Source organism: Brevibacillus sedimenti (genome assembly GCF_020923495.1).
GTDB lineage: Bacteria > Bacillota > Bacilli > Brevibacillales > Brevibacillaceae > Brevibacillus > Brevibacillus aydinogluensis.
In genome coordinates this window covers 2,605,001-2,662,671 of record NZ_CP064048.1, presented here as the reverse complement: position 1 = coordinate 2,662,671, position 57,671 = coordinate 2,605,001, and the positions used below count along the sequence as shown (strand labels likewise).

Sequence of the window (57,671 nt, the reverse complement as noted above, 5' to 3'; positions counted from 1 at the left end):
ATCAGAAACGTGCCGCGCACGTTGACGGCCATCACGCGGTCCCACACCTCGACGGGCGTATCCAGGACGGAGTGATCCTCCGCAGGCATGATCCCCGCATTGTTGTACAGAACGTCAATCCTGCCATACCGCTCCAGGGTGGCGTTTACAGCCGCCTTGACACTCTCCTCGTCAGCCACATCGCAGACGAACAGCGACGCGTCGCCGCCCGCCGCCTGTACCCGTTCCACCGTCGTTCTGCCAGCCGATTCGCTGATTTCAAAGACGGCCACCTTGGCTCCTTCAGCCGCAAACATGGCTGCTGCCGTTTGTCCCATGCCGCTGCCTGCTCCGGTGATGACGCACACTTTGTCCTGCAAACGCATATTTGCCTCCTCCTCATCCCTGTTCGAAATAACGGGCCCGCTCCCACGCCGTCACCACGGTGTTGAACGCCTGCTGTTCCACCCGGGCCATGTTGTAGTAGTGCTCGGCAACCGTTTCGCCAAATACGCGGCGAACCGCTTCGCTCTCCCGCCACAAATTCATCGCCTCGTAAAGCGAGTACGGCACCCGCGGAACGCCCTCGGCCAAGTAGGCGTTGCCCCGCCACTCCCCTGGCAGCGGCAGCCTTTCCTCCACGCCGAGCAGACCTGATCCGATCATCGCTGCGTACGCCAGATACGGGTTGATGTCCGCGCCCGGAATCCGCGACTCGATCCGCAGGCTGCTGCCCTCACCCACGATGCGGAAACCGGCGGTACGGTTGTCGCGGCTCCACACTGCGTGCACTGGTGCCCAGCTATCCGGGGCATAACGCTTGTATGCGTTGACTGTCGACGCATAGAAAAGCGAAAACTCCCGTACGTGGGCCATCACTCCGGCGAGGAAATGCTGCATCAGCGCCGACATGCCGTACGGCTGGCTCTGGTCATCAAAAAACAGATTGGACCTGCCGTCTGCATCCCACAAGCTGAGGTGCAGGTGGCCGCTGGAGCCGGTCCACTGGTGGTGGGGTTTGGCCATAAACGTAACGGCGCAGTCTTCCAGGATGCAGATTTCCTTTGCCCCGTGCTTGAACAGCACGTGCCAGTCGGCCGACTGCAGCGCATCCGCATAGTGGATGTTAATCTCGTGCTGGCCGACATACGCTTCTCCCTTGGACGATTCGACGGGAATGCCCGCTGCCAGCATCAGATTCCGAATTTTCCGTAAAATGTGTTCATTTCTCGTTCCCTGCAGCAGATTGTAGTCCTCGTTGTAATGGCCGGCCGGCTGCAGCTCCTCGTACCCGCCGCGATGAATCTCTTCGTACGTCTGCCGGAACAGGTAAAACTCCAGTTCGCTCGCCATGAACGGCCTGAATCCCAGCTTTGCCGCTTTTTCCAGCTGCTGTTTCAGCACACTGCGCGGCGCGATGGGAATCAACTGGCCGGTCTGTTCGTCCACTGCGTCGGCCAGGACGAGTGCCGTCTTCTCCTGCCAGGGCACGATTCTAAGCGTGCTCCAGTCAGGCATCGCCAGCCAATCGCCATACCCGCTCTCCCAGTTCATCAGCGCGTAGCCGGGCGGCGTATTCATCTCCATATCGGTCCCCAACAGGTAGGTGCAAAAGTGCGTCCCTTTGCGCAGACCGCTGCGCAGGCAGTAATCGGCCGTCAACCGCTTTCCCATCAGACGTCCCTGCATGTCGACGATGGCGATCATCAAATTGTCAATCTCGCCTCTGCGCATGGCGTGCTCCAATTCTTCCACGCTCAGCAGTCCTCTTGCTGATTCCGTCATCGATACCCACTCCTCTCTATGGCATCGTCAGGTTGACCTTCCCCTCTCAATCAGGCAGTGTCAAAGCAACGTATTTGACGTCCATGAATTCGGCCAAGCCGTGATGCCCGCCTTCGCGCCCAACGCCGCTTTCCTTGATCCCGCCGAACGGCGCCTGCGGAACGCTGAGCGACGTGCCATTTACCGCCACCATGCCAAACTCCAGCGCTTCACTCATCCGCCAGGAGCGGCCCAAATCGCGCGTGAAGACGTACGCTGCCAACCCGTACGGGGTCTCGTTGGCCCAGCGGAGCACCTCTTCCTCTGATGCAAAACGGACAATGGGGGCAATCGGGCCGAAAATTTCCTCGCGGGTGACGGCCATGGCACGGGTGACGCCGTCCAGCACGGTGGGTGCAAAGAAATGGCCGCGAGCATACGCCCCCGCCGTCAGCCGGTAACCGCCCGTCAGGACGCGCGCGCCTTTTTCACGGGCGTCCGCCACCAACTGCTCTGCCCGGTGAACAGCGTTCTCGTCGATCAGCGGCCCCACCTGCACGCACGGTTCCGTCCCCGCCCCCACCCGCAAATGGCGCACCCGGGCGACGATCCGCTCGGTCAGCGCGTCTGCGATCTCCTGGTGGGCGTAAATGACGTTGATCCCGTTGCACATCTGTCCGGCATTTTCAAACTTGTTGGCGACGATGGCTTCGGCTGCCCGCTCCAGATCGGCATCGGGAAAGACGATCACCGGGGCGTTTCCGCCCAGTTCCAGCGAAAGCCGCTTGACCTGGTCGGCCGCCCTGCGCATCAACTGCTTGCCCACTTCCGTAGAGCCGGTAAACGAAATTTTGCGTACACGGGAGTCAGACAGCCACGTGCCGCCAATCGCATCGGCCGCGCCCGTCACCAGGTTGGCCGCTCCGGCGGGCAGCCCCGTCTCCATCAGACGATCGAACAGCGCTACGGCAATCAACGGCGTCTGCCGTGCCGGCTTCAGCACTGCGGTGCATCCCGCCGCGAGCGCCGGAGCCATTTTGCGCGCCACCATCGCGGCCGGGTAGTTCCACGGCGTGATCAGCGCGGCTACACCTACGGGCTGGCGCAGCACCATGATGCGCTGCTGGTGTCTGGAGGCGGGAATCACCTCACCGTATGCGCGTTTTCCCTCTTCGGCGTACCAGCGGATAAACGCAGCGGCACCTTCGAGCTCGTCACGCGCTTCATCCAGCGGCTTGCCCTGTTCCGCTGTCAACAGTTCCGCCAGCACGTCCCGGTCCCGGACGATCCGCTCGGCCCACTCCATGAGGTAACCGGCGCGCGTTTGGGCTGGAAGCTGAGCCCATTGCGGAAAGGCCTGTGCCGCCGCATCGACGGCCAGCCGCGCTTCTCGTTCGCCTCCCAGCGGCACCCTGCCGACCATCTCTCCCGTCGCGGGATTCGTCACGTCCAGCGCAGTCGGCAGGCAGTGTTTCTCCCCGTTGATCCAGCAGTGATTCCACTGATCCTGCAATCCGTTCGTCACTGCCATTCCTCCTCTCGGCACGACATTTCTACAGCTTGTGCAGCGATTAGTACATTGTACGTGCCATTTGACCGGCTATACCTGAGAAGTGAGCCAAGCAGACAATCCCATATTTTTACATAAAAGCAGAGCAGCCCCTGTCGGGCTGCTCCGCACAAACTGAAGACAACGTGCTTTTTTATCGTGGAGGTTGCATGGAGGTTGGCAAGGCCTGCACACCGATCAACCGAAGGTGGAGAAAAAGGACATGGCATGGAGTGATGGACCAAGCGAGCTCCTTTGACGACCTGCCCAGCGGAAAAACGAAAGACGCGGGGAAGACAGGGGGTACAGGTCTCACTTCCTCGAAATACCCAGATGTTTGCCCCCTGCCCGCGTCGCGTTTTGAAGCGGACGCTATCTACTTTCTTTGCTGGTCGTCAAGAGAGCGAGCGGTCCCGATCACCCATGCGCCACGTACTTTGTCTACACGCTGAGCTTTTTTTCTTCCATGACCTCATGGATCAATATGACGCCGTGCGACAGCGTCGTCCCCCCACCGAACGCCCCTGCCACTGCCACAGTCTCGGTAATTTCTCGTTCGCTCGCGCCTTCCGACAGCGCCGCTTCCAGGTGATAGACAATGCAGTGCTCATTTCCGGCGAACAGCGAGATGCCGAGTGCCATCAGGTGCTTCTCCTTTGACGACAGCTCGCCAGGGGAAAAACACTCGCTGGTAAACCGGTTATAAGCGTTCAGCGCTTCGGGCATCATTCGTCCAAACGCCTGCAATCCTTCCCGATACTGCTCTGACAAGTAGTGCTCCATTTCCAGTCTCCTTTGATGATTCGTTGATTCGTTTGGCAGATAGGTTTCCCCAAACGAACCGCTTCATGCAGGAGCGCGTCACGCAAAAACGCCGCTCACTGGGAACGGCGTCGCTGCGTATTATTTGTTTAGGAGCGGCACCGGCCACCGCAGCCGCAGCCGCAACTGGAACTGGAGCGGTAGGACGACGAGTCGCATCCGCACGAACTGCAACCCGTGCTCTCATACATGCAGCGTTCGTAGTAGTGGCGCATTCTCCGTTTGTGGTGCGAGTACAGTTCGTAGTACTTGCCGTATTTTCGGCGATGATGACGGTACTGCTCGCATCTTTGCTTGTAGTGATGCATCCGCTCCTGGTGGTAATAGTATTTTTCCCAATCGCGGTCGCTGCCCCTCCTTCTGTCATGCCTGCGCCATTCGGAACTGGGCGGGTGCGGCATATTGGGGCTGACGTTCGGCGGCCTGAAGGGCAAGTTGGGCCGAACACACGGTGGTCTCCTCGGTATGTTGGGCGATGGCATATTGGGTGACGGCATGTTCGGCGACGGCATATTTGGCGACGGCATGTTCGGCGACGGCATATTTGGCGACGGCATGTTCGGTGACGGCATGTTCGGCGACGGCATATTTGGCGACGGCATGTTCGGCGACGGCATATTTGGCGACGGCATGTTCGGTGACGGCATGTTCGGCGACGGCATGTTCGGTGACGGCATGTTCGGTGACGGCATGTTTGGCGACGGCATGTTCGGCGACGGCATGTTCGGCGACGGCATGTTCGGTGACGGCATATGTGGCAGCGGCTTTTCCTTCGGCTTCCGTTTGGGCATTGGCATCGCCGGAGGCATCGGCGGAATCTTGCGTCGTTTCTCCACAGTCACACATCCTTTCTGGTAAAATCGCACAGTACATGGTATGACATTCACCCTCTCCGAGAAACGACACCTGCCTACTTATGCCGATATAGCTGAGCCCGTTTTTTGCCTTTGCCGAGCAAACGCCGTGACGGGATTCCCCCTTGACTGCTTGTCTCGATCAGGTAGAATTAAAAAAGATGAAATCATCTAAATATTCGAGAGGACAGAAAGTAGGGAAACGCATGCCAGGCGGGCGTCTCGCACGTTTTGCCAACTGCATAGATACCCTGAAAGAGGGGATAGGATCAAACATCCTATCCCCTCTTCCTTTTTGTTCTCTGCTTTGCTAACGCAGAAAAAACCATGTGCATGACACACTAATTGGTAAAAGGAGGACAAACATGAGCAATCAACAAACCGTCATTTTTCTGGATGGCAATCATTTGTCGATTGATCAGGTGACAGCCATTGCCCGCTGCGGGGCAAAAATCCAACTCACCCCGAAGCGGCAGAACAGGTCCGCCGCTCCCGCTCCCTGGTGGACCGCATGGTGCGGGAACGTCGCGTGGTGTACGGCATTACCACCGGTTTTGGCAAATTTTCCGACGTCGTCATTCCCGACGCGGACATTCACCAACTGCAGGAAAACCTGATTGTCAGCCACGCCTGCGCCATGGGGGAGCCCTATCCGGCAGAGGTGGTCCGGGCGATCATGGCCCTGCGCATCAACGCGCTGGCCAAAGGGTATTCCGGCATAAGAGAAGAAACGCTGCAATTGTTGGTCGAGATGTGCAATCGTGGCGTCCACCCCATCATCCCCCAACAGGGATCACTCGGCGCCAGCGGTGACCTCGCCCCGCTCGCCCACATGGTTCTGGTGATGTTGGGCAAGGGAGAAGCGGAATATCAGGGCAAGCGCCTGTCCGGCGCTGAGGCACTGCAAGCCGCCGGCCTGGAGCCGATCCGCCTGGAGGCCAAGGAAGGATTGGCACTGATCAACGGCACGCAGGCGATGACAGCCTTGCTCGCCATCGCCCTGCATGACGCCCGCATCCTGATGGAGAGCGCCGAGGTGATCGCCGCGATGACCGTGGAGGCGCTGCGCGGCATCCCGAAAGCGTTTGATCCGCAGCTCCATCTCACCCGCCCGCATCCGGGGCAGCAGGAGTCAGCGCGCCGGCTGCTGGCTCACCTGCACGGCAGCGAACGAACAACCGCTCCGGGCGAACTGCGCGTCCAGGACGCGTACAGCCTTCGCTGCATTCCCCAGGTCCACGGAGCGACGCGCGACGCACTGGAATACGTCTGGACGGCCGTCACACGGGAATGCAACAGCGTTACCGACAATCCCATCCTCTTCTCCGACACCGGAGAGGTGATCTCGGGCGGCAACTTCCACGGTCAGCCCATGGCGCTGGCAGCCGATTTTCTCGCCATTGCGATCGCCGAGTTGGCCAACATTTCCGAACGGCGAACAGAACGGCTGGTCAATCCGCAGCTCAGCGGCCTGCCCGGTTTTTTGACGGAACACGGCGGACTGCACTCCGGGTTCATGATCACCCAATACGCTGCGGCGTCGATCGTCTCGGAGAACAAGGTCTTGTGCCATCCCGCTTCAGTCGACTCGATCCCCTCCTCAGCCAACCAGGAGGATCACGTCAGCATGGGCACGACAGCTGCGCGCAAACTGCGCACCGTTGTCGCCAATACGGCCAAGGTGCTGGCGATCGAATACCTGGCGGCTGCCCAGGCAATCGAGTTTGGCAGCGGCCGATTGGGAGAGGGCACACAGCGGGCCTATGAGCTCATCCGTCGCGAAATTCCGCGCCTGACGGAAGACCGGGAGATGCACGTCGACATGGCCAAAGCAGAAGAGCTGATCCGAAGCGGTGTGCTGGTCTGGTAAGGTTTTATGAAACCGCCTCCATCGTTTCCAGACAATGGAGAAGCAGCCGCAGATCTGGTATGCTGAAAGGGGGAGGAAACTGCGGCGGCTCGCAACCAGATGATGCCGTCTGCGGTTGGCCTGACATGTTCATGCCCCCTCCTCTTTCGCACCGATTTTACGTGACAGGAGGCGCTTACGATGAACAAGCCGCCCCGCTCGGAAGTCATCCTGCTGTTTGACGGCGTCTGCAACCTCTGCCACGGCGCTGTCCGGTTTATCATCCCGCGCGATCCAGCCGGACAGATCCGCTTTGCTTCGCTTCAGTCGGAGACAGCCCGCCATCTGCTCGCCGGACACAGCTTTCTCGCAGACGAGCTGCGCACCGTCGTGCTGATCGAAGGAGACCGGCTGTACACCCGCTCTGACGCAATCCTTCGCGTCGGCCGCAAGCTGAACGGGTGGTGGCCTCTGCTCTCCTCGCTGGGACTAATGATTCCCCGTCCTGTACGGGACTGTGTGTACAACTGGGTTGCCCGCAACCGCTATCGCTGGTTTGGACGACAGGAACAATGCCTGCTGCCCACACCGGAGATCCGAAAGCGTTTTGTGGAGTGAGGAGGTCATGAGACAGGCGAGGTCTTTCCCCGCCCCTCCGACGCGATCCTGTTGACACAAATGAGAACAGCATCCACAGATGACACAACAAAACCCCGCCGGATGTGATGAACATCCGCGGGGTTTTTTCTGCTGTGACAATGCGGGTCAAATGTTTTTCTTGATGTTTAACTGGCCGACGAACGCTTCCGTGCTGCGCTTTCGTTCCTTGCGCATCTGCTTCCGCTCTTCGGCGGTCTCAAACAGGTACTTTTCCTCTTCTGTTTCCGGAATGACCGGCGGAACCGGTGTCGGCTTGCCGTCTTCGTCGAGAGCGACGAAGGTCAGGAACGAGGTAGCAGTCAGGGCACGCTCCCCGGTCATCAAGTTCTCGGATATGATTTTCACAAACACTTCCATCGACGTCGTACCCGTCGAGGAGACGATCGCCTCCAGGCAGATGGATTGGCCCATCTTGACAGGGGTCAAAAAGTCGATGGAGTCGATGGATGCGGTGACGACCGGCCGACGGCAGTGGCGCATGGCGGCAATGGCTGCCACTTCGTCGATATAGGACATCATTTTCCCGCCAAACATCGTATTGTGATAGTTGGTATCGGACGGCAGTACCAGAGAAGCCTGGATGGTTCGGGACTCTTTTGTCGTCTTAGCTTTCATCGCTGTTGCTCCTTTGCCAATCAACTCTAGTTGACGTTCTCATCATACCACAATGCACACAGGTTTCAAGCGCGTGACCATCGTGATCATCCGCCATTTCCTGCCTCCTGTCGCATGCAGCCAAACTGGCCGTTTATTGCAAGTGTACAGAACAGCCGGTTTCTTATCGTTTCAGGACGATCTCAGCTTCCGTGCCGAAAATGGAAAGACGCCCGTCGACAAAAGCGGCCAAATCCTCTTCATCTGCTGGAATCTCCATGAGGATGTCCACGACCTGGTCGCCGTCAATCGCAAACGACATCTGCAAATCCTTTTCCCCAAACTCGTTGTCCGACAGCCGCACGTCACTCAACTCACCGCGAAACTGCGTCACTTCCTCGTCTTCGCCGTCACTGTCCCACTGGGTAAACTGAATCTCGGCCGCCTGCCCGCGAAAGTCCTTTTCCAGAACCGCAATCAACTGAGCGTGCTGGTGAATATCCATGTGACTCCCTCCGTTTCATTATGTGCACAACCCCATTTTACCAGACCCAGCCGCCAAACAAAAATGCCGCCCGGATGAACAGGGCGGCGCAACTGCCGTTCTAGCTAACCTTGCTGATCGTCTGGGCGAGGGCAAAATCCTTACCCGTCAGTCCTTTCGCGTCCCGGGTCGTCAGCGTAAACGTGACCGCCCCGCCGGAGATGAGGATTTCCACATGCTGGCTGTCGTGTTCCAACTGCTCCGCCACGCGGTTGACAAAGCTGACGGCGGAAGCAAAATCGGCACAGTGGTACGTGCGGGCCAACGCCATCCGGTCTTCCACCAGCCTCCAGCCGGGCACTTTGTTCATGTACACTTTCACCTGTTCCAGTGTCAGTCTGGTCATCAGCACGCCCCCTTCGTTCAGTGAACGGAATTATCACCATCTTATTCACTGACACGTCCGGTTAGTCACGCTGATCAGCTCGTCGCCTGACACTTATGGGCGTAGAAAATCATGCGCGGTGACGTTTCCGCTGCGTACGGCCGGAATTCGTAATCGCCGTAAATTTCGATCCGTTCAAAACCGGCCCGGCGCAGCATGGCCGTCATCTCTTCCACGGAGAACAGGCGCACCTGCTCCAGATAGATGCGGGGCTCGGACTGCTCCGCATCGTTGACGACGATCCGCTTTTTGACAAACCCGTCTTCGATCCAGCGCTCTTCCTCAATGAACAAACCGGTGACCTCTTTCGTCGAGCGCGGCACGAGATGAGCCTTGACGTAGGCTGGATTGAGGTAATCAATGACGACTTCACCGCCCGGTTTCAATGCGGCGGCCATGTTGTGGACCACCTGTTCGTTTTCCGCGTCGGAGGTAAAGTAACCGAAGCTGGTAAACAGGTTGACGACGATGTCAAACTCTTCCCGAAACGGGATGTGGCGCATGTCGTAGCGGTAAAAACGCAGGTTGGGAAATGAGTTCTGCTCCTCTGCCAACTGCAGCAGGACAGACGACAAATCCACCCCGACCACGTCGTATCCCCGGCGGGCCAACGCTCGCGAGTGACGTCCGCTCCCGCAGCAGAGGTCCAGCACCCTGCCCGTGCGCTTGATCGGCAGCCGCTCCAGCAGATTGGCGATCTCCTCGTCTGCCGAAGCATCGTCGCGGTGTTGATACACCAGCACGTAATCTTCACGAAAGCTGCGTTCAAACCAATCTTCTGCCATTTCTGAGCTCCTTTGATTTCCAAGATGCCACTATTATACCACAGCCGGATTGGTCCAAAGCCAATTCGCTCACCTCGAAGTGCAGCGCAATGCGGAGAACCTCGCCCTTCGCGACAGGACAGGTCCTACGGACTGACAATCGCGCCGATCCGCTGTAAAAAAATCCCCCTGGATGCGGCATGACACACGCCGTCAGGGGGATCACTTCGCGGCCTAGCGGCGGAAAGACCGGCCCAGGCGGATTTTTTCCGCCACCCGGGACAGGACCACTTCCACCGAGGACTGGTCGGCCACCACGTCGTACTCGTTGATGTTGATCCTCAGGACAGGACAGGCGGAAAACGAGCAAATCCAGGCTTCGTACCGTTCGTACAAATCCCGCCAGTACTCGATCGGGGTGCGCTGTTCCATCGGCCGCCCCCGCTCCTTTACCCGGCTGAGAATCTCCTCAAAACTGCCCTCCAGATAAATCAACAGGTCGGGATGAGGAAAGTACGGGGTCATCACCATCGCTTCAAAAAGCTGGGAGTAGGTCTGGTAATCTTCCTCGGTCATGTGCCCCTGTTCGTACAGCATGCGGGCAAAGATGCCCGTGTCCTCGTAAATCGAACGGTCCTGAACGAACCCCCCGCCGTATTCAAACATGCGCTTCTGTTCCTTGAAGCGCTCCGCCAGAAAGAAAATCTGGAGGTGAAAGCCCCAGCGCGAGAGGTCCTCGTAAAAGCGGCCCAGATATGGATTGTTGTCCACCTTTTCCACGGAGACGCGGAAGCCCAACAGCTCCGCCAGCGCGCGCGTAAACGTGGACTTGCCCACCCCGACCGTTCCGCCAATGGTAATCACCGCGTTACTCGGTATGCCGTATTTTTCGCGAAGATGGCTGTTCCTGAATCCTGACATGACGTAACTCCTTCTCCTGTAGTTGCGGTTGGTCTGCGGAATCGCTCACGATTCCTGCAGCGCCCTGATCTGCGGCCCGATCTGACCGAGCACGTAGGCAAGATCCTCCGGCCTGTGCACAAAATCCAGATCGTCGCAGTGAAACTTGATCACCGGCGTATCGGGATGACGCTGTTCAAACGCTTTCATAAATTCGTCGTAATCGGCGATCAGGTTTTTCATGTACCCCACATCCATGTTGCGCTCCACGTCCCGGTCGCGCATCTTGATCCGCTTCATGACGGTGTCGATCGAAGCGGTCAGGTAGACGACCAGGTTGGCTTGCGGCAGGCCTTCGGTGAGAATGTCGTAAATCTTTAAATACTTTGGCAAATTTTCGCCGTCAAGGGTCCTATTGGCAAAGATCGTGTTCTTGAAAATGTTGTAATCGGACACGACGGACACGCCCTGCTGCAGGTACTGGGAGCGGATGTCCTGCAGCTGCTTGTAGCGGTTGCAAAGAAAAAACATCTCCAATTGGAAACTCCACTCCGCGATGTTTTCGTAAAATTTCCCCAGAAACGGATTCTCGTAGACGATCTCTTCCAACAGCTGCAACCCGAAAGCCTTGCTGATTTCCCGGGACAGCGATGTTTTGCCGATACCGATCGGCCCCTCGACGGTAAGCAAAATGGGTTTCATGACTATGTACAAATCCTTTCCCACGATATGAGAGCACTCCATATTGTAGCATGGACGGTCATGGTTTGTCGAAAAGATTCGATTCACTTGGGAAACATGGGCAGCATACTGCCTGAAGGCCGGCCGGGCGTGCTCCCAGGCCGGCCGTGCATGCTCGATCGATCTTCGGCGGCGTCAGGTAAAGTACTCGATTTTGGCCTGCGGAAACAGCCGGGCAATTTCCTGCTCCAGGTGGGTTTGCAGTTCCTTGGCCTGTTCGTCCGGATAGACGTATTTGCCTCTGCCGTACTTCCCCCACTTGTATTTGCGATCGGCTTCATTCATCTCCAGGCGGGTTTTGGGATATCGCTGCAAGATGAGCTTCTTGGCCACGGTGGTAAAGCGGTGCTGGATCAGCTCAAACGTCAGGTCCTCCAATGCCTCCGGTGCCAACTGCTGCCGCAGCCTCTCCAGCAGATCGGTGTAGCCCGCTTCCCATCCGTCAAAGCGGTACAGCGGCGCCAGAATGAAGCCGAGGGGGTAGCCGGCCCGGGCCACTTTTCCGGCCGCTTCCAGTCGCTGTTCAAAACTGGACGTGCCGGGTTCAAAGTTCTTGATCACGTAGTCCGCATTCATGCTGAAGCGAAAGCGGGTATGCTTGTTGTGTCGGGCGTCGAGCAGGGAGTCTACATGATGAAACTTGGTGACGAACCGCAGCCTCCCCAGCGGCTGATTGCCGAAAAACTCGATGGCCCGCTTCAGACTGCCGGTAATGTGCTCGATACCGACCGGATCTGACGTACAAGCGGCCTCAAACCGGGTAATCTGCGGAGCTCGCTCGCGGATGTACCGCTCGGCCTGGGCAAAGATTTCGTCCGTGTTGACGTAGACGCGGATGTACGGCTTGGTGCCGATGTTGGTGTTCAGGTAGCAGTAATGGCAGTGGCCAGCACAGCCGGTGGCAAGCGGCAGGGCGTACTCGGCAGACGGCTTGGACTGCTCGAACTTCAGTGTCCTCCGCACGCCCACCACCAAGGTCCGCTTGGCATTGCGGTACTGTTGCACCTCTGTCTCTCCCGGAATGCCGCGCACCTGATTGTGACTGGTCGTCATCCGGATAGGCAGGCCTTGTTGTTGATACCGCCGGTACAGTTCCCGGCCCAGCGGATAGTCCAGCGCGGCCGGTTCAAAGAAGACGAAATCGGGCTCAAACAGGTTGGCATCGCTGCCGGCCGTTGCTTTCGCCTTGTCCAACGTCATCGTTTCCATGGCTGGTTCCCTCCTCATGCTAGTATCTCCTGCCCGCCAACATCTCCACCGCGGAGAAACCTGGCTGGCACTTACTGCACGTTTGTGTGAAGCGGCGCAGCCACTGCTCGGCCTTTTCCCGCCCCTCCGCAACGGTTCAATCTGGACAGCGGATCAACCACGCGCAGGCAAAACCGTTTGCCGCTCCCGGGCGTCTAATAAGACGGGAGGGGTTGACGTGAACCTGGAACAGCTTGTCGCGGCCGCGCAGCGCGGAGACGACGACGCGTTTTACCAATTGATTCGCGCACACAAGGAAAAACTGTACAGGGTGGCTTACGCCTTTTTCCGCAACGAGACGGACGCCCTGGAAGCGCTGCAGGAAGTGACCTGTCGAGCCTACCTGAAGCTCTCCAAACTGAAAACTCCCGCCTACGTCTCCACCTGGCTGACACGGATCATGATTCACACCTGCATTGACGAGCAAAAGCGAAAGCGGCGCTGGCAGTTGGAGCCGACCGAGCGGGAGGCCGCCCATGTGGAGGACACCGACAGCCGGCTGCAGATCGACGAGGCTCTGTCCCGCCTGGCTCCGGTCCAGCGCCAGGTGATCATATTGAAGTACTTTGAAGATTTGACCATCCGGGAAATTGCCTCCCTGCTCGGTCACCCGGAAGGCACAATCAAGACGTGGCTGCACAAAGCGCTCGGCGCCCTGCGCGAAGATCTGGGAAAAGGATGGTGATCACGGTGCGTGACTGGGAGCAAACGGAACAGCAGCTGTCCGAGATCAGGGAGCGGTACCAGCATGTGGCGGTCCCGGAACAGGCAGATCGTTACATCCTGGCCGGCATGGCAGAAGCCCGGCGGCGGCAGATGCGCACGCAGCGGCTGCACCGGATTGGCTGGTCTGCGCTGACCGCCTGCGTGCTGATGCTGGGGCTGGTCTTCTCCATCCGCCTCTCCCCAGCCGTCGCCGCCTACGTCAGCCGCGTTCCCGGCTTGAAGCCGCTGGTGGAGCTGATCCAGTACGACAAGGGACTGCAGATGGCGGCCCAGCACGGTTTGACGCAGCAGGTTGGCCGGTCGGCCGTCCGCGGCAAGGTGAGCTTTACGGTGGATCAGGTGTTGATGGACCAAAAACGGATGCTGATTGTGTACACGATCAAGAATGCGGAGCCGGGACATGTGACGAAGCTGGAAAAATTGGAACTGTACGATCCGGAGGGAAACCAGTTGAAGGCAGGCTTTTCCTGGTCACACAAGCCTGCTGACAAGGAGGCGGTCGTGAGCCAAAACAAACTGGATGTCTACTGGCAAGATGACGTCCCGATCCCGGACCGCATCACCGCCAAGGTCACCCTGTCCGTAGACAATCAGGTATGGGAACCCTTGTCCGTGGACATCCCGATCGACAAGTCCACATATGCCGACCTGACAGAAAAAGTATATCCCGTCAACAAAACCGTGATCGTGGACGGTCAGGCCATCACGGTGGAGCGCGTCACCGTCTATCCGACGCAGACGGAGGTGGCCATCCGCTTCGACCCGAAAAACAGCAAGCGCATCTTCGGCTTTGACAACCTTCGTCTGGTCAATGAAAAAGGGGAGTCATTCGCCTTCTGGGGAAACGGCGTATCCAGCCATTCGGTCGATGAGGACAGCGTGGTCTACTACCTGGAGAGCAGCTACTTTACCCCGCCGGAAAAGCTGTATGTCACAGCCGACGGCATCCGGGCCCTGGACAAGGAGAACTTGCACGTGGTCATCGACGCGAAAACCGGCCGGCTGCTGCAGGCGCCGGACGACAGACTGCGGGTGGAAGCCCTGCGGCAGAACGAAGACGTGGTGGGGCTGGACCTCGCGCTGAGGGTGGAGGAGGGCGATCTTCACCAGCTTCACCCGTTAGTCCGGGATTTGTATGACGACCGGGGCAACGAGTACGAGCATGTTCAGGGGACTTCCTACGCGTACGGCGGCGTCCAGTATTTTGGCGAACTGTTCAAGCGGAAAACAGAAAAGGGTGTTCCATCAACGTATCGATTTACCCTGTCCGATTATCCCGCGAAACTGAATGGGGACTTTACCGTTGGCATCAAATGATCGGCTGCGGCCGGTGGAACGCACTACGGACTTTAAAAATGATTTTCAGGCCGAAAGGCCTGCCCATTCATCAACCGAAGCGGAAGACAATGGGCATCGCATGGCGGGATGGGCCAAGCGAGCTCCTTTGACGACCGACTCAGCGGAAAAACGAAGACGCGGGAATCAACAGGGGACACAAGTCTCACTTCCTCGAAATACCCAGATGTTTGTCCCCTGCCCGCGTCTCGTTTTGAAGCGGACATCATTCGCTTCTTTGCTGGGCGTCAAGCGAGCGAGCGGGCCCGCTCTCCCATACGCCGCGGACTTTGTCTGCAAACTGAGAGCTCGAGGAGACCTCGAGCTCTTGCCGTAGTTTTATTCAATGGCTGCCCAGTGATTGGTCGGGCCGTGCCCGCCGCCGATTTGCGGTGCGGTGGCGATCGCCTGGACGATGAACCGGTTGGCCCGCTCCACCGCTTCCACCAACGGTCTTCCCTTGGCCAGTTCCGCCGTCAGGGCGGCGGAAAAGGTGCAGCCGGTCCCATGGGTGTGACGGGTTTGAATGCGGCTGTGGGCCATTTCGTAAAACGCTTGTCCGTCGTACAGCATGTCGACGATCTCATCGCCGTCCAGGTGTCCGCCTTTCATCAGGACATGGCGTGCGCCCAAGGCGTGAATCGCCTTTGCCCCCTCCCGCATGTCGGCTGGTGTGCGGATCGTCATGCCGGTCAGGCACTCTGCTTCCGGCAGGTTGGGCGTCACCACTTCGGCCAGCGGGAGCAGGTGTGTTTTCAGCGCCTCAATCGCTTCGTCCAAAAGCAGCTTGGCGCCGCCCTTGGCGACCATCACCGGATCGACCACCAGCTTTTCCAGGCGAAACGCGCGCACTTCCTCCGCCACCGCCCGGATGATCGCGGCGTCAAACAGCATGCCCGTCTTGGCCGCGTCCGCGCCGATGTCACGCAGGACTTCGCGGATCTGCTGCGTCACCGCTTCAGTCGGCAGCGGGTAGACCCCTGCCACTCCCAGCGTATTTTGCGCTGTCACCGCCGTAATGGCGCTGGTGCCGTAGACGCCGAGCTGATGAAACGTCTTCAGGTCCGCCTGGATGCCGGCGCCGCCTCCGCTGTCCGAACCCGCGATGGTCATCGCTTTTGCCACCGTGCTCATGTCTTCTCCTCCTGTCAGTCTGTCACTCTTACCCGAGTATACCATCCGCCCGGTTCCTTCGGTATACTAGATTACGAGATCTCAAGGATCAGGCAATTGGAAGGGAGAGGTGGCATGACGTACCGCAGCCTTTACTGGCTGACCGTTCTCTTGCCGCCATTCATCATCGGCGGCTTTGAATTTGTCCGGCACGATTTTCTGCTCGATTACCTCTCGATGGAAGCGGGCAATGTCTATATCACGATCCTGACCCTGTTGCTGTCGTTTTTGTTTGCCACCTGGATGTTCCGCAAGATTGAGCGGATGAATGCCAAACTGGTGGAAGAACAGGCGCGCCGCGCTGTGTACGAGGAGCGGGAACGGCTGGCGCGGGAACTGCACGACGGCATCGCCCAGTCACTCTTTTTCCTCAACGTCAAACTGAAACAGGGACAGCTCGAGGATGCGCGCGTCGCTGTTTCGGCCATTGACAATCACGTACGGCAGGCGATTTTCAACCTGCGCTCCCTGCCGGAAGAAGGCAGCAGCCTCACGCAACGTGTGGAAAAGTGGCTCTCCCAGTGGAGCGCGCTGTCGGGAGTGGATGTGACGCAGGAGGTGCAGCTTGTGGATGGCATTTTTTCACCAGCCGAAGAAGTACAGTTGTTCGGCGTCATCCAGGAGGCGTTTGCCAATATCCGCAAACACGCCAATGCCCGCCACACGTGGCTGAAGCTGGTCGGCACCGAACCTGGAAACTGGCAGCTTGTGATCGAGGATGACGGCATCGGAATCCCGTCGGTTGACGGCGAAGCGAAAAAATACGGCTTGGCGATGATGGCCGAGCGAGCCAGGCAGTTGGGCGCTGCCATCGTCATCCGCCAGCGCGCGGAAGGCGGCACGCACATACAGCTGACGGCCGGAAACGGAGGAATCGGGAGATGAGCGCATACCGCGTGTTGATAGCCGACGACCACCCCATGGCGCGGATGGCCATTCGCAGCCTGTTGGAACAAGATCCGTCCTTTGAGGTGGTTGGCGAGGCGACCAACGGAGAGGAAGCATACACCCTCTGCGGACAACTACAGCCCGATCTGGTGCTGATGGACATCAACATGCCCGGGTGGAGCGGCCTCGAAGCCACGCGAGTGGTGAAAAAAGCCTACCCGCACATCAAGGTGGTGATCCTCAGCGTATCCGACGATGTCGGCGACCTGATCACCGCCATCCAGTTCGGTGCCCAAGGGTACCTTTTGAAAAACCTGGAGCCGGACGACTGGATCACCTATCTGCATGCCCTCCTGGGCGAAGACAGCGACGTCTCCCGCGAAATGGCAACGCGGCTGTTTCACCACTTCCGCCAGGAGCAACGACTGGACGAACCGACGCCGGACGTGCTCACCCCGCGCGAACGGGAGATTGTCAAGTACGTCGGTGCAGGCAAAACCAACCGGGAGATCAGCGACGCACTGGTGATCGCGGAAAACACGGTGAAAAATCACATCAAAAACATCTTGGAAAAACTGCAGTTGGCCAATCGGGTACAGCTGGCCGCCTATGCAGTCCGCCATCATCTGCTGAAACAATGACGGGGACAGGCAGCACAATCGCCTGTCCCCAGCGCTTTTCTAAGGGACAGCCCTATTAGACTCCTCATCACACACGGAAATTGGCGGAATTTTACAGCAACACTTTTTTTTCCAACCATTCCGTTTTATAATAGCTGCAAGAGGTGATCGCGTGAGCACCAGGGAATGGCTCAAGTCATCTACGCTCGTCGCATGCGGGATAAGGATAGCCGCCGGATAGTGGGGGCCCCGCGTGCAGCTGACGAATGACGCGGACGTCATCACATGATTTGGCGCTCGGTGGCGATCGCGTGCGACACCTCATTTTCTCAGGCGTGGAGCGCCGCCCGCAAAGTTGCTCCTGTTCGCTGCAGCCATTCCGGCATGATTCCCGAGCCAGCTCGTTTCTCCTCCGCTGCCCGGCTCCGGAATCGCTTCCTCTCCCTATCGCTGCATCCTATCCATCACTCATCCTCACCGAACCGTTTCGCCCACACCTGAATAGGAGGTGATCTCCCCGTTCTCGGTCCGTTTTCACATCGGTTGACGTTGCCGCTTGTCCGGAGAAAATCTCTTGATGATGGGAGGCGCTACGGATGAAACAACCTGATTTTTCCAACCTGCAGGCGTGTATTGAAGAGGCAAAAACGGCCGCATTGGATACAAACCCGGGACCGGCCGACCCGACGGATTACCGGCAACTGTTGATTCGCCTGGAGGCCGCACGGGACAAACTGCCGCCGCTCTATCGGGAGAAAGTGTTTCAGCCAATCGCGCGCACACTGGACGAGCTCTCCGAGTCCGGATTTGCCGAGCTGCTCAAACGTGACCCAAACCGGGAACGGGAAGCCGGTCTGCTCATGGACATCGTCCAGGCAATCCTGCAAAACGGGGAAGGATACGAACAAACCGCAACAGATGCCTTCCAGGAAGTGGTCAGCGACTTGTACGACGGTTTTCTCAGTGCGGGTGACCGGGCCGGAATCAAACCGCCGGACCGCAGCGTAATCGCTCCGCTGGTCAAATGGGGACGGCCCCAATACGGACCGTACACGTGGCCAATTGACGCCGCAGCCCATTTTGGACTGGAGACAGGCATTGTAAACCTTCCCCCTTCCCATGCCAAGCAGGGACTGCTCGCCTGGTCCGCGCTCGCCCACGAAACGGCCGGACACGACATACTGCACGCCGATACGGGGTTGCTGCAGGAGCTGTCACAGGTTGTCCGCCAGGAGCTGATCGGGCAAAAGTTCAGCCGCAGCTTGGCCGAGTACTGGGCGCTCCGCATCGATGAAACCGCCTCCGACGTGTTGGGCGTGCTCAACATGGGGCCAGCCGCGGGCATTGGCTTGATCGGTTACTTCCGCGCCTTGAACGGCGCTTGGGGAGGCACACCGAAGCTGCGCAATACGGGTCCCGACTACGATCCTCACCCCGCCGACATCCTGCGCGGATACTTGGCCGCCGAGACGGTCCGGCTGCTCCGTTTTGACGGTGCGTCGATCTGGGCAGATGCCCTCATGGCGGAAACGGACAAAGATCTCGGCACGATCGTATTGGGCCGTACAACCATCGACGCTGATACGGCAAAGCGTTCCGCCGCCGCAGTAGCTTCCGTCATCGCGGAGTCGCCGTTGAAGAGCCTGGAGGACCACGCACTTGCCCAGATCCAGAACTGGCACGACCGAGACGAGCAGATTGCTGCCAGCATTCGCTCCCATCTCACCTCCTCCGGCGATCTGAACGAATGCTACATGTCGGGATTGTACGCCGCCCACGTGGTGGCAGCTGCTGTCACCGGTGCTTTGGAACAGGGCGCCAATATCCAGGAGATTTTCCAACGCATGATCACCGTGCTGAAAGGCATGCACGATGCCAATCCAGCATGGGGACCGCTGTATGTCAGACATCCGGGCGATCTCCAGCCCCATCGGGTCTACACCAGGCCTGCCGCCCAATCGGTTGCCGCCGGCTGATCTGAGATACAAGTCGGCTGATCCGAGATACAACAGGACGTCTAGGAGACATTTTGTTCTGACTATTTAGAATTAACAACCTCTTTCGAGAAGCATGGCTCCGCCGAAACGCGGAAACATGCTTCTTTGCTTGCCGATGTTGCGGCATGGCTCTGTGTGCAGCCGCCCGGAAGTGGCAGAAGATGCAGTCAAATTACATAAATATATGATTGAATGTTCATATGTTAATGTGTTATCATTTTCTTGCCATCACTTGTGGAAAAGGGGAAACATTGCATGAACGCGTATGATGTGCTGGTAATTGGTGCCGGTCAAGCGGGGTTGGCCATGGGCTACTACCTGCGGCAAGCGCGGCTCCGTTTCCTGATCGTCGACCAGTGCGAGCGGGTGGGCGATCGCTGGAGGCAGCGGTACGACACGCTGGTGCTGTTCACCCCGCGCTCTTTAAGCGACCTGCCCGGCCTGCCCTTCCCCGGCGATCGTGACGGACTGCCTGGGAAAAACGACGTGGCCGACTATCTGGAACGGTATGCCGCCCACTTCTCCCTGCCAATCCGGACAAAAACGCCCGTCTCGTCGGTTGAGAAGTACGGCGATGGATTTCTCGTCACCAGCGGACAGGAGCAGTGGTTCGCCCGGCAGGTCGTGATCGCTACGGGACCGTTTCAGTCGCCGTGGATCCCTGAGATCCATCGCGATGCTGCCCCTGATGTCGTCCAATTACATACGGATGCGTACAAAAACGAACACCAGCTCCGCCCCGGCCCAGTCCTGGTGGTCGGAGACGGCAATTCAGGGGTCCAGATCGCCGTGGAACTTGCCGCTTCCAGACCGGTTGTTCTCTCCATCGGGCGACAGCGTTCGTTTCTTCCCCAGCGCCTTTTGGGAAAACCTATCTTTTGGTACTTCAAGCTGTCCGGACTACTCTCCATTCCCGTCACCACCCTGCCGGGCCAATGGCTGAGCAGGCAGCCCGATCCGATCATTGGCTGCAAGCGCCAGTTTCAATATCTAAAGCAGCAGGGACGGCTGCGCGTAACGGGGCGGACCATCCGCCTGTCAGGCAATACCGCAACCTTTTCAGACGGCAGTCAGGCGGAAGCTGTTAATATCATTTGGGCAACCGGGTTTCGCTGCACGTATGACTGGCTTCATGTCCCGGGCGTATTGGACGCAAACGGCCGTCCGATTCACCGGCGAGGCGTCACGCCAACCGCCGGCCTCTACTTTCTCGGCCTGCCATGGCAATATCGCCGTTCTTCCGCTCTCTTGGGCGGGGTTGGCGAGGATGCGCGTTACCTGCTCAGGCACATCCTGCACACATCGGGCCGACATCCTGTGACGTAAGGGGGAATCCGCATGGGTCTGCATCACCATCACGGCCATGCCCACGACCACGGACACGGTCATCATCACCATCACGGCAAAGGGGCCAGCAAGCGCGCCCTGCTGATCGCGTTTTTGATTATCACCGCCTTTCTCGTCGTGGAAATCGTCGGCGGCATCCTGACCAACAGTCTAGCACTCTTGTCTGATGCCGGCCACATGGTCAGCGACGCCTCTGCCCTGCTCTTGAGTCTGATCGCGCTGCATGTGGCGGCCCGTCCTCCTTCCACCCAGAAAACGTTTGGGCTGCGCCGCCTGGAAATTCTGGCTGCCTTGACTAACGGTGTCACACTGGCCGTGATCTCGCTGGCAATCCTCTGGGAGGCGTACGAGCGGCTGCGTACCCCTCCCGAAGTGGCGAGCAGCACCATGATCCTGATCGCCTCGCTGGGGCTTGTCGCCAATATCGCTGCCGCGTACGTGCTGATGCGCGGCGACTATCGGGAAAACGTAAACGTGCGCAGTGCCTTACTGCACGTGCTGGGCGACCTGCTAGGCTCCGTCGGGGCCATCATCGGCGGTCTCCTGATGCTCTGGTTCGGCTGGTACATCGCCGACCCGCTGATCAGCATCGTCGTCGCCATCCTGATCCTGTTCAGTTCGTGGCGCGTGACCAAGGAATCGGTCAACATCCTGATGGAAGGATCGCCGGCCCACATTGACGTGACCCGCGTCAGCGAACGCCTGCTGCAGCTCGACGGGGTAAAGGGTGTGCACGACCTGCACGTCTGGACCGTCACGTCAGGATTTGATTCGCTCACCTGCCATCTCACCGTGGAGGATGACCGGCCCAGTTATCCGATCCTAAACGAAGCGATCCGGTTGTTGCACGATGAGTTTGGCATCTCCCATGTGACCATTCAGATTGAAGACGATACAGTGCGGCATGCCGAACTGGCCTGCGAACACAGGGAACCGGCGAAGTGCAGCCATGAGCACGACCGTCCCCATTCGTAAAACAAAAATCTCCTGCGCTTTCTGCACAGGAGATTTTAGACTGAAGACAAACCGATTTACGAAGGAGAAGAACGTTTCCAGGCAGAGCGACTTGTGAGCCCTACCGAGCGGAGCAGCGATTTGCGGGAAAAAGGAGCGCCATCTCTGAATAGGCTGTGTAGCCATGCAGCTTTGGCGATCCCCCGCAAATCGATGAGGAGCGTGCAGTTCGTGCTTCCCTGCTGGGCGAGCACGGGCCCCGCCGAACGCGAGCGTTAGCTTGTGTTCGGTGGGTAAAGCACGGAGCGGATGACGGAAACGTGTTCTCCTCACAGCGACCACTTTGTCTACAAGCCTGAAATCTCCTGCGCTTTTTAACGCAGGAGATTTTTTGCCAGGATCAGTCTTCCATCGTGGACAGGTCGCCGGTCGGCAGGCCCAGTTCCCACGCTTTGAGCACGCGGCGCATGATCTTGCCGGAACGCGTCTTCGGCAGCTTGTCGCGGAATTCGATTTCGCGCGGCGCGGCATGGGCGGCGAAGCCTTCCTTGACGAATTTGCGGATGTCTTCCATCAACTCTTCGCTTGGTTCGTAGCCCGCACGCAGGGAGATAAACGCCTTGATGATTTCCCCGCGCACCGGATCCGGTTTTCCGATGACGCCCGCTTCTGCCACTGCCGGATGTTCCATCAGCTTGCTTTCCACTTCAAACGGACCGACGCGCTCGCCGGAGGTGTTGATCACGTCGTCAATGCGGCCCTGGAACCAGAAGTAGCCGTCTTCGTCCTTGTAGGCCGAATCGCCGGACACGTACCAGCCCGGGAAGCGGAAGTACTCCTCGTACTTCGCCGGATTTCGCCAGATTTTGCGCATCATTGACGGCCAGCCGGTACGAATCGCCAGATTGCCCATCCGGTTGGGCGGCAGTTCATTTCCCTGATCGTCCAGGATGGCTGCGTAGATGCCGGGGAACGGTTTGCCCATCGAGCCGGGCTTGATCGCCATGCACTTGTAGTTGCAGATGAGCTGTCCCCCTGTCTCCGTCATCCACCAGGTATCGTGAATGCGCTGGTTGAAGGCCCGCATGCCCCAATAAACCACTTCCGGGTTGAGCGGTTCACCGACGCTGAGGACGTGGCGCAGTGACGACAGGTCGTAGCGCTTCACGATTTCGTCGCCGGCCCCCATCAGCATGCGGAAAGAAGTCGGGGCACTGTACCAAACAGTCACCTTGTACTTTTGAATCGTGTCGTACCACTCCTCCGGCTTAAACCGTCCGCCGCGCACCACGTTGGTGGCGCCGTTCAGCCAGGGGGCAAAAATCCCGTAGGACGTACCGGTTACCCAGCCCGGGTCAGCGGTGCACCAGTAGATGTCGTCCTCCTGGAGATCGAGGACCCATTTGCCGGTCTGGTAGTGCTGAATCATCGCGTTGTGTACGTGCAGCACCCCTTTCGGCTTGCCGGTGGAGCCGGAGGTGTAGTGCAGGAGCATGCCGTCTTCGCGATCCACCCATTCGATCTCCAGTTCGGAGGATGCGGATGCCATCGCTTCTTCATAGCTGATTTGACCTTTCTGCAATTCGTTTGTAGCCCCGACCAGGATGATGTGCTTCAGCGCAGGCAGATCCTTAACCGGAATGCGCGGCAGCAGCGCAGGCGTGGTGACAATGGCCACCGCTTCGCTGTCCTCCAGCCGGTCGCGGACAGCGGCTTCCATGAACGCCTCAAACAGCGGTCCCACGATCGCTCCGATTTTCAATGCCCCTAAAACGCTTACATACAGCTCCGGCGAACGAGGCATGAACACGAAAACGCGATCTCCTTTGACGATGCCCAGGCTGCGCAGCACATTGCCGAACTTGTTGGATAATTCGCTCAACTGTGCAAACGTGTAGCGCTCATCCCTGGTCGCGTCGCTGTACAGCAGGGCGATCTTGTCTCTTCGTTCCGTCTGCAGGTGGCGGTCAATCGCCTCATACGCGATGTTGACTTTTCCTGTTTCATACCAGGAAAACTGCTTTTCCACGTCGGCCCAGTTAAAATTGGCGTAAGCCTCGTCGTAGTTCTTCAGGTTGTACTGTCCTTCCGCGGGCGGAATCAGGTCGACTTTCATACTCTCTCACTCTCCTTGTGTGACTGAAGGATCACTGCTTCATTCAGCTTTTTCATAATATTTCTGCACTTCTTGACAAATTCCTCCTCCCAGAAACCTACTTATCAGAAAACGCCAGAAATCTTGTATAATGATCAGGTAGTTTGCTAGAAAGCGGAGGTGACAGCAGATGTTTTGGTTATTGATTGTGTCGCTTTTTGCCGTTTTACTTGCGCGCGCCTACCGCAATACGTTTGATCTGAACATCCGCCGCGTCAACGTGGCCGTCCAGCCGTCGGAGTGCCGCGGCGAGTCCGGCAGCTTTAAGCCGCTCACCGTGCTGCATCTGTCCGACCTTCATATGGAGAATTTTTCCATCCCCGCAGAGCGGATCGTCCGGGACTTTTCCGGACAGCACATTGATTTGATTGCGATTACCGGCGACCTGTTGGACCGCCATAAAAATATTCCCAAAGCTGTAGCCTACGTGGAAACCGTGATGAAATTGAACCCGCGTCTTGGCACCTTTGTCGTCTTCGGCAATCACGACTATGTGCTGGCGCCCCCGAAGCTTGGGCAGCTGAAAGCAGAGCTGGAGCGGATCGGCTGTCGGGTGCTGGTGAACCAGCACGTGACACTCATCCACGACGGAATGCCACTGCACGTGATCGGCGTGGACAACTACTCCACCGGCCACAGTGATCTGGCTGCATCATTTCGGCATGTGCCGACAGATGGCGTGCGCCTCGTACTGACGCACGATCCCAACCTCGTCCTGGAGATGCGGGACTATTCGTATGATTATCTGCTGTCCGGCCACTTTCACGGCGGACAGATCCACTGGCCAAAGCCGTTTCACCTCGTCACGATGGGCCAACTGCCCAAGCTGAACATGGTAAAAGGACTGCATCACTACGACGGACGCCCCTTTTACATCAGCGAGGGATTGGGGCAGACGGGGCTGAACATTCGCCTCCGCTCCCGTCCGGAGATCACGCTGCACACGCTGGTTCCTGCCGGCGCGCCGTCTGCTCTTCCGACTGCGGAGACGGCTGCTGCCGCTCAAATGAAAGGCTCCGCTGCAAAACCACACGCCGCAACCAATCCGGGCAAGGTTGCGACTGAAGCCGGCCGCACACTGGCCCTGGAGTAATGTATAATGATGGCATCTCGCAGTGAAACGGGGTGCCGAAGATGGACGCATGGAAACGGGATGTGGAACGAATTCGGCAGGCGACAGGCCTGCCGATCGCGTATCTGAACGTGGCACAGGAAGAGATCGAGGCCGTCCGTGCCGCACAGGAGCAGTCCGGCTGGGAAATCGTCCAAAGCGGGTCTTTCGCCGGCCGGGCGTTGATGGTAGCCATACGGCCGGCACAGTGGCCCGATGCCGCACGTTCGCTGCTGATGCTGCTGTTGACCAAGCCGGAACAGGCCGGCCCCGCCCAGGAACAGGTCACCGCCTGGTTGACGGAAGTGGCGGCGGGCCTTCCCGCTTCTCCGCCCGACGGACTGGAACAGCACTGGGCGTGGCGGGAGAAGCGGGTCTGCTTCCTGTTGGAATCCACCCGAAGCGAGGGACTGTTTGAACTGGCCATACTGCAGCCGCTCCTGCACGATTTTTTCAAAGGGGCCCTCGTCTCGCTGTTTCCGCTGCCTCCTTCACACCTGCTCCTGGCCGTTCCCGTCTCCGCCCTGGATGGCGGCGATGCGGAAAACTGGCTGGAGTGGGCCTATGGCCTGCACGACCTCATCTCCACCGAGTTGATGGAAAACGTGCGCGTCATTCTCGGACCGGCCGTGGAGACACCTGTCCTCCTGGACCAGGCGCTGACCGACTGCCTCCGCCTCTCCCGCGCCCTGCAAAAATACCGGCCGAAAGTCATGGTAGCGGACAGACGGCAGTACCCGCTGGAACAGTGGGCCGCTTCCCTGCCTTCCGACATCGCCTCTCTGCTGGGCGATACACTCTTGCATATAATGCCGGCACCGAAGCTGAGCCACGAACAGATCCAGACCCTGGAGACCTTGTTTGCCCGGCAGCTGAATGTGAGCGAAGCCGCCCGGCAGTTGTATCTGCACCGCAATACCCTGATCTACCGGCTGGACAAGCTGACGGAAGAGACCGGTCTGGACCCCCGGCAGTTTCCCGATGCCGTGCTTCTGCAGTTGTTTCTCCTGTTTCGGCAAAATTGACCAAACAATTCGTACAATTTGACCGTAGCGCTGCCCATCCCCTGCTGGTAACATATGGGCTACAGCGAAGAGGAACGACAGCATTGCAACTTTCGGGAAGACGGAGGTGCCGGAGTTGGCAAAAGTGACGCTCCATCACGTGTACAAACGGTACAGCAATAATGTCACCGCGGTACACGATTTTCATCTGGAGATCAAAGACCGTGAGTTTCTCGTACTGGTCGGTCCGTCCGGATGCGGGAAATCGACCACGCTGCGCATGATTGCCGGACTGGAGGAAATCTCCGAAGGCGACTTGTACATCGGGGACCGGCGGGTCAATGACGTGGCCCCCAAGGACCGCGACATCGCCATGGTGTTTCAAAGCTACGCCCTCTACCCGCACATGAACGTCTACGAAAACATGGCGTTTGGCCTCAAGCTGCGCAAGTTTTCCAAAGCGGAGATTGACAAACGCATCCAGGAAGCAGCGCGCATTCTCGACATTGCCCATCTGCTCGACCGCAAACCAAAGGCGCTCTCCGGCGGCCAGCGGCAGCGCGTCGCCCTGGGACGAGCCATCGTCCGCGAACCGCAGGTATTCCTCATGGACGAACCGCTGTCCAACCTGGATGCCAAACTGCGCGTCCAGATGCGCACGGAAATCCTGAAATTGCACCAGCGGCTCAACACCACCGTGATTTACGTGACCCACGACCAGACCGAAGCGATGACCATGGGCGACCGCATCGTCGTAATGAAAGACGGCGTCATCCAGCAGGTGGCCACCCCGACCGACATTTACAACCACCCGGTCAACCAGTTCGTGGCCAGCTTTATCGGGTCCCCGGCGATGAACTTCATCAAGGGGCGCATCGTCGAAACGGACGGAAAGCTGTTCTTTGAAGCTGCCAACCTGCGGATTCGCTTTCCGGAAGACAAGGCGAAGGTGCTGCGGGAGAAAGGATATGCCGACAAGCAGGTCACGTTTGGCATTCGCCCGGAAGACATTTACAGCGACAACCAGTTTATCGAAGCCAATCCGTTTGACAGCAACGTCACGGCAGAGGTGGACGTCGTCGAGAACATGGGCTCCGAACTGTACGTCTACTTTTCCAATGTCGGCGGCACACAGCTTGTAGCTCGCGTCGACGCCCGCGAAGGCATCAAGCCGCGGATGTCCGTCAAACTGGGCATGGATTTGTCCAAGTGCCATGTGTTTGACAGCGAGACGGAAACGGCTGTATTCTAAATGAAAAAAAGAGAAAAAAAGGGATGTCTTTGCAGGCACTCCCTTTTCCTGTTTTGTAGAGAGGAGAGAAACATGTCATACAAAATCGTGTTTTTTGACATCGACGGGACGCTCTTGAATACGGATCACACCATCCCCGAGGAGACGCGGAGGGCTGTCAGGCAGCTGCAGGATAACGGCGTTTTGGTCGCGATTGCCACAGGCCGCGCGCCGTTCCACCTGCTGCCGGTTGCACAGGAACTGGGGATCGATACCTATGTCGGGTTCAACGGCTCGTACGTGGTTGCAGAAGGCCGGCTGATCCGCGAGACGCCGCTGTCCAGGAAAACGCTGGCCGACCTGGAAGCGACAGCCCACGCCAACGGCCACCCGATGGTATTCCTCAGTGCCGATACCTGTTATGCCAACACCGCCGACCATCCGCACGTAATCGAGTCGTTTCACTCCCTGCGCCTGGCGCCGCCCGTATGTCGGCAGCGCTACTGGGAAGAGGCTTCGATCTACCAGGCGTTCCTCTACTGCGGCGAACAGGAGGAACACAATTACTTCACCCGCTTTCGTGACGACGTGTCGTTCGTCCGCTGGCACCGCGTCGTCCTGGACGTGCTTCCTCCTAACGGCTCCAAAGCGCGCGGCATTGAAGCGGTGCTGCGTCATTACGGACTCAAGCCGGAAGATGCGGTGGCGTTCGGCGACGGCCTGAACGACAGGGAAATGCTCGCCTACGTCGGCATGGGTGTGGCGATGGGCAACGCCCACGAGCAGGTGAAGCCGCTGGCAAACATGGTGACCCGCCACGTTAACGATGCGGGCATCCACTACGGACTGCGGCAGCTCGGCCTGATTTAACCGATACCCTCCTCGTTACATCCACCATCCAGGGAAGCATGTCAGCTTTTTCCGTCATAATCACTCCCTCCGTGCGCACGCTATGTCTATACAGCATGGAGGGAGTGAGTTTTTTTGCGAGTCTTACCCCCGATTATCGCAGCGATTGCTCTGGTCGGGCTGGCCGTGATCCCGCTTCGCTGGCATCAGCAGCAGGAAATGCGCGAACCTCACCCCCAGGTAACTTCGCTATCGGCACATATTCCGCGGATCAACTACATTGAACAGGTTAAAGACACGCGGCGCGGGTTGGAAAAAAGCGCCCATATCAAAACCCTGCACCACAATACGCGCGACCGCAGCCACTATGTAGAGCATGAGGTCGTCGTCCGCTTTTCTCCCCGCCCTGACCAAGCGGCCCTCCAAAAGCTGCTGGATTCGGTCGACGGCAGGATCAAGCGGGATTTTGGGCAGGCGATGATTATCAAGTCGCGCAGTTTGACCACCCAACAGCTGATGAAAAAGCTGGCCGAGCATCCCGATTCCGTCTACGCGGAACCCAACTACCTGCTGCTGCCGAACCGTCGGCCCAACGACCCCTATTACCGTGAGTATCAATGGAACCTCCCCCTGATCGGCATGGAACAAAGCTGGGACATCAGCCAGGGCTCCAACGACGTCGTGGTGGCGGTCATCGACACGGGCATTGATTTGCGCCATCCGGAATTTGCCGGCAAACTGGTGCAAGGCTACAACGTGCTGGAAGACAACAACGTCCCCCAGGACGACAACGGTCACGGCACCCACGTCGCCGGAGTGATTGCCGCCAAAACCAACAACGCCGACGGTATCGCCGGCATGACCTGGAACAGCAAGCTGATGCCGATCAAGGCGATCGGTGCGGACGGGGCCGGATCCGCGTTTGACATCGCCCAAGCGATCTACTGGGCGACCGACCACGGCGCCGACGTGATCAATCTGAGCGTGGGCAACTACACCTCCTCGGCCGCCTTGAAAGAAGCGTGCCGTTACGCGTATGACCGCAACGTGGTGCTTGTAGCCGCATCCGGCAACGACGCGACCAACCAGCCCAGCTATCCGGCTGCCTACGAGGAAGTCTTGTCCGTGGCGGCTGTCGACCATAACAAACAGCGGGCCGATTTTTCCAACTACGGGGACCATGTGGATGTGACCGCACCCGGCGTTGACATCCCCAGCACTTACATTCACAACGACTACGCCGCCTTGTCCGGCACTTCCATGGCGTGTCCGCACGTAGCGGCGCTGGCTTCGCTCATCCGCTCCGTCAGTCCTCACCTGACAAACAAAGAGGTCATGCAGATTATTCGCGAGACCGCGGTCGATTTGGGCCCTCCCGGCAAGGACAAGCTGTACGGGTTTGGCATGATCGACGTGAATGCAGCGCTCAGGCAGGTGCAGCCGGCAACCACACGCCAGGTGCAAGAGCCGGATACCTTCGGCGAACTGCTGAACAAGTTTTTGCTCCGTCTTCGCTTTGGACTGTAAGAACGAGTGATTCCAACGAGTGATTCCGCAAAAATGAGTGATTCCGACCAGGAGGCGTTTTGATGAAAGCGTGCATCGTGTTTGCCCACGAAGGAACCAAAAGTTTTGCCCATCAAATCTTGCAGCGCGTCGTCACTGCTTGTGAAGCAGCCGGCATTCGTCCGGTTGTCCGCGACCTGTACCAAATCGGGTTTGACCCGGTCTTTGACGCGGAGGACATGCACCTGGCCAGCCAAGGCCGGGCCCGGGCGGATGTGGAAGAGGAACAGCAACTGATCACCGACGCCGACCTGCTGGTCATGATCTACCCGGTCTGGTGGTGGTCACCGCCCGCCATCCTGAAAGGGTACCTGGACCGCGTCTTTACGGACGGGTTCGCGTTCCGCTACGGCGATGACGGACCGGTCGGCATGCTGAACGGAAAACAGGCGCTCGTCTTTACCACCACCCGCGAGTCGGAACAGGAGATGCGCGCCGACGGGTTTGACGAGGTGGTACGCAAACAGATTGTGGACGGGACGCTGAAGCTGATCGGCTATGACGTGACCTATCGCAACTTTGCTGCCGTTCCATACGTGAGTGAAGCGGAACGGGCCGCCATGCTGGAGGAGGCGGAAGCGCTGGTTCGCCGCATCCGGCAGCCCGTTGGGGTGTAAGGCATCGCGCAGAATTGACGCTAAAAGCCCTCCCGGCAGCGGCACGAGATGATCCGTGCCTGTCTGCCTCGGGAGGGCTGTGTTTGATTTACGCTTTTTGCATCCGTTTCTTTGTAATATAGTCCGTTTCGTAGTACTGCAGATCGTCACGCAGCTGCTCAAACACCTTGGACAGGGATATGGTCAGCTGTTTGAGCTCAGGGGTTACCTCTTTGCGGAAGATAATGGCGTCATGGCCGGTGTACGAATAACGCCCGTCTTCGTCGTACACTTCCCCTTTGGGGTAGTAGAAGTTGTTCACACAGGAGTGATACACCTGATACAACACTTCTTCGGCAAACTCCTCGTTGAACTTGGCTCTCCGAAGCGCCACGCCCAGCCGCTCGTACGCATTTTCGCAGTAAACCAAAAGGTGCCGCAAATCGGAGAGATAGTCGCGGTAGTAAGCCTCGTACTCTTCCGGATCGCCGGATTGCGCCACAAGGCCCGCCAGTGTGACTTGGTTGAGAAAGCGCTCCAGCTCCATGCTTACCTTCTTCAACTTCGTGTACGTGTCCTCGCACAATTGCTTCAGATGAGTCGCTGACATAGTGCCCCCCTCGCGTAGAAAATCTGCCTTTTTCTGAATAGTATAAAGGATATCTTATTTACAGCACAAGAATTTCTTTTCAGCATATCCTGCTACGCACGAGTCGACTCCGCTTCGGGAAGCGTCACTTTCCGCGTCTGGAACTGGTAGGCGATGTACGCCGCAAACAGGCCGATCAGCGTCATAAACGCCAGGACTGCCAGATCATGTGTCAGGTAGGACAGGTCGTGTCCCTTGTTTAAAATTTCCCGGACGCCGTTGAGAAAATACGTGAGCGGCAGCGACTTGCCAATGGCCGCAACGGCCGCCGGCATGGACATCAGCGGCCAGGTGTACCCCGACAGCATGAACGACGGCACTGCAATCAGCATGGCGATCTGAGTGGCCTGCAGCTGGTCTTTGGACCAGAACGAGATGGCAAATCCGATCACCACCACAGCGAGGTTAAAGACGGTGCCCACGATCAACAGATGGGCGATGCTGCCGTAATACGGGATCTCAAATCCCTTTAACAATAAAGCAAATACCAGCATCAGATTAAAGGTGGCCACCAGCATATAGGGCACTATCTTGCTCAGGGCAATCGTCCAGAAGCCATTTTCCCTCAGGGACGACGCCCATGTCCCGGCTTCTTTTTGCTGGGCAACGGAGAGGGCTACGCCCAAAAACAGCACCTGCTGCAGCACCGTTCCGCCCAGACCGAAGACCATGAACGTCAGGTAACTGAACGTCGGATTGTACAACACGCGATAGCGGTAGTCGATCCCCGTGAACAGGTTTTTTCCTTCTTCTCCCCAGCCGCCCTGGGCCTCCAGCTTCTTCAGCGTGACGCCGGCCGAGACCGACTTGATCACGGTGTTGGCGGCCCGGACCGCAGTGTTGGAAATCAGCATGTTGCTGCCGTCGATGACAGTCAGCACCTCTGCCTCACGTCCCGCTTTAACGTTTTTCTCCAGATCAGCGGGAATGATCACGGCCATGTTCGCCTGTCCCCGGTCAATCAGGTCCATCGCCTCTGCTTCCGTGCCGACGAAGTGGGTGATGCGGAACGTCTGGTCCACCTCAAAGGCGCGGTACAGCTCGCGGCTCAGTTCTGTCTGGTCTGCATCAACCAGCACGGTGGGAATCTCCATCACCTTTTTTTGGCTGTACAAAAACCCGAACAGCGTCATGTACAAAAGTGGTACGACGAACAGCACCAGACGGATCGTCTTGTTTGTATAGATGTTGCGCCACTCCTGAAGGAGCAGGCGGGAGAAATTACTCACCGCCACCAGCCCCTTCGATGTTCCATTCGACCGTCAAGCCCGGCCGCAATTCAGGATCGGTCACCGTCATTTTCACCTGGAAGGAACGGATGTCCCTGTCGCCCAGCTCCTGGGTTGCTTTCTTCACGGCAAAATCAGCTGCAGGCGCCACACTGACGATCGTCGCCTCCACGTCGCGTTTCAGCGCCGGCACGTAAAGGGTCGCCTTGTCGCCCGCCTTAACCGTGGACAGAGCGTACTCGTTCACGTAAAACTTCACAAAGTTATCTGTTTTTGCCTGCAGCGTCACAACCGTATAGCCCTGCGCCACCAGTTCCCCTTTTTGCACGGCAACTGACTTGACGATGCCATCCACCGGCGCGGTCAGCTTGGTGTTGTTCAGGTACGCGTTAATCTCGTCGAGCGCCCCTTTGGCCTGCTGCACGCCTGCTTCCGCCGATCTGACGTCGAGCTGTTTTACCCCCACCTGTCCGCGCGATGCCACCGCTTGATCGTATGCGGCTTTTGCCTGCTCCCACTGTGCCTTGGCCGCTTCCAGCTGCTCCTGGCGCGCTCCGGTCTCGGCCATCTTGAGCTGTTCGTTTACAGCTTTCAGTTCGGCCTCCGCTTGTTCGTACTGCATCTGCGCCTCTTCCACTTTTGCCTGCGGAACGGCTCCTTCTTCAAACAGCTTTTTCATTCGCTCCAGCTGCGTGGCTGCGATCTCCTTGGCTGTCTGAGCCGCCTGCTGCTTCGCCTTTAACTGGGCCACTTCCTCGGAGCGCGCCCCGTTCTTGCTGGCCTCGTACTGCGCTTTGGCCGCGTCCACTGCCGCTTTCGCCTGTTCCACCTGCGCGCTTATGGTGCTGTCAGTGATGGTCACGCCTTTTTTCGCCTGTTCCAGACGGACAAGCGCCAGACGATAGGCGGCCTCCGCCTGTTCCCGTTTTGCCAGCAGTTCATCGCTGTTCAGCGTGGCCACCAACTGCCCCGCTTTTACCTCGTCTCCTTCCTGTACGGCGATCTCAGCAATCGAGCCGCCCATCTTAAACGACAAATCCACCTCGGTCCCCTCGACTACACCGGTCAACTGCGCTCCACGCTGTCCCGCCACGTTGACCGCTCCCGGTCCCAACAAATACGTTCCCAGCAAGACAATGCCAGTCAAGAAACCGGCCATCCCAATCCATGCTCGTTTGTTCATGGTTGTTCTCCTCTCCTTGTGATATGTCTGTTACCTGTGATGTCGTCAGCGCTGAGGCACGCGCAGCACGCCGGACAAAAGCAGCCGAAGCGTCTGCTCATCCGCGGCCGTCGCCCGTTCCTTGCGAAAGTGCCTGCGCAGCACGGTAATCCCGGCCATGCCGAACAGGGCGGATACCAGCGACCACACGTCCGCCTCCTCGGCAACATGTCCGGCCTGCTTCAGTTCGGCCCAGTACCTTTCCATCGTGCTGAAATACCCGGCCAGCAGTTTGCCGATCATCTGATCCCGCTGCTCGTGGCCGGTAAAAAAGCTCAGCAGGAGGAGACACAGTTCCCGGTGTTCGGAAAAGAAGCGAAGATGCTCATCCAATACGCCAATCATGCGCTGATCCAACGGCACATCGCCGCGATTCATCACGCTGTCCACGGAATCGATCAGCATCTTCACCCCTCTTTCAATCACGTACAGAAACAGTTCCTCCTTGGTGGAAAAGTGGTAGTACAGCGTGCCTTTGGCCACCTGTGCCACCTCGGCAATCGCGTCCATCGTGGTGTCGCTGTACCCGTACTGGGCAAAAGCCTTCAGTGCTCCCTGTGCAATCTGATCTTTTTTGGATCGGGCCATCCCTCCTCATCCTCCTTTGCGTTTTTAAACTGACTGGTCAGTACAAAAATGAGTGTACGACTTTTTTCCTTTTTCGTCAAGTCTCTTGCAAAAAAGCAGACCGCCCGGCAGGCGGTCCTTCCCTGTTTTCGCTGTTTTCCGTCGTCCCGGCCTGCGAGCACTGCTCCCAACGATCAGGCAACCGCCCGGCATTTGCGTCGTGGTACCGCTCTGTTCATGCACCGCCCCGTGCACAGTCAGCAGATTACCCTGAGGTCCGAATCGTCAATGGACGAGTTCAAACCCTATTGACGTATAACCGATGTCGTTCAACAGTGTCTGGAACTCCTCATCCCTTACCGTTTCTCCGCGCAAAATCCGCTCGTGCAGGTCGGCTATTCGCTGGTAGATGGCCTTGTTGGTGGAGACGTACATAATGTTGAAACGGGTCTCCGCCTGCAGCCTGCTGCGCATCGCTTTTACCACTTTCATCTGGATGTGGTCAGTGTGGCCGTTATCGATCCGATTCGGCGAGCCAGGCTCATGGGGGATCGTCGGATTCGGGTTGACCTGGTCCGGCTTGGGCGTATCGGCCGTCAGCACGCCAATCAGCAGATTGTCCTTGAACGCCAGCACCTTGATGTCCTGCACGCCGGGAATTCGCTCTGCGTGGCGTTCCAGCAGGGCGAGCAGATGAGGCTCGCGGCGGTGGATGTTCTTTTGGTAGATCATCGCTGCCGGCCCCTTGTCCCGTCCGAGGTTGTCACTTTTCAGGTTGATGCCGTACGGGTCAAAACGCGCCTGCTGGCCCGTGTAGTCTTCCGTCCCCTGCTGCTTGTTTGGCGTACAGCCGGCGATTCCCACGGCCAACCATAGGGCCGCGCACAGCACTCCCACTCGCTTCACGCAAAAAACACCTCCTTACCCCTAGTGTGTGGTCTGAGAGGTGTTCTTACTCTGATGGAGCGTTCCTTATCTTCCCTTTTTATCACACCGCTGCTGGACAACCGGGCACACGCAGCCAAGCCTTTCAGCCGCCTGCCGCTCCGCTTAGACTCGTTTCGACACGGCTGCCTGTCCATTTGCAAAATTTTGCAGGAAAAGACCGCAACGTTTCGATAAATGCGGCGTCAAAAATAAATGAAAGCATCTGTACGGACGGCAGGTGACTCAGCAGGCTAGAGAACCGCAGGCATTTCCACGTTTTTTCTTCGTAATTGTCCTCAAATTCGGGATTGTTACTGGATTGCAACCATTGCGTTAGCAGATACCGATACAATAGACGTACAACAATGTCAGTTCATCAAGAAAGAGGCCGAAAATCATGAAAAAACTGCTCCCTTTACTCATCCTCGCACTCATTCTCACCATTATTCCTCCAGGCGGCAGTTCCGCCAACACTGCTGTCATTCAATTGGGAAGCGACGTGCTCTTTAATCAATTCCACCACGTCATTCAAGGCAAAAAGGTGGGCCTGGTCACCAATCAAACCGGTGTCAACAGCCAGGGAATCAGCACGATCGACATGCTGCGGCGCGACCGTACCGTCACGCTGACCGCGCTGTACGCCCCCGAACAAGGACTGGATGGAAAAACGCCTGCGGGGCAACAAACCAGCACGTACTTTCACCCTGTCTACAGTATTCCGGTGTACAGCCTGTACGGCTCCACCCCCATCCCCACAAAGGAGATGCTGTCCAACATTGACGTGCTGGTCGTCGACCTGCAGGACATCGGTTCCGCGACCTCTCCCTACATCTCTACACTTACGGCCTGCATGACTGCTGCCAAACAATTTGGCAAACCGCTCATCGTGCTGGACCGGCCAAACCCGGTCGGCGGCACCATCGTGGACGGTCCACTGCTGGAGGCACCGCACCGTTCGTTCATCGAAGGCGCTCCCCTGCCGCTGGCGCACGGCATGACCATCGGTGAATTGGCCCGGTTTTTCAACCGCAGCATCAACGCCGATCTGACCGTCATTCCCATGCAGGGGTACACCCGTCAAATGCTGTACCAGGATACCGGACTGCCCTGGATTCCCAGTTCCCCCGAGACTCCCGACCTGGCCGCCGTTTTCGGCTACATGGCAACCGGCCAAGGCGAAGGAACGGGAATCACGCCAGCCGACAACTTTACCTGGATCGGCGGAGAAGGCATTGACTCCGATGCGTATGCGGATCTGCTGAACGGCGCCCTGCTTCCCGGGGTGATGTTCCTGCCGCAAGACAAGGAAACGCGCGGCGGGGTGCGCCTGCACATCATCGACCCGTACCGGTTCAATCCGGCGAAGACAGGCATCTACACGCTTGCATACGCCAGCCAGTTGAATCATGATCTGGTGCCGAAAAGCGGCCTGACGAGCAGCGTGAGTCAGCACCTGGCGCAGGGATTGTCTCCGCAGGCGATCGAAAGCACGTACGCTGACAAACTGGCGGCATTCCGCGAACAGCGAAAAGCGTTTCTCATCTACGGCGATCAACCGTACGAACCGGCCGAACCGATCCGCAGCAAGCCCGCTTCGGACGCGCAGCCGCAGCAGCCCCCGGTCAGCAAACCGGCGCAAGGGCAGCAAGCTCCGGCGAATCAGCCGCAGGCTCCGGTAAATCAGCCGCAGGCTCCGTCGAAAAAACCTGTGCCGCCCACAGAAAAACCGGCAGCCGTCACACCGGCTCCAGCCGGTGCTGAACAAACTGGGAAACAGACGCCAACGACCAACCCGCCCGCTCCTTCGACAGCAGTGCCGGGCACACAGCCGACCGAGAGCAAACCTCCGCAGGACAAAGTGGCCTATCTCACCTTTGACGATGGCCCCTCGCCGGTTACGAGCCAGATCCTGGACATCCTGAAACAGCATCAGGTGAAAGCCACCTTTTTCGTAGTTGGCAAAAATGTTCCCGGCCGTGAAGCTGTACTGAAACGGGCCATCGCCGAAGGACACGTGGTCGGCGGTCACACCTATTCGCACGATTACCGTCTGATCTACAAGGACATCGCGTCGTTCTTTGCCGATCTGGAAAAAGGCAACCAGCTGATCGAGAAGGCCACGGGCGTCAAGCCGACCGTGTTCCGCTACCCGGGCGGCAGCACCAACACAGTGAGCAAAAAGTACCAAAATCCAAACGTGTACAACAACAGCCACACGGTCATGCAGGACATCAAGGCGGAAGCGGCCAAACGCGGCTATGTCTTCATCGACTGGAACATCTCCAACGGCGATGCCAGCAGCAATCACTACACGCCGGAGAGCGCGCTGGCCAATGTGAAAAGCCAGGTAAAGCACCAGCGGGAAATCGTCGTGCTGATGCATGACGCCTCGACAAAAGCGGCAACGGCCCAATCGCTGCCGGCAGTCATTCAATATTTGAAGCAGCAGGGCTACCGATTTGACGTTATTCGCCCCGACAAACCGACAGTCGCCAACGTGAAGTAACGGCAGCCAACCATCACCAGCTCCCTTTCGAGGGAGTTGTTTTTTTGTTTGGGGGCACAATAAGCGGGGAGCCGGACAACTCCTGCCGGCGTCCGCAGCAACACGGAATAACGGGAGGAAGATCATGGGAAACTACAAATGCTGCCACTGCGAGCATGAAACAGACAGCATTCATCTGATCACGTACTTCCAGGGCAAGCAGGAACGCGAAGAACTCGTCTGCGACACCTGTTACGCCGAGTGGCTGGAAGGGTTGAAAGGTTAAAGACAGTGCCCTACATGCTTAAATGCTCTCCCGGCGGCGACGGCAAGCCGTCGGGATCGGGAAAACACGCACGCCTTTAACCCCCGGATCGGCATGCCCGGGGGTTGGGGTGCGCAAGTGCAGCTGTCCCAGCTAGTGCGCTTACGAAACAACCTGATTATGGTCATCTGCCGCCAGCGACTTGTAACGGAGACGCAGCTCCCGTTTCAAAATTTTCCCGCTCGGATTGCGCGGCAGGCTGTCGGTAATAACCGCGTATTTGGGCGCCTTGAACGAGGACATCCGTTCCCGGCAAAACGTCAAAATTTCCTCCGCGGTCAGCGTCTCGCCCGCTTTCGGCACCACCACTGCCGTGACCGCTTCGATCCAATAGGGGTGCGGAACACCGATCACCGCTGCCTCTGACACTTTTGGATGGCGGTAGATCAATTCCTCTACTTCCCGGCTGGCGACGTTTTCCCCGCCGGTTTTGATCATGTCTTTTTTGCGGTCCACAATGGTGATGTACCCCTCTTCGTCCATGATGCCGAGGTCGCCGCTGTGAAACCATCCATCACGAAATGCTTCCCGCGTTTTTTCCTCGTCGCGGAAGTAGCCGAGCATCGCATGGCTGGTCCGATGCACGATTTCCCCCACCGTTCCCGGAGGCACTTCGCGTCCGTGGTCGTCAACGATTTTCGTCTCCACGTTGAGCGCCGGTCTCCCGGCCGAACCTGCCTTGAGCAGTTGGTCCTCCGGCTTTAGCACGGTTGCCAAGGGAGCCACTTCCGTCTGTCCGTAAAAGTTGTAAAACCGTGCGTTGGGCAGCCGCGCGTTCAGCTCCTTGAGAATTTCCACCGGCATGATTGCCGCGCCGTAATAGCATGTTTTCAAGGAGGAAAGATCCCGTTCGGCAAACGAGGGGGAACGCAGCAGCGCAATCCAGACGGTCGGCGGGCAGAACAACTGCGTGGCCCGGAACCTTTCCACCGTCTCCAGGATCACGTCCGGCACGGCTTGTTCCAGAATGATCCCGCTCGCCCCCAGGTACACGTACGGGCCGAGAAAGCAGTGCAGCTGTGCACAGTGAAACAGCGGCATCGCGTGCACGGCAATGTCGTCTGCCGTCATTCCGCCGTCAATGATCGTGCTGACGTATTCGGCAACCACGTTTGCATGGGTGAGCATGACCCCTTTTGGCTTTGCTTCCGTGCCGCTGGTGTAGAGGATGTGGACAACGTCGTCATCCGCCAAATCCACTTCCGGCTCCATCGTCGCGCAATCCCGTATCCATTCGCGAAACGACAGCCATGGCCCGGTCGGATCAGCCGGTTTGGAGATGAGACAACACACCTTCGGCGAACAGCCGGACAACCGGATCGCCTCGTCCATCACTGTCCGAAATTCCGGAGCGGCAAAGCAGGTGCTCACTTCGGCATGGCCGAGAATATACGACACGTCTTCGCTATTCAACATGTAGTTGATCGGCACCATCACCACCCCCGCCTTGGCCAAGGCGAAGTTGAGGATGGCAAAATCCATGGAGTTGCGCGACAGGACTGCTGCCCGCTCCCCTTTGCGCAATCCAGCTGCCAGCAGCGCATTTGCCGCCTGATTCACCACCTTGTCCAATTGTTCGTAGGTGAGTGTCTCTTCTTGGAAACGCAGCGCCAGTTTACGCGGAAAACGTTTCCGGCTGCGGCGCAGCAAATCCCCCAGCGTGTTACGCCTCGCACGTTGCATGTCGTTCATGATACCGCCTCCTCCTTGTCCGTTTTCTATATTATATCCAAATAATTCTGTATAGTATGTAAATTTAAACAACATTTCCCGGGCAAACCCAATAAATAAAAAAGGTCCCTGACCATGTCGATCAGGGAGAAGAACTCAAGGTTATGAGGTTGTCTTCTATATCATAGTATAGATAACTGTATATCTACAACCAGCATATTATTCCAATCAATATATGGAAAATGAGCGCTCACTGGCATAAAGCCGATGCGGGTCATAAGTCCTGCCCGCTCAACGTTTGCAAAAAAAGAACGGCGACTCGATCTGCAGTAGTAAGCCGCCGCAGGCCCCCAAGAAACACGGGTGCTTCGTCTACAGGATATATCAATGAGTACATACGAATCGATAGCAAATGGATGGATAGCGATGAAAACTTTGGCCCATTTTCCAAGAAAACCGTCCCCGGTTTGGTTCGTCCGACGCTTCACGCGGCTTATTCCTGCACGATCGGGGTCGGCTCCACAATGGACAGCGGGACTCCGTGCATGCCAAAAATTTGCCGGACCTGTATGTACTGGTGTACCGGCAGGTCTGGGAACAGAAAGGCGACTTCCCCGGTCGGCAGTGAAGTAATCATGCGCGGGATGGACCGCTTGTTCAATTCGCGGCGGATGGATGCCGCATCACGCCATGAAGCGGCGAAATAAATCGTGGGTGTAAAGGGTTCGGCATTCACTCTCAAAACACGCTCCTTTTTATGCTTCCTTTCTTATATCGGCGAAAATGGCCAACACTATAATTGTAATATATTACCAGCTAATTGGCACGTGCGTCCTTCCGTTTGCAGACAAACGGATGTTATTGTGTAACACCTTTCGACGTACTGGACTCAATTGTAAAAAAATATAAAATATCCAAAATTGGTGTTGACAATCTATTCCAGTTGCTTACCCTGATAAGGGAAACCATTCCGCTAAGGAGCATTTCGGGACCATGAAAAAGAAAATGATCACATTTGGCGGCGTCATCGCTGCTGTTCTTTTCGCCCTCCTGGCTGTCCATCATTTTTATACACGCGAAGTTGACACAAGTAAGGAACCAGATACCAGCAAAAAGGAACCGGCGGAATATTTACATATTACGGCCACCGCTTACAATAACGGGCAAAATGATGATGACGGGATTTCGTTGGTGTTGTACCTGTATTCCATTCGGGATCAAACCATGTCCGAAATCGCGAGGTTTCCGATCGACCCCGATTATCCGGTGGCTTTTGCCGATCTTCACGACAATAAGGTGTATTTTAGTGACAGCAATCCAGGGGAAGACTTTGATAATCTGAGAACGCCGAGAGTTACACAGGTTACACATATTCGCCCCAAGACTCTGTATTTGATGGATTTGGATTTTGGAAATTATCAGCCGATCTACCATACGGATCAATTTGAAATCAGACTGACCAGGCAGCTTGACGCAAACCGTATCTTAATGACTTGGGATCCATTTATGGGTGCATCCAAACCCAGAACGTTACGAATGTTGTATCTCGACACTCAAAAAGTCGAAGATTTTGATGTTCCGGGTATTAAGGAAGTGAAATCCTTTTATCCGAGGGATAATGCTGAAGGAATATTTATTTTAGGGAGGGATCTCAATAACACATACGGTCTGTTTTATTATGACCTGGTTACCAAACAGGTAAGCAATCTATTTGAAAAGTACCCGCTTCCAAAAAATCATCGCAGTCTGGTCGACTTCGTTTACAGTATGAATTAAATCCCCGCCATGCCTCTGGCGGGGGTTTTGCGAAGGAGGCGTATTGCAATTGAAAAGAAAGCTATTTTTCCCTATTGGATTAATTGTTATGGCGCTGATTGTCGCTGGGATTTTCTATTTTTTCATTGAAAAAAATAAACGGTATTCATTTAGTGAAATTGTAAGCATCCATGAAGGAGATATTGCTGCAGTATTAGTGGATTCTGACTCAACTGTCACCGCCGGGATATAATTGACCCAGGTTCGCCGGAAAGAAAATGACCCACCCATAGCGAATATATCCCCTTCGTAATTAACGGCCAAGTTAATCTTCGGAGGGAGACACATGCTAAGGAGTGGGATAGTGATATCGTTACATACCATGAGGGCAGAAGGCAAGAGTATTCGTGAAATTGCCCGTCTAACGGGGCATTCTCGAAATACAGTTCGCCGATATCTCCGGGGTGAATTCTCCCCCGAAAAGGGAACCCGTAAATCTCGTGGTTCCAAGCTTGATCCGTATAAACCGTTCCTGCAGGAACGTCTTCAAGAAGGTATCTATAACTGCGAGGTTTTATTCGATCTTCTACGAGAAAAGGGGTATACCGGGGGACGTACCATCTTGAAAGACTATGTGAAGGACTTCCGTCCTCCCAAACAAGTTCCCGCTGTTCTTCGTTACGAGACGAAACCTGGTGAATACGCACAGGTCGACTGGGGACTGTGTGATTACGTAGATTTGGACGGTACAGTCCGAAAAGTGCCGGTATTTGTCATGGTATTGGGGTACTCTCGTTCCACCTATATAGAGTTCACTAAGCGTTGTGACATTCACAGCTTTCTTCGTTGCTTGATTCATGCTTTTGAATATTTTGGGGGCATCCCAAAGGTAATGCTGACCGACCAGATGAAAACCGTCGTACTGGGCATGGAAGATGATCGAAAACCTCGCTGGCATCCGCTTTTTGCCGACTTTGCTGCAGCGATTGGGCTTGTTCCAAAAGTATGCAAAGTTCGACGCCCCGAAACAAAGGGAAAAGTGGAACGAGGCGTTCAATACGTAAAAAACAACTTTCTTCCTGGCAAACGCTTCGTTGATTTACAGGATCTCAATCAACAAGCCCTACACTGGTGCGAGCGGATTAACCGCCGTATTCATGGAACAACCGGCGAACGTCCCTTTGACCGACTCCGTGAGGAAAAACTGTCGCCCATCCCTTCAGCTGAACGGTGGGAAAAATACTTGCATGAACCAAGACAGGTCAGCCGAGACGGATTTGTTAGCTACGATGGTGTACGATATGGAGTTCCATGGAGGTACAGTGGACGTGAGGTAACCGTTCGAGAAGTGAATGGGTGGGTGGAAATCTGGGCCGACGGCACATGTATTGCTCGACACCAAAAGGTCTATCGATCCCGCACAACTGTTTTTTGCGAAAACCAGTATGCAGGTCTTTCGACCGCTCAAGGATATGCCTATCCACGTCCGCAAGCCCGACAGATTTCATCGCAGCAAGTGGAAGTACGTTCGCTGGATGTCTATGAGCAGCTAACAGGGGTGGGAGCATGATTGAACTGGAACAAGCACGGCTACGCCTCGAGGAACTTGGGCTTCAGCAAGCAGCTCTCCTCTTGGATGCTCACTTGGAAGCGGCAAGTCATGGACAGCCCACCTATCTGTCCTTTCTTAACACGCTCCTTGATGCCGAGATAGCGGAACGTCAAAAACGGAATATGGAGGTACGCACCAAACTTGCACACTTGCCTTACCGAAAAACACTAGAGGAGTTCGATTTTGCTTTCCAACCCAGCATTGACGAACGGTTGATTCGAGAGCTGGCCACGATGACTTTTGTAACCCGACACGAGAATGTCTTGTTCTTAGGGCCTCCCGGAGTAGGAAAAAGTCATCTGGCGGTGGCGTTGGCTGTAGAAGCCATCTCGCAAGGGATATCCGTTTACTTTGTCAGTCTCTCGCAACTCATCGAAGATCTGCGAAAAGCTTACACGGAAAACAGGCTGGATAAACGCCTACGCATCTATATTCGACCAAAGCTCCTGATTATTGACGAAATTGGTTACTTACCGTTTGACAGTTTGGCAGCTAACCTCTTTTTCCAGGTAGTAAGTGCAAGATACGAGAGAGGGAGTATTCTGTTGACCAGCAACAAGAGTTTCGGTGAATGGGGGGAACTGATGGGCGATCCGATACTTGCTACGGCTATCCTGGATCGGCTCTTACACCATTCCCACATCGTCAATATTAGGGGGAATAGTTACCGACTTCGTGAGAAGATGAGGACTGGAGCCTACGGCTCCCCCTCTACCACCTAACCAACAAAAAATCGCCGGGTGGGTCAATTCTAAACCGGCGATGGTGGGTCAAAATAAAGTCGGCGTTGACATCAACAACAGAGTTCATCAGAGATCAACGTGAAATAAAAAAGTTTATGGCTTCTTTTTCAAAGGTGGAAGTAAGCAAATTTGATGAAGATTTACCATTTGATAAGTCTTGTAAAATTTCCTTAATAAACGACACGACAGTATTGTACCTGATATTTCTGTATGATAATGGCACAATAGAAATTTATGATAGAGCTAAACGCAAGCTGAATCAATATAAAATACGTAATAATGACTTCAACTATGAGGAAATGGTTAAACGTAAAACTGCTTGTGGTGCGACCTGTAAACAGCAATTGTTGGCGGCCGCGGAATTGTCTTAACGGGTACAAAATCACTCCTTCACGATGAAGAGGGGCGGTAATCTCATCATGTATATCTCTCTTCCGTAACAATCAGCACATACCCGACCGTCCCCGGGCTGCCTTTGAGGTCTTCCTTCACGCGTACAGCATAAACGCCGTCAATACCAGCAAAATCCAGATGATGGGTCCCTCCGCTTTCCGGCTCCAATCCATCCCGCACTGTCAGTCCCACCGCTCTCATCGCCTTGATCGCGTCGTCCGGAAACGTAAACACTTCCTTCGGCTTAACCTCAATCCGCACTGCCTTGCCCTTGATAAAAATGACCTTCACCTCACCGATCTTGGCCGAGTAGACATGGCTGGTAAACGTCACCTTCTCCTCCGGCCGGTGCAGCGTCCACTCTCCGGTTTCCGTCCTGACGGGCGTACCGAGCAGTCCTTCTACCGCTGTTTCAGATTGGTTCGTGATGTCCCTCATATTGAAGAGCATGTCCCGCTCTGGCGATCTTTCCGCTTCCGGTACGGCCTCAGGTACAGATGCTGGCTCCGGCTGGGATTGCGCGAAACTGAACCCCCATTCGAAACTGAAAATACTTGTGTTAAAGACAGGGTCCTTTGGCTTCTCTAATCCGTATTGTTTTGCAATTTCCGCTTTCTGCGCCTCTGTCAGCTTCACCGAGGATGTCGGTTGCTGTGCAGACTCCGCCGGCGTTACGGCAGCGGTCGCATCCATTCCGGGATCGATGCACCCTGCCATTAATGCAAGGATGGCGATCGTGTACAAGGTTGGTATCACAGTAAAACACCCTTTCGTTATAACCTCATAGGCCTGTTTGAACTCCTCTTTTTCGCTTCACCGCGATCCTGACAGTTATGAGGAAAATTTTCTTTTTCCGTTTTTATCCAATTGTAGCACATTCATGACAGCAGAACTACGATTGGTATACAAAAAATGATAAAATATGTAAGATCATACAGATTAATATACTCATTTTAGGTTCAAACATTTGAAGGATATCCAGATGGCTTTCTCACTGTCCGTTGAGACGATATGTTGTAATTTCCAGAGGAGATATTTATGAAAAAAATGTTGTTCATTTATTTTGGGTTGTCCTTGACAACATTCGTTGTGTCTGGCTGCGGACAGCCTGCAGCAAGCCAATCGCCTGATCCGTCCAGTTACCAGACGCAAATATCGAATCTGAAACGCTAACCCTTACGCTCGATTCCAAAACAATTACAATCCCCATTTCAAACGTTGATTCTGTAAAGAAATACCTGGATCAAGCAGAGCCGCATGAAAGAGCAAGCGAACGCAACCGCATCCAGACAACTTCATTCACATCTGCATCCGGAACAATTTACGGCGATATCAAATATGGCTGTGGGATAAAGCTCTGTAATCATACTCTCGTGCAGATAAAAAACAATGCCATCAAAACAATTCCCTTATTCTCAGGAAGCATTTTGACGGCACACGCATTCTCCCCGGATGAGAAATATCTCGCAGTCTTATTAGGGAGAAACGAAGGTACGGAAGTAATCAGGCAAAGCTTGATGATTATTGAGTTGGATTCGTTTACGTTAGCTGAGCTTGAAAACAGGAATGATGTTGTAACTATGTTGACAAGCGCTGACTTTACGACTCCAATTCTTTCGATGAGCTGGGAAAGCGAAACTACACTTAAAGCCGTTATACCGGATACAACAGATTATGCGTTTGATACGTTGAAAAATTGGAAAGCCGGAGAAAACAATACCAAAGAGATTTTCATAAAAGTGACATAAGAAATCGGCCATTGTCCGCGGCCGCAGCCTTTTGGCAGTCTTTGCATGCGGAATCATAAAAAAATCGACCTCCGATGTGAATCGTGTACACATACGCAAGGTCGATCTCATATCACGTTTTTCGATTTTCGATATATGGCGGAGGGAGAGGGATTCGAACCCCCGTGGGCTTGCGCCCTAACGGTTTTCAAGACCGCCCCGTTATGACCACTTCGGTATCCCTCCGCGATACGGACAAGTTAAACTATATCATAATTGCCTCTCATTTTGCAACACTTTCCTGCAATTTTTCCAAAAAAAAAATGGACCCGGCGGCCAGCAGCGGGCAGCCGGGTCGTTCTGCAGCGCTGATGCATCGCTTCGACGAAGATGCAGCGCCATACCGTATGACCTGATCCTTACTTTCTCCTGTTTATCCCTAGCGTTTCACGACAACCAGCTTTAGCTCCGTCATCTCTTCAATCGCGTACTTGACGCCTTCGCGGCCCATGCCGCTCTCTTTGACGCCGCCGTAGGGCATGTGGTCGACGCGGAAAGTGGGGATGTCGTTGATCATCACGCCGCCCACATGCAGCGCGTCAGCCGCCTGCAGTGCAAGCGAAAGATTGTTGGTGTACAGGCCCGCCTGCAGGCCATACCGGGAGTCGTTCACCAGCGCAATCGCCTCGGCGACCGACTCGACAGGGTTGATCAGGACGATTGGTCCAAACACCTCCTGGCAGGAGATTTTGGCGTCAGCCGGGACACCGGTCAAGACGGTGGGCTGCAGTACGCGGCCGTCCGTTTCGCCGCCGCATTCGACGCGGGCGCCCCGCTGCCTGGCCTCCTCGATCCACTCCAGCACCCGTTCCGTTTCTTTCGGGCTGATCATTGCCGAGTAGTCGGCCTCTTCGGACAGCGGATCGCCTCCCCGCAGCCTGCGCGTCTCCGCAACGAAACGTTCCACGAACGTGTCGTACAGCTCCGCAGCGACATAAATCCGTTGGACGGAAATGCACACCTGACCGGAGTAGGCAAACGCGCCAAAAATGCAGCGCGGAATCACGTCGTCCAGATTGGCGTCGCGGTCCACGATCACGGCGGAGTTGGAGCCCAGTTCCAGCGTCACCCGCTTCAATCCGGCGCGGTTGCGGATGTTGATGCCGACAGCCGGACTGCCCGTAAACGTGATCGCCTTGACGCGCGGATCGGTCACCAGCAGGTCGCCGACGGTGCCGCCGCTGCCGGTGACGATGTTGAGCGCGCCAGCCGGCAGCCCCGCCTGTTCGGCCAGCTCCGCCAGGAAAAAGGCGGAGAGCGGCGTTTGCGACGCCGGCTTCAGCACTACCGTATTGCCTGCCGCGATGGCCGGCCCCACCTTGTGCGCAACCAGGTTCATCGGGAAGTTGAACGGCGTGATGGCGCCGATGACGCCCAATGGTTCGCGCACCGTGTACGCCAGCCGCCCTTCCCCGCCAATGGCGGCGTCCAGCGGCAGCGTCTCGCCGTAAATCCGTTTGGCTTCTTCCGCAGCGAACTTGTAGGTCTGGATGGTGCGGATCACTTCGCCCCGCGCCGTTTTGATCGGCTTGCCCGCTTCCTGCGCGATGATTTTCGCCGCTTCTTCCAGCCGTTCGTTCAGCAATCCGGAGATTTTCTCCAAAATGGCGGCCCGTTGGTACGCCGGCATGCTGCGCATGACCGGTGCCGCTTCCTGCGCGGCGCTAATCGCCCGTTCCACCGTATTTCTGTCGGCCTGGGCGATTTCCGCGATTACCTCGCCGCTGTACGGGGCGTACAGCGGAGCATAGGCACCCGTCTCCACCCACTGTCCGCCGATATAGCACGCTTTTTTCATCGTCCTCTTCCTCCCTCCATTCGCGATGAGGTGTGCAACTGCTCCAACTCTTTCTCCACCGCGTTTCAGCCTTCCTCCAACGGGTCGGCGGCCATGCAGTGACAGGTTGCACATTACTTCAGTACAGCCCAGAGGTGCGCCCAACCAGCACGCTCCATCAGGCGGGAAGCGGACTCATGTGAGCCGCTCCTTTATCGCTGCATCGCTGCCTGCCTCAGACCAGCTAGTTCGCCGCGTCATCCGTTCCGCACCACTCCAGCAGTGTCAGGGCAAAGATTTCGGCGCATTGGAAAACGGCGTCCAGTTCGATGTACTCATCGGGGTAGTGAGCCACCTGGGTGACGCCCGGACCCACCACGATGGCAGGCGTGTCGGCCAGTGTCGTCAAAAGGCCCCCATCCGTGCCCCACGGCGAGGCTTCCACTACGGCGCGCCGGCCCGTCACGGCTACAAACTGCCGCTGCAGGATGTCCATCAGCGGGTGATCCTCCGCCACCGCCCCCGGCACCCAGCGCGCCCCGAACCACTCCAGTTCCACCGGATGTTCAGCAAACCAGGGGTCCTCGTCGGCCAAGCGGCGCAGAGCGGCCTCCATGTCCGCCCGGGCGTCTTCCATCCGCTCGCCCGGCGCCACCCCCATCCGTCCCTCCAGCTTGACCAGATCGGCCACGGAGGACGGCCATTTGCCGCCTTCGATCACGCCAATATTGATCGGGATGGGAATAGGCAGCTTGGCGTACAGCGGATCGTTTATCCGGTCGTTTCGCTCTTTTTCCAGGCGGGCAATCGCATCGACTACGCGCATGCTTTTCTCGATCGCGCTCACCCCTTCGTAGCGGGTGCCGCCGTGGGCAGAGCGTCCCTTTACCGTCAGGCGGAACCACATCGAGCCCTGCTGCTTGGGGAAAATCTTCATGTTGGTCGGCTCAGGGATAAGGGCGGCGTCCGCCTTGTAGCCGCGCAGGATGGTTGCCAGCGTGCCTGCGCCGCCGCTCTCCTCTTCCACTACGCTTTGAAAGATGACATCCCCCTTGAGCCGCACCCCCAGCGCCTGCAGCACCTGGATCGCCAAGAGCGAGGCCAGGTTTCCCCCTTTCATGTCGGTTGCGCCGCGGCCGTACAGCTTACCGTCCACCACTTCGCCGCTGAACGGGTCGTGCGACCACTGGGCAGGGTCGCCGGCCGGCACCACGTCCACGTGCCCGTTGAGAATGATCGAGCGGCCTCCGCCCGTTCCTTTCCACACGCCCACCACGTTGGGGCTGTCCGCGAACACAGTCCGCGGCGAGACGAAATACGGATGTTTTAACAATTCGTCTCCTTCCATCACCCACAGATCGACTTCCAGCCCCATCGCGTGCAGCGTCTTGGCGATGCTCTCCTGGATGGAGCGCTCATTGCCCTGCACGCTTGCCTCCCGCACCCATGCCTGCAGGAGTTTCGTGGCCGCCTCCTTTTCCTTGGCGATTTGTTCGCGGATCAGCGTCTGCCAGTTTGCCATCGTTACCCTCCTTTTGCCTGCGTGGCAAATGGTATCTGCCTCGCGTCCGTTTTCGTTTTCCATGCGAGAGCCGGCGGGCAGCTTTGTCCGTATCGTCCGTTTTGTATCGCCCGCCGCCTCAGCGAAATACGCCGACGTCGCCGTCCAGCTTCAGCTCCGCCTCCGTCGCGCCGATCACGTCCGCGACGCTGTATGGTTCCATCACTTCGCGCAGATACAGCCCGTCTTCCCGAACTTCCATCACCGCCATGTCAGTGATGATCAGGTTGGCGGCTGCCTTGGCCGTCAGGGGCAGTGAGCATTCCCGCACGATTTTGGAACGGCCGTTCTTGTCCAGATGGGTGGTCAGCACCATCACCCGTTTGGCCTTCTGCGCCAGCTCCATCGCCCCACCCATGCCCGGAACGCGCTTGCCCGGCACGATCCAGTTGGCGATGTCGCCCCGCTGGCTTACCTCAAGCACGCCGAGAATGGTCATGTCCAACAGCCCCCGTCTGATGATGGCAAAGGCGGTGGCGCTGTCAAAGAACGACGCACCTTTCACCAGCGTGACGGGAAACCCTCCGGCGTTGCAGAGCATCGGGTTTTCCTCCCCCTTGGCCGGACTGGGGCCGGTACCGAGGATGCCGTTTTCCGCGTGAAACATCACCCGTTTCTCCGGCGGAATGAAGTCGGCCACCAGCGTCGGAATGCCGATGCCCAGATTGATGATCATGCCGTCCTCGATCTCCTGCGCCGCCCGGCGGGCAATCCGTTCCCGATAGGTTTCCGTCCGGTTTACTTCTCCCAAGCCCATTGCCAGTTCACCCCCTCACTCTGCACGATGCCGTGGACGAACACTCCTGGTGTGACAATCTCTTCAGGGTCCAGTTCGCCGATCTCCACGATCTCCTCCGCCTCCACGATGGTGATGTCGCCCGCCATCGCCACCAGCGGGTTGAAGTTGCGGGCGCTCGTGTCGTACACCAGATTGCCGAAGCGGTCCGCCTTTTTGGCGTAGACGATGGCCACCTCCGCTGTCAGCGGCGTCTCCAGCAGGTATTCCTTGCCGTCGACGATCACTTTTTCCTTGCCTTTTTCAGCGATGGTGCCGATCCCGATGTCGGACAGGATGCCGCCCAGCCCCACTCCGCCCGCACGGATGCGCTCGGCGAGGATGCCTTGGGGGCAAAACTCCACCTCAAGCTCCCCGGCTGTCATCTGGGCCCCGGCGTTGGGGTTGGAACCGATGTGGGAGGCGATTACCTTTTTCACCCTCCGCTCGGTGACCAGCTTGCCGACGCCGATGTGCGGAAAGGCGGTGTCGTTGCTGATCAGCGTGATGTCCCGCACGCCCTTGTCGAGGATGCCCTGGATCAGCGTGGGCGGGTTGCCCACTCCGCCGAAACCGCCGGCAAGCAGGGTCATCCCGTCGTGAAAATACGTCAAGGCATCTTCCAGTGAAATCACTTTGTCAAACCGGTTGGCCATGTTTCTCCTCCCCCCTGCCCGTCAGACCAGCAGCGCTTCCTGTCGCAGTTCCTGCTCTACGCTTGCGATCGATTCTTTCAGCAGGGCGATCAATTCGTCGATTTCTTCGGTCGTGATCGTCAGCGGTGGCGCGATAATGACTGCGTCCCCGGCCACGCCATCCAATCCGCCCGTCGCCGGGTAGATGAGCAGCCCTTTTTCAAACGCCCGCTTAATAATGCGGGCGGTTACGCCCTGGGCCAGCGGGAACGGTTCCCTGGTCTTTTTGTCCTTGACAAACTCCAGGCCGCACAGCATCCCCAGTCCGCGCGCTTCGCCGATCAGCGGCAGTTCGTCGGCCAGTTCGCGCAAGCGGCTCAACAGGTAGGCCCCTCGCTCAGCCGCCTTTTCCACCAGCTGATGTTTTTCCACGTAGCGCAGCACCGCGAGCGAAACTGCCGCCGACTGCGGATTGGCGCTGTACGTGTGACCGGCCATGATCAATCCCGAGCCGCGCGCAATCGTCTCGATGATGTCGTCTGTGGCCATCGCCGCCGCCATCGGCGTGTAACCGGCGCTCATACCCTTGCCCAAGGCCATCAGGTCGGGCTGCACGCCCCAGTGATCAATCCCGAACGGCTTGCCCGTGCGGCCCACACCGGTCATGACTTCGTCGGCGATGAACAGCACCTGGTACTTGTCGCAAATCTCGCGGATGCGCTGGAAATATCCGTCCGGCGGCACAACCGCACCGCCCGAAGCGCCGATCACCGGTTCGGCGATAAATGCGGCCACATGCTCCGGACCGATGCGCAAAATCGCCGTCTCCAGTTCGTTGGCGCAGGCCAGCGCGTACGCTTCCAGCGACATCCCCTCCGGCCGGCGATACGGATAGGGCGGTGAAATTTTCGGGCCGTCAGCCAACAGCGGGACAAAACGCTTGCGCCGCAGCACGTGGCCGGACATGGAGAGCGCCCCCATCGTAATGCCGTGATAGCTCATCCAACGGGAAATGATCCGGTTTTTGGTCGCATATCCCTTTTCCTGCCAGTACTGAATGGCGATCTTCTGCGCCGTCTCCGTCGCCTCTGAGCCGCTGCTGACAAAAAAGCTCCAGTTGAGCGACCCCGGGGCCCACTCCGCAAGTTTGGCCCCCAATTCCTCCACTGCATCACTGCTGAAGTGGGAGCGGTAGGCAAACGAGACGCTGCGGGCCTGCGCGTACATCGCCTCGGCGATTTCCTCCACGCCGTGACCAATGCTGGCTGTCACCGCGCCGGAGCAGCCGTCGATGTACCGATTCCCTTCCTTGTCGTACAGGTAGATCCCCTTGCCGTGGGACACGAACGGATACGATTTGCCCAATTCGGGCTTGATCACATAGCTTCTCTGCATGATAGCCACCTCACCTTTTCTCTCTTTTCATCCTAACGGAAGAGAGCGTCCGCTCCATTCGACGAGCTGGCAAAAAAGCGTGGAAACTAGACAAAATCTTTTGTACATTTTGTATAAGAGATCGGGTGTTGGAAACAGGGAGGATTGAAGATGACCATTACGATACGCGAAGCGCTGCAATTGCCCGACATGGTTCAAACGCGGCTGGTCGGAGGGGCCGCCGGGCTGGACAACCCGATCCGCTGGGTCACGATCGTGGAAGTGCTGGAGGATGTCACCCGGTTGCAGGAAGGCGAGTTTCTGATTACGACCGGATTTGGATTGTCCGAGGACGAACAGCGCCGGGCGTCGCTGATTCCCTCGCTGGCTGAACGAAAGTTGAGCGGTGTCGCCCTGCACACGGGCTTTTACCTGCGCGAGATTCCCGCCGACCTCGTCCACATGGCGGACCGCTTCGGGCTTCCGTTGATCGAAATCCCGGTGGAAATGAACTTTTCCACGATCACCAAGGCGATCCTGCAGCCGATCATCAACCGGCAGTTTGAGACGCTGGCCTACTCGCAGGCGATTCACAACCGGATGATCGAGGCGGCGTTGTCCAAAGGCGGGCTGCCCGCCATTGCGGCGGAGCTGGCCCAGTTGACTGGCGGCGCAGTCAAGCTGGTGGATGCGCTCGGGTTTGAAGTGGTCCAACACGGAGGTACAAGCGGTGAGGCGATCGCAGGCGGAAAGACCAGCGAGCACGCGGTGCCCATTCGCGCCAGCCGGGAACATTTCGGCACGCTCACCCTGACTAAAGCAGAAGGGCAGTGGAAAGAGCTGGACGATGTTGCCCTGCAGCACGCAGCCACTCTCTGCGCGCTGGAATACGTCAAGGAACGGGCGGTGGCGGCCACAGAATGGCGTCTGAAAGGAGATTTCGTGGACGAATTGCTGAGCGGTCGTCCCCTCCGTGCGGACGAACTGGATCACCGCAGCCGCATGCTGGGCTACCCGCTCACCGGCAGTCACATGGTGGCCGCGGTCAAAGTGGGCACGGGCGATGGCGCCGCTTTGTCCGACCTGCATCAGGCGTGCATTACGCTGATGAGACGACTGTGCGATCGGCACCACCGCTCCTACCTGCTGCGCGAACGCCCCCACTGTCTGTTGTTCATCCTGCCGCATGACCAAACCAGCCTTGCGCTGCTGGAGCAATTTGCTGCCCGCTGGGAACGGCTGCACCCCGCGTCTCCCCTGCAGGTGGCGCTCAGCAATCCGCGCGGCCAGTTGACCGCGCTGGCGGAAGCAGCCGAGGAGGCCCTGTTCGCGCTGCAGGCGTATCCGCTCCTGGCTCGCTCGCCCGCTTTGCTCCGCTTCGGGGAGATGCGCGGGTACCAGTTTTTGTTTCCGTACCATCGCAGCCGGGAGATGCTGGAGGCCCTCTGGCAGCCGCTGCTCGACCCGCTGATCCGCTACGACGCCAGGCACAATCAGCAGCTCCTGGAGACGCTCAGCGCCTATCTGGATCACAACGGCAACGGCCTGAAGACATCCCAAGCGTTATATATTCACCGGCACACGCTGAAATACCGCTTGACCCAAATCGAAGACAAAACCGGGGTCAACCTGGAGGATGCTCATCAGCGCTGGCAGCTTCGGCTGGCCCTCATGGCCCGGCGCCTGCAGCAGCAGTTGTACCCCGCCGAGGCGTAGGCCTACTCGAAAGTGGGACGCAACGGCTTCACCCAGATGTTCATGTCTTCGTATCCGGAAAAAATGGTGCAGTTGTTGATCAGCCGTCCGCGGTACTTATAGCCGTGTTTGGCTGCCGTCACATTCATGCCGGGAGATTGGGCCCGTGTCAGCGTGTACAGGTAGTAAATGCCCATCTCCTCCATTTTTTCTTCCAGAGCGGCAAACAACGGCTGCAGCAGCCCCTTTCCGACGTGGTCCGGGTGGGTGGCACAGTCCGTCAGTTCGGCGGAGCCAAAACGTTCTGTCACCTCCGCAGAGGCGGCACAGGCAATCCGGCCGTCATACTCGGCGACGACGTAGTAGGTACTCTCGCTCATGGTCTTTCGCACGTAGTCCGGGTCGTCCATCGGCGTCGGATAGGTGGCAAACACCAGCCTGTACAATCGGGCCAGTTCATCCGCGTCCGCCGGCGTGGCCACCCGCAGGATGTACCCTGGCGGAAGCGGCTTGACCTCTCCTTGGCCCGCTTTTGCCAGGCTGAGCTGCAAGATGTCCTCCGCGACTTGAGGCGCGGCAGATACTGCCCGTTCTTCCGTCAGAAAGCAGGAAAGCATCTGCGCATTTTCGCCTCGAAAAAATCCGTCAATCGTCCCTTCCTGCCTGTAGCCGAGGGAAAGCCACAGCGGCACGTCCTTTTTTTTGCCGTACACGATCAGCTTGGTCGCGTCCGTCTCTTCGGCCAGCCGCCTCATGATGGCGTCCATCTCGCCGATACGACCGCTGTCGTACAGATGCAGCTTCACCCGCCGATTTCGTTGATCCACCACTAAATCTCCTGCTGCCTGCATCGCGGCTACATCGCTCATGCGCGTTCCCCTTTCTCCAGTTTTCTCTCATTGTAACACGTTGGCGCCCAAGGTCATTCTCCACAGTGTACAAAATGTCGGCTGCCTCCTCTTTGCCCCATTTCATTTTACGGCGAGCGCCAATTGCTTCTTATGGCCATAGAATAACAAGAAGGTTTACTGCCGGGAAGGAGGTTCTGCTGTGAGTTTCCGCCTTACCAACGATTTTGCCCTGGTGCTGGTGCTCTTTGTACTGCTCGTGATCGTGCTGTGCGCTTGTGCGTAAGGGGCGTCAAAAGCCCCTCCTGCCTGGTCGTAGTGAGGGGCTTTATACATATACATGTAAGGGAGAAGCGGCAAAGCGGATGACCTGCGGAAGGAGGAAGCCACGTGACCCCTCTCGTATACGCACATCGCGGCGCTTCCGGCATCTATCCGGAAAATACGATGGAAGCCTTTTACGGCGCGCTCAAGCGGCGTGCGGACGGCCTGGAACTGGATGTGCAGTTGAGCCTCGATGGAAAAGTGGTGGTGATTCACGATCATCTGCTGGAGCGCACCACCAACGGCACGGGCGCCGTTCAGCAGCACACCTGGCGGCAGCTTAGGCGGCTGCGGGCCGACAAGGGGGCCCGACAGTCCACGAGCCAGACGCGCATACCGTCGCTGAAGGAAGTCCTGGACGCGTTCGCCCCTACGTCGCTGCGGTTTATCATCGAATTGAAAAACTTTCTCGTCCCCAGCCTCATCTGGAGGAACGGGTGATCGACTTGATCAAGCGCTATCAGCTGACGGAGCGAACCGTCGTCTCCTCGTTTAACTTTGACAGCCTGCTGCGCATCAAAGAGCTGGAGCCCGCGCAAGCTACCGGCCTGCTGTACGTCGGACCGCTTCAGCATCCCTGGGAAGTGGGCGCCCGCTACGGAACAAATCAGCTCCACGTGCCGGAAGACCAGCTGACCCCCTCCCTGGTGGAAGAAGCGAAAGCACGCGGCTTTCAAGTGGTCGGTTGGACCATTGACAAATCTGCCCGCATCCGGCAGGCTGCCGAAATGGGGGTAGACGGCATTATCACCAACTACCCGGGGAAGGCGCGAAAAGTGCTGCAGCGGCCGTGAACCCGTCAACAATGAAAAGGGAGCCCGTGTACAGGCTCCCTTTTTCTCAATCGGCCATGGATGGCCTCAGGTCGTCTTCGGTTCGTAATACTTGCCTTGCCAAGTGTTGCGCCGTTCCAGTTCGGCGTCGATGCCGTTCAGCACTTCCCATTTCTTGCGGCTCCACATCGGACCGATCAGCAAGTCGGGAGGCCCGTCCCCCGTCACGCGGTGGACAATCATCTCTGGCGGCAGAATTTCCAGGGTGTCCACCACCAATTTGGTGTACTCTTCCTGGGTCAGAAACTCCAGCAGCCCTGCCTCGTACTGCTTGACCATCGGCGTTTTGCGCAGCAGATGAAGCAGATGGATCTTGATGCCCTGCACGTCGAGATGGGCCACGGCCTTGGCCGTCTCCATCATGTCTTCATGGGTTTCACCCGGCAATCCGTAAATGATGTGGGAACATACGCGGATGTTGTGTTTGCGCAGTTTTTCCACGCCGTCCAGGTAGCACTGGTAATCGTGGGCGCGATTGATCAGTTTGGCGGTACGCTCGTGGATGGTTTGCAGCCCCAGCTCCACCCAGAGATACGTCCGTTCGTTCAGTTCGGCCAGATACTCCACCACGTCATCCGGCAAGCAGTCGGGCCGCGTGGCGATCGACAGGCCGACCACGCCCTCCTGTTTCAAAACCACCTCGTACATCTCGCGCAGTTCCTCCACGGGCGCGTACGTGTTGGTGTACGCCTGGAAAAACCCGATGTACTTGGCGGACGGCCACTTCGTGTGCATGCGGGTTTTTACGTCGTGGAACTGGCGCTCCAGATCCATCCGCCGGTCCCCGGCAAAATCACCCGAGCCGCGGGCGCTGCAAAACGTGCATCCCCCGGTGGCTACCGTGCCGTCCCGGTTCGGGCAGGTAAACCCGCCGTCCAGCGGCACCTTGAACACCTTCTCGTGAAACGTCTGGCGCAAGTGATAGTTCCATGTATGATAACGCTTGTTTCCCCACAGGCGCGGGGTATCCGCGTGTACAGATGCTTGTTTCATGGCTGTGCTCCTTTCCGTCGGGATGCCGGCCAAACGGATTTACAGACACCGCCTGGCGATTCATCCATCGATTTATTATAACAGAAGTCACGACGGACGTGCGAACCGAAAGACAGGAAAAACCACAGGGAATGGCCCTGTGGTTTTTTCCGTCTCTATGGTCACTGTTGTATTTCTTCGATGCGAATGGCCCGTGTGTGCGACGTGTGACTCCACACCTGGTTGTTCTTGGTGAAGAACGCGTAGAACAGAATCGGGAGCCAGGTGAGGAAGAAGAATGGGAGCAGCAGCAGCCCGAAGTAACCTTTTAGCGGCACCTTGTCCAGGTACAGGGCCAATAGCGGCAGCAGGTAGAAAACTGCTGTCGATCCGTAGATCATCCAGTCCGGCAGGAAGCTGACAATCGGCATGAACGCCTCAATCTCAAAAAAGCGTCCCAAAAACAACAGCGACATCATTGTGACAATCAGCACATACATCGGCTGAAACAGGTAAAACGCCGCGTCCAGCATGCCAAGACGGCGCTGCTTCAGGCCGTTTTTCAGGACGGTGCCGATGTAACGCCCTGCCACGTCATAATGTCCCTGCATCCAGCGAAGCCGCTGCCGCATGGAAGCCTTCAGATCAATCGGTTTTTCATCCCACACCTTCGTGTCGTGCGCCCACGTCGGGTAAATGCCTCGTTCGATACAGCGGGTGGCAAACTCCAGGTCTTCCGTCAAGCTGGTGGCACCCCAGCCCATCTCCTTGAGCAGATTGCTCTCGATACACAGACCGGTTCCGCCTAGTGTGTTGGGCAGCCCCAGGTTGTGACGGGCCAGCTGCCACATCCGGTTGGTAAACCAGTACGTGACTGCGTACGAAAGCGTAATCCACGAGTCAAACGGGTTTTTGGAATCCAGGTAGGCCTGGATGACGCGCGCTCCTTTGCAGAGGCGATCGTTCATCACGCGCAGGAAGTTTTTCTCTACCAGGTTGTCTGCGTCAAACATCACGACAGCGTCATACTGTTTGGGCATCGCCCAGAGGTTCTCCAGCATCCACTCGATGCCGTAGCCCTTCCCGCGTTTGGACGAATCAAATCGCTCGCACGCGTACGCGCCGTGCGCTCTGACGATCTCCGCCGTATTGTCGGTACAGTTGTCGCAGATCACGAAGATATCGTACATGTCGCGGGGGTAATCCAGCTGCTTCAGGTTTTCGATGAGCGGTGCAATGACCGCGCTTTCGTTGTGTGCCGCCACCAGTACTGCAAATGTCTTTTGCGGTTCATGGGTGACCTGCTC

The 57,671-nt window shown here is 57.2% G+C and carries 55 protein-coding genes, 1 tRNA gene and 1 pseudogene (2 of these 57 running past the window's edge); 27 read left to right on the top strand and 30 right to left on the bottom strand.

Going from position 1 to position 57,671, the window contains the following annotated elements; all coding sequences use genetic code 11:
- The 4 genes from IRT44_RS13035 to IRT44_RS13020 all read right to left on the bottom strand — a co-directional run.
- Positions 1-365, bottom strand: the beginning of a protein-coding gene (locus IRT44_RS13035; RefSeq protein ID WP_171566495.1) for an SDR family NAD(P)-dependent oxidoreductase. 403 nt of this gene lie to the left of the window's left edge; only the first 365 of its 768 coding nucleotides appear in the window; its start codon is at positions 363-365; its stop codon lies beyond the left edge, outside the window.
- A 13-nt stretch (positions 366-378) separates the two neighbouring features.
- Complete coding sequence (locus tag IRT44_RS13030) at positions 379-1,764, bottom strand: glutamine synthetase family protein (RefSeq protein ID WP_230076791.1); 1,386 nt, start codon at positions 1,762-1,764, stop codon at positions 379-381.
- Between the two features lie 46 nt (positions 1,765-1,810).
- The gene (locus IRT44_RS13025; RefSeq protein ID WP_409978418.1) at positions 1,811-3,268 is read right to left on the bottom strand and encodes an NAD-dependent succinate-semialdehyde dehydrogenase; all 1,458 of its coding nucleotides are present in this window, start codon (positions 3,266-3,268) and stop codon (positions 1,811-1,813) included.
- A 465-nt stretch (positions 3,269-3,733) separates the two neighbouring features.
- Complete coding sequence (locus tag IRT44_RS13020; RefSeq protein ID WP_230076790.1) at positions 3,734-4,075, bottom strand: carboxymuconolactone decarboxylase family protein; 342 nt, start codon at positions 4,073-4,075, stop codon at positions 3,734-3,736.
- A gap of 441 nt (positions 4,076-4,516) precedes the next feature.
- Here IRT44_RS13020 and IRT44_RS13015 point away from each other — a divergent pair, with 441 nt between their 5' ends.
- The 3 genes and pseudogenes from IRT44_RS13015 to IRT44_RS13005 all read left to right on the top strand — a co-directional run bounded on the left by IRT44_RS13015 (position 4,517) and on the right by IRT44_RS13005 (position 7,435).
- A complete protein-coding gene (locus tag IRT44_RS13015; protein ID WP_230076789.1) occupies positions 4,517-4,972 on the top strand; it encodes a hypothetical protein in 456 nt (151 codons plus the stop codon).
- 361 nt (positions 4,973-5,333) lie between these two features.
- Positions 5,334-6,838 (top strand): annotated as a pseudogene (hutH, locus tag IRT44_RS13010) (histidine ammonia-lyase).
- Between the two features lie 180 nt (positions 6,839-7,018).
- A complete protein-coding gene (locus IRT44_RS13005) occupies positions 7,019-7,435 on the top strand; it encodes a thiol-disulfide oxidoreductase DCC family protein (RefSeq protein WP_230076788.1) in 417 nt (138 codons plus the stop codon).
- A gap of 147 nt (positions 7,436-7,582) precedes the next feature.
- Here the strand turns inward: IRT44_RS13005 and IRT44_RS13000 are convergent, their stop codons facing one another.
- The 7 genes from IRT44_RS13000 to splB form a co-directional block, all read right to left on the bottom strand.
- Positions 7,583-8,092, bottom strand: coding sequence for an acyl-CoA thioesterase (locus tag IRT44_RS13000; RefSeq protein ID WP_171566487.1), 510 nt, complete (start codon positions 8,090-8,092; stop codon positions 7,583-7,585).
- 163 nt (positions 8,093-8,255) lie between these two features.
- Positions 8,256-8,576 (bottom strand): hypothetical protein, encoded by a 321-nt coding sequence (locus IRT44_RS12995; RefSeq protein ID WP_171566486.1) that lies wholly within the window; start codon positions 8,574-8,576, stop codon positions 8,256-8,258.
- Positions 8,577-8,676: 100 nt separating this feature from the next.
- On the bottom strand, positions 8,677-8,961 hold the full coding sequence (locus IRT44_RS12990) for a 4a-hydroxytetrahydrobiopterin dehydratase (RefSeq protein ID WP_230076787.1): 285 nt from the start codon (positions 8,959-8,961) through the stop codon (positions 8,677-8,679).
- 74 nt (positions 8,962-9,035) lie between these two features.
- Positions 9,036-9,785 (bottom strand): class I SAM-dependent methyltransferase, encoded by a 750-nt coding sequence (locus tag IRT44_RS12985; RefSeq protein WP_171566484.1) that lies wholly within the window; start codon positions 9,783-9,785, stop codon positions 9,036-9,038.
- Positions 9,786-9,998: 213 nt separating this feature from the next.
- Complete coding sequence (locus tag IRT44_RS12980; RefSeq protein ID WP_171566483.1) at positions 9,999-10,685, bottom strand: deoxynucleoside kinase; 687 nt, start codon at positions 10,683-10,685, stop codon at positions 9,999-10,001.
- Between the two features lie 45 nt (positions 10,686-10,730).
- Positions 10,731-11,366: a deoxynucleoside kinase gene (locus tag IRT44_RS12975; RefSeq protein ID WP_230076786.1), complete on the bottom strand. Its 636-nt coding sequence runs from the start codon at positions 11,364-11,366 to the stop codon at positions 10,731-10,733.
- Between the two features lie 174 nt (positions 11,367-11,540).
- Entirely contained in the window at positions 11,541-12,614 is a 1,074-nt protein-coding gene (gene splB / locus IRT44_RS12970) for a spore photoproduct lyase (RefSeq protein ID WP_230076785.1), read from the bottom strand.
- Between the two features lie 217 nt (positions 12,615-12,831).
- Here splB and IRT44_RS12965 point away from each other — a divergent pair, with 217 nt between their 5' ends.
- Both IRT44_RS12965 and IRT44_RS12960 read left to right on the top strand, forming a co-directional pair.
- Positions 12,832-13,338, top strand: coding sequence for a sigma-70 family RNA polymerase sigma factor (locus tag IRT44_RS12965; RefSeq protein ID WP_171566480.1), 507 nt, complete (start codon positions 12,832-12,834; stop codon positions 13,336-13,338).
- A 5-nt stretch (positions 13,339-13,343) separates the two neighbouring features.
- Positions 13,344-14,696 (top strand): DUF4179 domain-containing protein, encoded by a 1,353-nt coding sequence (locus IRT44_RS12960; protein ID WP_230076784.1) that lies wholly within the window; start codon positions 13,344-13,346, stop codon positions 14,694-14,696.
- A 357-nt stretch (positions 14,697-15,053) separates the two neighbouring features.
- Here the strand turns inward: IRT44_RS12960 and thiD are convergent, their stop codons facing one another.
- Positions 15,054-15,848, bottom strand: coding sequence for a bifunctional hydroxymethylpyrimidine kinase/phosphomethylpyrimidine kinase (gene thiD, locus IRT44_RS12955; protein WP_230076783.1), 795 nt, complete (start codon positions 15,846-15,848; stop codon positions 15,054-15,056).
- 114 nt (positions 15,849-15,962) lie between these two features.
- Here thiD and IRT44_RS12950 point away from each other — a divergent pair, with 114 nt between their 5' ends.
- The 5 genes from IRT44_RS12950 to IRT44_RS12930 all read left to right on the top strand — a co-directional run bounded on the left by IRT44_RS12950 (position 15,963) and on the right by IRT44_RS12930 (position 21,714).
- Complete coding sequence (locus tag IRT44_RS12950) at positions 15,963-16,772, top strand: sensor histidine kinase (protein WP_171566477.1); 810 nt, start codon at positions 15,963-15,965, stop codon at positions 16,770-16,772.
- Positions 16,769-17,416, top strand: a complete 648-nt coding sequence (locus tag IRT44_RS12945) for a response regulator (protein WP_171566476.1) — start codon at positions 16,769-16,771, stop codon at positions 17,414-17,416. The genes IRT44_RS12950 and IRT44_RS12945 overlap by 4 nt, the downstream gene beginning before the upstream one ends.
- A 575-nt stretch (positions 17,417-17,991) precedes the next feature.
- Positions 17,992-19,371, top strand: coding sequence for a hypothetical protein (locus tag IRT44_RS12940; RefSeq protein WP_230076782.1), 1,380 nt, complete (start codon positions 17,992-17,994; stop codon positions 19,369-19,371).
- Positions 19,372-19,647: 276 nt separating this feature from the next.
- Positions 19,648-20,718 (top strand): flavin-containing monooxygenase, encoded by a 1,071-nt coding sequence (locus IRT44_RS12935; protein WP_230076781.1) that lies wholly within the window; start codon positions 19,648-19,650, stop codon positions 20,716-20,718.
- A gap of 12 nt (positions 20,719-20,730) precedes the next feature.
- Entirely contained in the window at positions 20,731-21,714 is a 984-nt protein-coding gene (locus IRT44_RS12930) for a cation diffusion facilitator family transporter (RefSeq protein WP_230076780.1), read from the top strand.
- A 379-nt stretch (positions 21,715-22,093) separates the two neighbouring features.
- On the opposite strand, the gene acsA is transcribed toward IRT44_RS12930, so the two are convergent.
- A complete protein-coding gene (acsA, locus tag IRT44_RS12925) occupies positions 22,094-23,809 on the bottom strand; it encodes an acetate--CoA ligase (RefSeq protein ID WP_230076779.1) in 1,716 nt (571 codons plus the stop codon).
- A gap of 169 nt (positions 23,810-23,978) precedes the next feature.
- On the opposite strand from acsA, the gene IRT44_RS12920 reads away from it, so the two are divergent.
- From IRT44_RS12920 to IRT44_RS12895, 6 genes are all read left to right on the top strand, one after another.
- Positions 23,979-24,941, top strand: a complete 963-nt coding sequence (locus IRT44_RS12920; RefSeq protein WP_230076778.1) for a metallophosphoesterase — start codon at positions 23,979-23,981, stop codon at positions 24,939-24,941.
- Positions 24,942-24,982: 41 nt separating this feature from the next.
- Positions 24,983-25,984, top strand: a complete 1,002-nt coding sequence (locus IRT44_RS12915; protein ID WP_230076777.1) for a PucR family transcriptional regulator — start codon at positions 24,983-24,985, stop codon at positions 25,982-25,984.
- Positions 25,985-26,099: 115 nt separating this feature from the next.
- A complete protein-coding gene (locus tag IRT44_RS12910; protein WP_171566469.1) occupies positions 26,100-27,215 on the top strand; it encodes an ABC transporter ATP-binding protein in 1,116 nt (371 codons plus the stop codon).
- Between the two features lie 72 nt (positions 27,216-27,287).
- Complete coding sequence (locus IRT44_RS12905; RefSeq protein WP_230076776.1) at positions 27,288-28,064, top strand: Cof-type HAD-IIB family hydrolase; 777 nt, start codon at positions 27,288-27,290, stop codon at positions 28,062-28,064.
- A 114-nt stretch (positions 28,065-28,178) separates the two neighbouring features.
- Positions 28,179-29,570 (top strand): S8 family peptidase, encoded by a 1,392-nt coding sequence (locus tag IRT44_RS12900; RefSeq protein ID WP_230076775.1) that lies wholly within the window; start codon positions 28,179-28,181, stop codon positions 29,568-29,570.
- A gap of 62 nt (positions 29,571-29,632) precedes the next feature.
- Entirely contained in the window at positions 29,633-30,226 is a 594-nt protein-coding gene (locus tag IRT44_RS12895; RefSeq protein WP_230076774.1) for an NAD(P)H-dependent oxidoreductase, read from the top strand.
- Between the two features lie 88 nt (positions 30,227-30,314).
- On the opposite strand, the gene IRT44_RS12890 is transcribed toward IRT44_RS12895, so the two are convergent.
- From IRT44_RS12890 to IRT44_RS12870, 5 genes are all read right to left on the bottom strand, one after another.
- On the bottom strand, positions 30,315-30,815 hold the full coding sequence (locus tag IRT44_RS12890; RefSeq protein ID WP_035298197.1) for a DUF3907 family protein: 501 nt from the start codon (positions 30,813-30,815) through the stop codon (positions 30,315-30,317).
- 92 nt (positions 30,816-30,907) lie between these two features.
- Positions 30,908-32,083, bottom strand: a complete 1,176-nt coding sequence (locus IRT44_RS12885) for an ABC transporter permease (RefSeq protein ID WP_171566465.1) — start codon at positions 32,081-32,083, stop codon at positions 30,908-30,910.
- The gene (locus tag IRT44_RS12880; protein ID WP_171566464.1) at positions 32,076-33,266 is read right to left on the bottom strand and encodes an HlyD family secretion protein; all 1,191 of its coding nucleotides are present in this window, start codon (positions 33,264-33,266) and stop codon (positions 32,076-32,078) included. The genes IRT44_RS12885 and IRT44_RS12880 overlap by 8 nt, the downstream gene beginning before the upstream one ends.
- A 45-nt stretch (positions 33,267-33,311) precedes the next feature.
- Entirely contained in the window at positions 33,312-33,893 is a 582-nt protein-coding gene (locus IRT44_RS12875) for a TetR/AcrR family transcriptional regulator (RefSeq protein WP_171566463.1), read from the bottom strand.
- Between the two features lie 264 nt (positions 33,894-34,157).
- Positions 34,158-34,778, bottom strand: a complete 621-nt coding sequence (locus tag IRT44_RS12870) for a YhcN/YlaJ family sporulation lipoprotein (RefSeq protein WP_212132769.1) — start codon at positions 34,776-34,778, stop codon at positions 34,158-34,160.
- A 418-nt stretch (positions 34,779-35,196) separates the two neighbouring features.
- Here IRT44_RS12870 and IRT44_RS12865 point away from each other — a divergent pair, with 418 nt between their 5' ends.
- Entirely contained in the window at positions 35,197-37,305 is a 2,109-nt protein-coding gene (locus IRT44_RS12865; RefSeq protein WP_230076773.1) for an exo-beta-N-acetylmuramidase NamZ domain-containing protein, read from the top strand.
- Positions 37,306-37,429: 124 nt separating this feature from the next.
- Positions 37,430-37,570 (top strand): hypothetical protein, encoded by a 141-nt coding sequence (locus IRT44_RS12860; RefSeq protein ID WP_171566460.1) that lies wholly within the window; start codon positions 37,430-37,432, stop codon positions 37,568-37,570.
- Between the two features lie 141 nt (positions 37,571-37,711).
- On the opposite strand, the gene IRT44_RS12855 is transcribed toward IRT44_RS12860, so the two are convergent.
- On the bottom strand, positions 37,712-39,301 hold the full coding sequence (locus IRT44_RS12855; protein ID WP_230076772.1) for an acyl-CoA synthetase: 1,590 nt from the start codon (positions 39,299-39,301) through the stop codon (positions 37,712-37,714).
- 472 nt (positions 39,302-39,773) lie between these two features.
- The gene (locus IRT44_RS12850) at positions 39,774-40,016 is read right to left on the bottom strand and encodes a hypothetical protein (protein ID WP_171566458.1); all 243 of its coding nucleotides are present in this window, start codon (positions 40,014-40,016) and stop codon (positions 39,774-39,776) included.
- Positions 40,017-40,273: 257 nt separating this feature from the next.
- On the opposite strand from IRT44_RS12850, the gene IRT44_RS12845 reads away from it, so the two are divergent.
- The 4 genes from IRT44_RS12845 (at position 40,274) to istB (ending at position 43,369) form a co-directional block, all read left to right on the top strand.
- Positions 40,274-41,056 carry a hypothetical protein gene (locus tag IRT44_RS12845; protein WP_230076771.1) on the top strand — a complete coding sequence of 261 codons (783 nt, stop codon included), beginning with the start codon at positions 40,274-40,276 and terminating at the stop codon, positions 41,054-41,056.
- Positions 41,057-41,105: 49 nt separating this feature from the next.
- A complete protein-coding gene (locus IRT44_RS12840) occupies positions 41,106-41,288 on the top strand; it encodes a hypothetical protein (protein ID WP_230076770.1) in 183 nt (60 codons plus the stop codon).
- Between the two features lie 93 nt (positions 41,289-41,381).
- The gene (gene istA / locus IRT44_RS12835; protein WP_230076769.1) at positions 41,382-42,605 is read left to right on the top strand and encodes an IS21 family transposase; all 1,224 of its coding nucleotides are present in this window, start codon (positions 41,382-41,384) and stop codon (positions 42,603-42,605) included.
- Entirely contained in the window at positions 42,602-43,369 is a 768-nt protein-coding gene (gene istB, locus IRT44_RS12830) for an IS21-like element helper ATPase IstB (RefSeq protein ID WP_230076768.1), read from the top strand. The genes istA and istB overlap by 4 nt, the downstream gene beginning before the upstream one ends.
- A gap of 438 nt (positions 43,370-43,807) precedes the next feature.
- On the opposite strand, the gene IRT44_RS12825 is transcribed toward istB, so the two are convergent.
- Positions 43,808-44,221 carry a hypothetical protein gene (locus IRT44_RS12825; RefSeq protein ID WP_212133670.1) on the bottom strand — a complete coding sequence of 138 codons (414 nt, stop codon included), beginning with the start codon at positions 44,219-44,221 and terminating at the stop codon, positions 43,808-43,810.
- A gap of 989 nt (positions 44,222-45,210) precedes the next feature.
- Between IRT44_RS12825 and IRT44_RS12820 the strand changes: the two genes are divergently transcribed.
- The gene (locus IRT44_RS12820) at positions 45,211-45,531 is read left to right on the top strand and encodes a hypothetical protein (RefSeq protein WP_230076767.1); all 321 of its coding nucleotides are present in this window, start codon (positions 45,211-45,213) and stop codon (positions 45,529-45,531) included.
- A 136-nt stretch (positions 45,532-45,667) separates the two neighbouring features.
- Here the strand turns inward: IRT44_RS12820 and IRT44_RS12815 are convergent.
- The 6 genes from IRT44_RS12815 to IRT44_RS12790 all read right to left on the bottom strand — a co-directional run bounded on the left by IRT44_RS12815 (position 45,668) and on the right by IRT44_RS12790 (position 51,713).
- Positions 45,668-45,756: transfer RNA gene (locus IRT44_RS12815), tRNA-Ser, on the bottom strand.
- Between the two features lie 193 nt (positions 45,757-45,949).
- Positions 45,950-47,368 (bottom strand): aldehyde dehydrogenase family protein, encoded by a 1,419-nt coding sequence (locus IRT44_RS12810; protein ID WP_212133674.1) that lies wholly within the window; start codon positions 47,366-47,368, stop codon positions 45,950-45,952.
- 223 nt (positions 47,369-47,591) lie between these two features.
- Positions 47,592-48,869 (bottom strand): peptidase, encoded by a 1,278-nt coding sequence (locus tag IRT44_RS12805; protein ID WP_212133676.1) that lies wholly within the window; start codon positions 48,867-48,869, stop codon positions 47,592-47,594.
- 118 nt (positions 48,870-48,987) lie between these two features.
- The gene (locus IRT44_RS12800; RefSeq protein ID WP_171567573.1) at positions 48,988-49,665 is read right to left on the bottom strand and encodes a 3-oxoacid CoA-transferase subunit B; all 678 of its coding nucleotides are present in this window, start codon (positions 49,663-49,665) and stop codon (positions 48,988-48,990) included.
- Positions 49,647-50,339 (bottom strand): CoA transferase subunit A, encoded by a 693-nt coding sequence (locus IRT44_RS12795; protein WP_171567574.1) that lies wholly within the window; start codon positions 50,337-50,339, stop codon positions 49,647-49,649. The genes IRT44_RS12800 and IRT44_RS12795 overlap by 19 nt, the downstream gene beginning before the upstream one ends.
- Before the next feature lie 21 nt (positions 50,340-50,360).
- Entirely contained in the window at positions 50,361-51,713 is a 1,353-nt protein-coding gene (locus IRT44_RS12790; protein WP_212133678.1) for an aspartate aminotransferase family protein, read from the bottom strand.
- A gap of 150 nt (positions 51,714-51,863) precedes the next feature.
- Between IRT44_RS12790 and IRT44_RS12785 the strand changes: the two genes are divergently transcribed.
- On the top strand, positions 51,864-53,408 hold the full coding sequence (locus tag IRT44_RS12785) for a PucR family transcriptional regulator (RefSeq protein WP_212133680.1): 1,545 nt from the start codon (positions 51,864-51,866) through the stop codon (positions 53,406-53,408).
- Between the two features lie 2 nt (positions 53,409-53,410).
- Here IRT44_RS12785 and ablB read toward each other — a convergent pair whose 3' ends face one another.
- On the bottom strand, positions 53,411-54,256 hold the full coding sequence (gene ablB / locus IRT44_RS12780) for a putative beta-lysine N-acetyltransferase (protein ID WP_212133682.1): 846 nt from the start codon (positions 54,254-54,256) through the stop codon (positions 53,411-53,413).
- A 181-nt stretch (positions 54,257-54,437) separates the two neighbouring features.
- Here ablB and IRT44_RS19345 point away from each other — a divergent pair, with 181 nt between their 5' ends.
- The 3 genes from IRT44_RS19345 to IRT44_RS12765 all read left to right on the top strand — a co-directional run bounded on the left by IRT44_RS19345 (position 54,438) and on the right by IRT44_RS12765 (position 55,353).
- Positions 54,438-54,521: a YjcZ family sporulation protein gene (locus IRT44_RS19345; protein WP_171567581.1), complete on the top strand. Its 84-nt coding sequence runs from the start codon at positions 54,438-54,440 to the stop codon at positions 54,519-54,521.
- A gap of 104 nt (positions 54,522-54,625) precedes the next feature.
- Entirely contained in the window at positions 54,626-55,000 is a 375-nt protein-coding gene (locus tag IRT44_RS12770; protein ID WP_230076766.1) for a glycerophosphodiester phosphodiesterase, read from the top strand.
- On the top strand, positions 54,997-55,353 hold the full coding sequence (locus tag IRT44_RS12765; RefSeq protein ID WP_230076765.1) for a glycerophosphodiester phosphodiesterase: 357 nt from the start codon (positions 54,997-54,999) through the stop codon (positions 55,351-55,353). Before IRT44_RS12770 ends, IRT44_RS12765 begins: the two co-directional genes overlap by 4 nt.
- 66 nt (positions 55,354-55,419) lie before the next feature.
- On the opposite strand, the gene IRT44_RS12760 is transcribed toward IRT44_RS12765, so the two are convergent.
- The gene (locus tag IRT44_RS12760) at positions 55,420-56,385 is read right to left on the bottom strand and encodes a tRNA modification radical SAM protein MnmL/YtqA (RefSeq protein ID WP_171567579.1); all 966 of its coding nucleotides are present in this window, start codon (positions 56,383-56,385) and stop codon (positions 55,420-55,422) included.
- A gap of 161 nt (positions 56,386-56,546) precedes the next feature.
- Positions 56,547-57,671: the 3' portion of a glycosyltransferase family 2 protein gene (locus IRT44_RS12755; RefSeq protein ID WP_212133683.1), read on the bottom strand. The gene runs 114 nt beyond the window's last position; the window shows 1,125 of its 1,239 coding nt (coding positions 115-1,239); the start codon falls outside the window, past its right edge; it ends in the stop codon at positions 56,547-56,549.

Coding starts and splice junctions, on each gene's coding strand:
- IRT44_RS12875 (WP_171566463.1), bottom strand. CDS start 33,893: ATGGCCCGATCCAAAAAAGATCAGATTGCACAGGGAGCACTGAAGGCT.
- ablB (WP_212133682.1), bottom strand. CDS start 54,256: ATGAGCGATGTAGCCGCGATGCAGGCAGCAGGAGATTTAGTGGTGGAT.
- IRT44_RS12860 (WP_171566460.1), top strand. CDS start 37,430: ATGGGAAACTACAAATGCTGCCACTGCGAGCATGAAACAGACAGCATT.
- acsA (WP_230076779.1), bottom strand. CDS start 23,809: ATGAAAGTCGACCTGATTCCGCCCGCGGAAGGACAGTACAACCTGAAG.
- IRT44_RS12785 (WP_212133680.1), top strand. CDS start 51,864: ATGACCATTACGATACGCGAAGCGCTGCAATTGCCCGACATGGTTCAA.
- IRT44_RS12950 (WP_171566477.1), top strand. CDS start 15,963: ATGACGTACCGCAGCCTTTACTGGCTGACCGTTCTCTTGCCGCCATTC.
- IRT44_RS12790 (WP_212133678.1), bottom strand. CDS start 51,713: ATGCAGAGAAGCTATGTGATCAAGCCCGAATTGGGCAAATCGTATCCG.
- IRT44_RS13030 (WP_230076791.1), bottom strand. CDS start 1,764: ATGACGGAATCAGCAAGAGGACTGCTGAGCGTGGAAGAATTGGAGCAC.
- IRT44_RS12980 (WP_171566483.1), bottom strand. CDS start 10,685: ATGTCAGGATTCAGGAACAGCCATCTTCGCGAAAAATACGGCATACCG.
- IRT44_RS12920 (WP_230076778.1), top strand. CDS start 23,979: ATGTTTTGGTTATTGATTGTGTCGCTTTTTGCCGTTTTACTTGCGCGC.
- IRT44_RS12935 (WP_230076781.1), top strand. CDS start 19,648: ATGAACGCGTATGATGTGCTGGTAATTGGTGCCGGTCAAGCGGGGTTG.
- IRT44_RS12905 (WP_230076776.1), top strand. CDS start 27,288: ATGTCATACAAAATCGTGTTTTTTGACATCGACGGGACGCTCTTGAAT.
- IRT44_RS12895 (WP_230076774.1), top strand. CDS start 29,633: ATGAAAGCGTGCATCGTGTTTGCCCACGAAGGAACCAAAAGTTTTGCC.
- IRT44_RS12880 (WP_171566464.1), bottom strand. CDS start 33,266: ATGAACAAACGAGCATGGATTGGGATGGCCGGTTTCTTGACTGGCATT.
- IRT44_RS12990 (WP_230076787.1), bottom strand. CDS start 8,961: ATGACCAGACTGACACTGGAACAGGTGAAAGTGTACATGAACAAAGTG.
- IRT44_RS13000 (WP_171566487.1), bottom strand. CDS start 8,092: ATGAAAGCTAAGACGACAAAAGAGTCCCGAACCATCCAGGCTTCTCTG.
- IRT44_RS12800 (WP_171567573.1), bottom strand. CDS start 49,665: ATGGGCTTGGGAGAAGTAAACCGGACGGAAACCTATCGGGAACGGATT.
- IRT44_RS12995 (WP_171566486.1), bottom strand. CDS start 8,576: ATGGATATTCACCAGCACGCTCAGTTGATTGCGGTTCTGGAAAAGGAC.
- IRT44_RS12930 (WP_230076780.1), top strand. CDS start 20,731: ATGGGTCTGCATCACCATCACGGCCATGCCCACGACCACGGACACGGT.
- IRT44_RS12845 (WP_230076771.1), top strand. CDS start 40,274: ATGAAAAAGAAAATGATCACATTTGGCGGCGTCATCGCTGCTGTTCTT.
- IRT44_RS12855 (WP_230076772.1), bottom strand. CDS start 39,301: ATGAACGACATGCAACGTGCGAGGCGTAACACGCTGGGGGATTTGCTG.
- IRT44_RS12985 (WP_171566484.1), bottom strand. CDS start 9,785: ATGGCAGAAGATTGGTTTGAACGCAGCTTTCGTGAAGATTACGTGCTG.
- IRT44_RS12915 (WP_230076777.1), top strand. CDS start 24,983: ATGGACGCATGGAAACGGGATGTGGAACGAATTCGGCAGGCGACAGGC.
- IRT44_RS12865 (WP_230076773.1), top strand. CDS start 35,197: ATGAAAAAACTGCTCCCTTTACTCATCCTCGCACTCATTCTCACCATT.
- splB (WP_230076785.1), bottom strand. CDS start 12,614: ATGGAAACGATGACGTTGGACAAGGCGAAAGCAACGGCCGGCAGCGAT.
- IRT44_RS13020 (WP_230076790.1), bottom strand. CDS start 4,075: ATGGAGCACTACTTGTCAGAGCAGTATCGGGAAGGATTGCAGGCGTTT.
- IRT44_RS12810 (WP_212133674.1), bottom strand. CDS start 47,368: ATGAAAAAAGCGTGCTATATCGGCGGACAGTGGGTGGAGACGGGTGCC.
- istB (WP_230076768.1), top strand. CDS start 42,602: ATGATTGAACTGGAACAAGCACGGCTACGCCTCGAGGAACTTGGGCTT.
- IRT44_RS12940 (WP_230076782.1), top strand. CDS start 17,992: ATGAAACAACCTGATTTTTCCAACCTGCAGGCGTGTATTGAAGAGGCA.
- IRT44_RS12795 (WP_171567574.1), bottom strand. CDS start 50,339: ATGGCCAACCGGTTTGACAAAGTGATTTCACTGGAAGATGCCTTGACG.
- IRT44_RS12975 (WP_230076786.1), bottom strand. CDS start 11,366: ATGAAACCCATTTTGCTTACCGTCGAGGGGCCGATCGGTATCGGCAAA.
- IRT44_RS12890 (WP_035298197.1), bottom strand. CDS start 30,815: ATGTCAGCGACTCATCTGAAGCAATTGTGCGAGGACACGTACACGAAG.
- IRT44_RS12760 (WP_171567579.1), bottom strand. CDS start 56,385: ATGAAACAAGCATCTGTACACGCGGATACCCCGCGCCTGTGGGGAAAC.
- istA (WP_230076769.1), top strand. CDS start 41,382: ATGCTAAGGAGTGGGATAGTGATATCGTTACATACCATGAGGGCAGAA.
- IRT44_RS12805 (WP_212133676.1), bottom strand. CDS start 48,869: ATGGCAAACTGGCAGACGCTGATCCGCGAACAAATCGCCAAGGAAAAG.
- IRT44_RS12945 (WP_171566476.1), top strand. CDS start 16,769: ATGAGCGCATACCGCGTGTTGATAGCCGACGACCACCCCATGGCGCGG.
- IRT44_RS13005 (WP_230076788.1), top strand. CDS start 7,019: ATGAACAAGCCGCCCCGCTCGGAAGTCATCCTGCTGTTTGACGGCGTC.
- thiD (WP_230076783.1), bottom strand. CDS start 15,848: ATGAGCACGGTGGCAAAAGCGATGACCATCGCGGGTTCGGACAGCGGA.
- IRT44_RS12825 (WP_212133670.1), bottom strand. CDS start 44,221: ATGAGGGACATCACGAACCAATCTGAAACAGCGGTAGAAGGACTGCTC.